Annotated in this window: 48 protein-coding genes and 1 CRISPR repeat array (2 of these 49 cut by a window edge); of the genes, 20 read left to right on the top strand and 28 right to left on the bottom strand. The window is 43.4% G+C overall.

Annotation, left to right across the window (positions count from 1 at the left end; all coding sequences use genetic code 11):
- From cas1e to L1070_RS03155, 10 genes are all read right to left on the bottom strand, one after another.
- On the bottom strand, window positions 1–882 hold the 5' portion of the coding sequence (gene cas1e / locus L1070_RS03200; RefSeq protein ID WP_237124461.1) for a type I-E CRISPR-associated endonuclease Cas1e. It extends 45 nt beyond the left edge of the window; 882 of the gene's 927 nt are visible here — the first part of the coding sequence; the start codon lies at window positions 880–882; the stop codon falls past the left edge of the window.
- A gap of 60 nt (window positions 883–942) precedes the next feature.
- On the bottom strand, window positions 943–1,620 hold the full coding sequence (gene cas6e, locus L1070_RS03195; protein WP_237124459.1) for a type I-E CRISPR-associated protein Cas6/Cse3/CasE: 678 nt from the start codon (window positions 1,618–1,620) through the stop codon (window positions 943–945).
- The gene (cas5e, locus tag L1070_RS03190) at window positions 1,613–2,284 is read right to left on the bottom strand and encodes a type I-E CRISPR-associated protein Cas5/CasD (RefSeq protein ID WP_237124457.1); all 672 of its coding nucleotides are present in this window, start codon (window positions 2,282–2,284) and stop codon (window positions 1,613–1,615) included. Before cas5e ends, cas6e begins: the two co-directional genes overlap by 8 nt.
- Window positions 2,281–3,438, bottom strand: a complete 1,158-nt coding sequence (cas7e, locus tag L1070_RS03185) for a type I-E CRISPR-associated protein Cas7/Cse4/CasC (protein WP_237124454.1) — start codon at window positions 3,436–3,438, stop codon at window positions 2,281–2,283. The genes cas5e and cas7e overlap by 4 nt, the downstream gene beginning before the upstream one ends.
- Before the next feature lie 13 nt (window positions 3,439–3,451).
- Window positions 3,452–5,530, bottom strand: a complete 2,079-nt coding sequence (gene casA, locus L1070_RS03180) for a type I-E CRISPR-associated protein Cse1/CasA (RefSeq protein WP_237124453.1) — start codon at window positions 5,528–5,530, stop codon at window positions 3,452–3,454.
- A gap of 572 nt (window positions 5,531–6,102) precedes the next feature.
- Window positions 6,103–8,982, bottom strand: coding sequence for a CRISPR-associated helicase Cas3' (cas3, locus tag L1070_RS03175; protein WP_237124452.1), 2,880 nt, complete (start codon window positions 8,980–8,982; stop codon window positions 6,103–6,105).
- A 110-nt stretch (window positions 8,983–9,092) separates the two neighbouring features.
- A complete protein-coding gene (locus L1070_RS03170) occupies window positions 9,093–9,926 on the bottom strand; it encodes a WYL domain-containing protein (protein WP_237124451.1) in 834 nt (277 codons plus the stop codon).
- Window positions 9,927–10,173: 247 nt separating this feature from the next.
- Window positions 10,174–10,506, bottom strand: a complete 333-nt coding sequence (locus L1070_RS03165; RefSeq protein WP_237124450.1) for a Uma2 family endonuclease — start codon at window positions 10,504–10,506, stop codon at window positions 10,174–10,176.
- 157 nt (window positions 10,507–10,663) lie between these two features.
- Window positions 10,664–13,254: a CRISPR direct-repeat array (repeat unit 29 nt; unit sequence CGGTTTAGCCCCGTGAGCACGGGGAACAC).
- A 299-nt stretch (window positions 13,255–13,553) separates the two neighbouring features.
- A complete protein-coding gene (locus L1070_RS03160) occupies window positions 13,554–14,507 on the bottom strand; it encodes an ABC transporter substrate-binding protein (protein ID WP_237124449.1) in 954 nt (317 codons plus the stop codon).
- Between the two features lie 76 nt (window positions 14,508–14,583).
- Entirely contained in the window at window positions 14,584–15,456 is an 873-nt protein-coding gene (locus tag L1070_RS03155; protein WP_237124448.1) for a GyrI-like domain-containing protein, read from the bottom strand.
- A 213-nt stretch (window positions 15,457–15,669) separates the two neighbouring features.
- Between L1070_RS03155 and L1070_RS03150 the strand changes: the two genes are divergently transcribed.
- A complete protein-coding gene (locus L1070_RS03150; RefSeq protein WP_237124447.1) occupies window positions 15,670–16,110 on the top strand; it encodes a DoxX family protein in 441 nt (146 codons plus the stop codon).
- Window positions 16,111–16,135: 25 nt separating this feature from the next.
- Here the strand turns inward: L1070_RS03150 and L1070_RS03145 are convergent, their stop codons facing one another.
- Window positions 16,136–17,047, bottom strand: coding sequence for a hypothetical protein (locus tag L1070_RS03145; protein WP_083330531.1), 912 nt, complete (start codon window positions 17,045–17,047; stop codon window positions 16,136–16,138).
- A gap of 382 nt (window positions 17,048–17,429) precedes the next feature.
- Between L1070_RS03145 and L1070_RS03140 the strand changes: the two genes are divergently transcribed.
- Both L1070_RS03140 and L1070_RS03135 read left to right on the top strand, forming a co-directional pair.
- Entirely contained in the window at window positions 17,430–19,223 is a 1,794-nt protein-coding gene (locus tag L1070_RS03140; protein ID WP_237124446.1) for a glycoside hydrolase family 3 protein, read from the top strand.
- A gap of 10 nt (window positions 19,224–19,233) precedes the next feature.
- Window positions 19,234–19,965: a 5-oxoprolinase subunit PxpA gene (locus L1070_RS03135; protein ID WP_237124445.1), complete on the top strand. Its 732-nt coding sequence runs from the start codon at window positions 19,234–19,236 to the stop codon at window positions 19,963–19,965.
- Here the strand turns inward: L1070_RS03135 and L1070_RS03130 are convergent, their stop codons facing one another.
- The 3 genes from L1070_RS03130 to L1070_RS03120 all read right to left on the bottom strand — a co-directional run bounded on the left by L1070_RS03130 (window position 19,966) and on the right by L1070_RS03120 (window position 21,802).
- Window positions 19,966–20,313 (bottom strand): cupin domain-containing protein, encoded by a 348-nt coding sequence (locus L1070_RS03130; RefSeq protein WP_237124444.1) that lies wholly within the window; start codon window positions 20,311–20,313, stop codon window positions 19,966–19,968.
- 70 nt (window positions 20,314–20,383) lie between these two features.
- Window positions 20,384–21,109: a YebC/PmpR family DNA-binding transcriptional regulator gene (locus L1070_RS03125; protein ID WP_237124443.1), complete on the bottom strand. Its 726-nt coding sequence runs from the start codon at window positions 21,107–21,109 to the stop codon at window positions 20,384–20,386.
- Between the two features lie 99 nt (window positions 21,110–21,208).
- On the bottom strand, window positions 21,209–21,802 hold the full coding sequence (locus L1070_RS03120) for an HAD family hydrolase (RefSeq protein WP_237124472.1): 594 nt from the start codon (window positions 21,800–21,802) through the stop codon (window positions 21,209–21,211).
- A gap of 510 nt (window positions 21,803–22,312) precedes the next feature.
- On the opposite strand from L1070_RS03120, the gene L1070_RS03115 reads away from it, so the two are divergent.
- The 4 genes from L1070_RS03115 to L1070_RS03100 are packed head-to-tail and all read left to right on the top strand — an operon-like array spanning window position 22,313 to window position 28,148.
- Window positions 22,313–22,552 carry a hypothetical protein gene (locus L1070_RS03115; RefSeq protein WP_070985940.1) on the top strand — a complete coding sequence of 80 codons (240 nt, stop codon included), beginning with the start codon at window positions 22,313–22,315 and terminating at the stop codon, window positions 22,550–22,552.
- Between the two features lie 54 nt (window positions 22,553–22,606).
- Entirely contained in the window at window positions 22,607–23,824 is a 1,218-nt protein-coding gene (locus L1070_RS03110; protein WP_237124442.1) for an exonuclease SbcCD subunit D C-terminal domain-containing protein, read from the top strand.
- Window positions 23,821–27,483: an AAA family ATPase gene (locus L1070_RS03105; RefSeq protein WP_237124441.1), complete on the top strand. Its 3,663-nt coding sequence runs from the start codon at window positions 23,821–23,823 to the stop codon at window positions 27,481–27,483. The genes L1070_RS03110 and L1070_RS03105 overlap by 4 nt, the downstream gene beginning before the upstream one ends.
- Entirely contained in the window at window positions 27,483–28,148 is a 666-nt protein-coding gene (locus L1070_RS03100; RefSeq protein ID WP_237124440.1) for a class I SAM-dependent methyltransferase, read from the top strand. The genes L1070_RS03105 and L1070_RS03100 overlap by 1 nt, the downstream gene beginning before the upstream one ends.
- Here L1070_RS03100 and L1070_RS03095 read toward each other — a convergent pair.
- The 3 genes from L1070_RS03095 to L1070_RS03085 are packed head-to-tail and all read right to left on the bottom strand — an operon-like array spanning window position 28,120 to window position 29,535.
- Window positions 28,120–28,503 carry a response regulator gene (locus tag L1070_RS03095; protein WP_237124439.1) on the bottom strand — a complete coding sequence of 128 codons (384 nt, stop codon included), beginning with the start codon at window positions 28,501–28,503 and terminating at the stop codon, window positions 28,120–28,122. The two genes, L1070_RS03100 and L1070_RS03095, sit on opposite strands and share 29 nt — an antisense overlap.
- A 55-nt stretch (window positions 28,504–28,558) precedes the next feature.
- Window positions 28,559–29,086 carry a hypothetical protein gene (locus L1070_RS03090; protein ID WP_237124438.1) on the bottom strand — a complete coding sequence of 176 codons (528 nt, stop codon included), beginning with the start codon at window positions 29,084–29,086 and terminating at the stop codon, window positions 28,559–28,561.
- Entirely contained in the window at window positions 29,083–29,535 is a 453-nt protein-coding gene (locus L1070_RS03085; protein WP_070985934.1) for a YaiI/YqxD family protein, read from the bottom strand. The genes L1070_RS03090 and L1070_RS03085 overlap by 4 nt, the downstream gene beginning before the upstream one ends.
- Before the next feature lie 99 nt (window positions 29,536–29,634).
- Between L1070_RS03085 and L1070_RS03080 the strand changes: the two genes are divergently transcribed.
- The 4 genes from L1070_RS03080 to L1070_RS03065 all read left to right on the top strand — a co-directional run bounded on the left by L1070_RS03080 (window position 29,635) and on the right by L1070_RS03065 (window position 35,285).
- Window positions 29,635–30,159, top strand: a complete 525-nt coding sequence (locus tag L1070_RS03080; RefSeq protein ID WP_237124437.1) for a lipocalin family protein — start codon at window positions 29,635–29,637, stop codon at window positions 30,157–30,159.
- Window positions 30,160–30,342: 183 nt separating this feature from the next.
- A complete protein-coding gene (locus tag L1070_RS03075; protein ID WP_237124436.1) occupies window positions 30,343–32,229 on the top strand; it encodes an alkaline phosphatase PhoX in 1,887 nt (628 codons plus the stop codon).
- Window positions 32,230–32,301: 72 nt separating this feature from the next.
- Complete coding sequence (locus L1070_RS03070; RefSeq protein ID WP_237124435.1) at window positions 32,302–33,942, top strand: hypothetical protein; 1,641 nt, start codon at window positions 32,302–32,304, stop codon at window positions 33,940–33,942.
- 782 nt (window positions 33,943–34,724) lie between these two features.
- Window positions 34,725–35,285 (top strand): uracil-DNA glycosylase family protein, encoded by a 561-nt coding sequence (locus L1070_RS03065; RefSeq protein ID WP_237124434.1) that lies wholly within the window; start codon window positions 34,725–34,727, stop codon window positions 35,283–35,285.
- Between the two features lie 18 nt (window positions 35,286–35,303).
- Here the strand turns inward: L1070_RS03065 and L1070_RS03060 are convergent, their stop codons facing one another.
- Window positions 35,304–35,789 (bottom strand): GNAT family N-acetyltransferase, encoded by a 486-nt coding sequence (locus L1070_RS03060; RefSeq protein ID WP_237124433.1) that lies wholly within the window; start codon window positions 35,787–35,789, stop codon window positions 35,304–35,306.
- 80 nt (window positions 35,790–35,869) lie between these two features.
- On the opposite strand from L1070_RS03060, the gene L1070_RS03055 reads away from it, so the two are divergent.
- The 4 genes from L1070_RS03055 (at window position 35,870) to L1070_RS03040 (ending at window position 40,231) form a co-directional block, all read left to right on the top strand.
- On the top strand, window positions 35,870–36,790 hold the full coding sequence (locus tag L1070_RS03055; protein ID WP_237124432.1) for a LysR family transcriptional regulator: 921 nt from the start codon (window positions 35,870–35,872) through the stop codon (window positions 36,788–36,790).
- A gap of 97 nt (window positions 36,791–36,887) precedes the next feature.
- Entirely contained in the window at window positions 36,888–37,397 is a 510-nt protein-coding gene (locus L1070_RS03050; RefSeq protein WP_237124431.1) for a chalcone isomerase family protein, read from the top strand.
- Between the two features lie 10 nt (window positions 37,398–37,407).
- Window positions 37,408–37,941, top strand: a complete 534-nt coding sequence (locus tag L1070_RS03045; protein ID WP_237124430.1) for a DUF3833 domain-containing protein — start codon at window positions 37,408–37,410, stop codon at window positions 37,939–37,941.
- 136 nt (window positions 37,942–38,077) lie between these two features.
- Window positions 38,078–40,231, top strand: coding sequence for a prolyl oligopeptidase family serine peptidase (locus L1070_RS03040; protein WP_237124429.1), 2,154 nt, complete (start codon window positions 38,078–38,080; stop codon window positions 40,229–40,231).
- 71 nt (window positions 40,232–40,302) lie between these two features.
- Here the strand turns inward: L1070_RS03040 and L1070_RS03035 are convergent, their stop codons facing one another.
- The 3 genes from L1070_RS03035 to L1070_RS03025 form a co-directional block, all read right to left on the bottom strand.
- Window positions 40,303–40,761 (bottom strand): GNAT family N-acetyltransferase, encoded by a 459-nt coding sequence (locus L1070_RS03035; protein ID WP_070985924.1) that lies wholly within the window; start codon window positions 40,759–40,761, stop codon window positions 40,303–40,305.
- Between the two features lie 198 nt (window positions 40,762–40,959).
- On the bottom strand, window positions 40,960–41,142 hold the full coding sequence (locus L1070_RS03030; protein ID WP_139158580.1) for a hypothetical protein: 183 nt from the start codon (window positions 41,140–41,142) through the stop codon (window positions 40,960–40,962).
- Window positions 41,143–41,618: 476 nt separating this feature from the next.
- On the bottom strand, window positions 41,619–43,787 hold the full coding sequence (locus tag L1070_RS03025) for a M3 family metallopeptidase (RefSeq protein WP_237124428.1): 2,169 nt from the start codon (window positions 43,785–43,787) through the stop codon (window positions 41,619–41,621).
- Window positions 43,788–43,982: 195 nt separating this feature from the next.
- On the opposite strand from L1070_RS03025, the gene L1070_RS03020 reads away from it, so the two are divergent.
- Window positions 43,983–44,564 carry a DJ-1/PfpI family protein gene (locus L1070_RS03020; RefSeq protein ID WP_237124427.1) on the top strand — a complete coding sequence of 194 codons (582 nt, stop codon included), beginning with the start codon at window positions 43,983–43,985 and terminating at the stop codon, window positions 44,562–44,564.
- A gap of 70 nt (window positions 44,565–44,634) precedes the next feature.
- Here the strand turns inward: L1070_RS03020 and L1070_RS20395 are convergent, their stop codons facing one another.
- The 6 genes from L1070_RS20395 to L1070_RS02990 all read right to left on the bottom strand — a co-directional run bounded on the left by L1070_RS20395 (window position 44,635) and on the right by L1070_RS02990 (window position 53,950).
- Window positions 44,635–48,081 (bottom strand): ATP-binding protein, encoded by a 3,447-nt coding sequence (locus tag L1070_RS20395; RefSeq protein WP_237124426.1) that lies wholly within the window; start codon window positions 48,079–48,081, stop codon window positions 44,635–44,637.
- Complete coding sequence (locus L1070_RS03010) at window positions 48,071–48,994, bottom strand: diguanylate cyclase (protein WP_237124425.1); 924 nt, start codon at window positions 48,992–48,994, stop codon at window positions 48,071–48,073. The genes L1070_RS20395 and L1070_RS03010 overlap by 11 nt, the downstream gene beginning before the upstream one ends.
- Window positions 48,995–49,181: 187 nt before the next feature.
- Window positions 49,182–50,159, bottom strand: a complete 978-nt coding sequence (locus L1070_RS03005; protein WP_237124424.1) for a glutathione S-transferase family protein — start codon at window positions 50,157–50,159, stop codon at window positions 49,182–49,184.
- Window positions 50,160–50,176: 17 nt separating this feature from the next.
- Entirely contained in the window at window positions 50,177–51,016 is an 840-nt protein-coding gene (locus tag L1070_RS03000) for a pirin family protein (protein WP_237124423.1), read from the bottom strand.
- Window positions 51,017–51,187: 171 nt separating this feature from the next.
- On the bottom strand, window positions 51,188–52,120 hold the full coding sequence (locus L1070_RS02995) for a class I SAM-dependent methyltransferase (RefSeq protein ID WP_070985916.1): 933 nt from the start codon (window positions 52,118–52,120) through the stop codon (window positions 51,188–51,190).
- Between the two features lie 111 nt (window positions 52,121–52,231).
- Entirely contained in the window at window positions 52,232–53,950 is a 1,719-nt protein-coding gene (locus L1070_RS02990) for an amidohydrolase (protein WP_237124422.1), read from the bottom strand.
- A 72-nt stretch (window positions 53,951–54,022) separates the two neighbouring features.
- Between L1070_RS02990 and L1070_RS02985 the strand changes: the two genes are divergently transcribed.
- Together L1070_RS02985 and L1070_RS02980 are read left to right on the top strand one after the other, a co-directional pair.
- Window positions 54,023–54,694, top strand: coding sequence for a response regulator transcription factor (locus L1070_RS02985; protein ID WP_237124421.1), 672 nt, complete (start codon window positions 54,023–54,025; stop codon window positions 54,692–54,694).
- On the top strand, window positions 54,687–55,877 hold the full coding sequence (locus tag L1070_RS02980; protein WP_237124420.1) for a hypothetical protein: 1,191 nt from the start codon (window positions 54,687–54,689) through the stop codon (window positions 55,875–55,877). The genes L1070_RS02985 and L1070_RS02980 overlap by 8 nt, the downstream gene beginning before the upstream one ends.
- 16 nt (window positions 55,878–55,893) lie before the next feature.
- Here L1070_RS02980 and nhaR read toward each other — a convergent pair whose 3' ends face one another.
- Window positions 55,894–56,787, bottom strand: a complete 894-nt coding sequence (nhaR, locus tag L1070_RS02975) for a transcriptional activator NhaR (RefSeq protein ID WP_070985912.1) — start codon at window positions 56,785–56,787, stop codon at window positions 55,894–55,896.
- 126 nt (window positions 56,788–56,913) lie between these two features.
- On the opposite strand from nhaR, the gene L1070_RS02970 reads away from it, so the two are divergent.
- Window positions 56,914–57,216, top strand: coding sequence for a hypothetical protein (locus tag L1070_RS02970; RefSeq protein ID WP_237124419.1), 303 nt, complete (start codon window positions 56,914–56,916; stop codon window positions 57,214–57,216).
- A 145-nt stretch (window positions 57,217–57,361) separates the two neighbouring features.
- Window positions 57,362–57,671: the 5' portion of a hypothetical protein gene (locus L1070_RS02965; protein WP_237124418.1), read on the top strand. Its footprint extends 116 nt past the window's final position; only the first 310 of its 426 coding nucleotides appear in the window; the start codon lies at window positions 57,362–57,364; its stop codon lies off the right edge, out of view.

The raw sequence follows: 57,671 nt of genomic DNA, 5'->3' as shown, positions 1-57,671 counted from the left end.
CTCTGGAATTGCGGGTGGCTGCGCATCTTCATAAGGTTCTGGCGGTTTGATCTCTCCTGCTGCAAGCACTTCTTCAATAAGTGGAATAAGACGTGGTAATACTTTTTCTTTGCGAAAGGCTTCACGACAGGCAATACGTACCTCGCGATCTGGTGACTGCGGACGACGTTTGGCAATTTTAAATGCCACAGGCACCACGGTATCGAACTTGATAATATCTGCAATATCATAAACAAATGACAGCGGCTTGCCAGTATGCAAGAAACCAATGGCGGGGGCATAACCTGCTGCCAACACTGCCGCTTCAGTGACGCCGTACAAGCATGAAGTTGCAGCGCTAATGCATTGGTTAATCACATCACCTTTGGCCCAGTCTTTGGGATCGTAGCGCCTCCCCTGCCAGCTTACCTGATACTGTTTAGCCAGTAGTTCATAAGTTTTGCGCACGCGCGTACCTTCAATACCGCGCAGCTGATCAACAGATCGTCGTTCGGGTGCTGGCTCACCAAAACGCAGCTCAAACATTTTACGCACCACTTTAAGACGCAAGTTTTCATCTAGTGCTAATTTAGCTTGATACAGTAATTTATCTGAGCGCGCTCCACCGGGCTGGCCTGCAGAATACAAGCGTACACCCGCCTCACCCACCCATATCAGCAAAGTGCCAGTCGTTGCCGCCAACTTTACCGCCGCATGGCTCACCCGAGTGCCCGGTTCCAGCATAATGCACACCACAGAGCCCACAGGAATAAGCATTCGCTCACCGTTTACTTCATCAATTACGACAAACGCGCCGTCGCGCACATCAATACGCCCCATACCAATAAAAATCATCGAGTTACGATCTTTTATCGGGATCGGTTTTAAAGGAAGAAATGCCATTCCTTGCACTCCTGTTTTTTAAGAACAAAAAAGGCGAGTCACCCCGCCTTATTGTTTAATTTACAATGGTTTAATTAGTAATAAGCCACAGCCAAACGCTTTGGAACGACCGATGCCAGTTTGCAAAACTTGCTTCAGTTTTTCCTCATCCGCTACCTTTGCAACACCAAAATAGTCAAGCGTACTCAACTGAATCAACCTTACTCCCTCTTTTTTTTCCACCTTGTGCTGCTTGTAGTTACTGAACTCAATGCATTGCATCAAAGGCTCCAACCCACCTTTTTTCAGCTTTTTGTCCAGCCACGCTTTTGCTGCAACATCAACGGCCTCATTCACATTGCTATTGGCATATTGAGCCTGCTTTTTAGCATGCATTAAAACATCATGACGGCGCGTTTTTTCTCCCTTAGGCGTAATATCCACCGTTGGGTTAGCACGCAGGGAAAACTGCACTAAGCCTTGTGTTTCAAATTGATTTTCTTTTATTTGCGTGGTGACTTTCCAGCTTTGGATCGCTTCTTTTAGTTGGCGTTTAGAACGAATAAAAACGGTCGGAACGGGTAGGGCCATATCCACGCGGAACATAAAATCAGCTTGAGTCAGATCACTTTCTGCAAAGCAACGCCACACCCACTGGTGTTGCTTATACAAATCATCAGGGTGTAAGAACCCCAAATCTTCGCCTTCCTGTTCTGGGTCAAAATACAACCGACTTTCATACCATGTGTTATCAGACATAAACAACTTCCTCTGTATCCACCAGTCCCCAGCTACTTTTTACACTTCTAAAAGTAAAGGCTCGATGATTTAACTCAAAACTGAGCGGGACATCGTGGCGTTGCTCTGTCCCCTCTTTCGCTTCGCTGTCGACAATATACTTAACCGGAATACCCATTAGCTGTTCATGCTCAGCTTGCATTCTCGGCGCTTGCTGCAATGCCTGCTCCAATGGTAATTCCACATAGGCACTGTGTGGATCAACCAAAGGAATACCCGGTAAGTACGATTTGCGCCCCAGAAATTGCGGCCACACGGGGTTCAACAAGGCGTGATAGAGCTTTTCAAGCAAAGTTTTATCACCTTCAAAGCCTACCCAAAAAGCAGCATCGGCCAAATAAGCGCGATGCGACAACTGCGTATCGGGCTTACCACCATCTGCTTTCGCCACATTAAGTGCCGTTTGATAATCAAAGGCTAAATCACCCGGTTTATCGATACGTACGCCCATACGCAACGCAGTTAAATCTTCCAGAGATTCATTTCGTTCACGCCCTAATGAGGCACATAACAAGCCGATAACACCGCTTTTTGTTGGATCAAGCTGCGTGTTACGCAGCTCAAAGGCGCTTTTTAGCCCCCAAGACTGCATAGGCCCGGCTAATCGGATCAATAAGGTGCTCATTGACGCTCCAAAGCACCTTGCAGTGCGTCGAGCATAGCAGCTTCCAACTGAGAAACAGTGCCGCTGTCTTTATCTTGATACTCGTCCAAATTATCAATGTAGGTGCTGCGCCCTTCAAAAATAAAGCCGTTATCACCATACATAGCCGCTAGTTTTTTCGCGAACATTTCCAGCTTGTATGCTGATTGATGCTCTAATTCAGCTTCATCTGGCTTGTCTATCACTACAGCTTGGGTAAAGGCATTGCTCAGTGACCAAGGTGCCCCGTCTTTGCGCACATTAACTTTGACATAACTTGGCGGGTTTTGCGCAGCAAAGCTGTTCTGTTTACCCGAAGGCACAGCTTGAACCAATGCTCGGAAAAACCCTTTTACAGCACCAATTATCTGCGCTTTATCTTGCCCAAGATTAGCTGCCAGTTTATCAATATTGATCTGCGCATAACGGTAATAGCAAGCACTGTTAAAATACACACCGCCCATCATGCCAGAGCCTTGCTCTCCTGCTTGTAATTCATCATCCACCGCAGTAAAAAAGTCCATTGCAGGAGTGACGATATTGGTTGAAATCGCATGGGCAACTTGGCATGCGGCATCAACATTAATGTTGTTGTTATCCGCCACCATACGGCCGAACAGCGCAATATCAGCGGCGAAAGCCTTTTCGTGCTTACCGAATACTTCACCCACTAATTTGGCGAGTTTTTTATCTAGCTTCTTTTTTTCTTCCAGATTCAGCTCATCAAAATTTTCAAGCGCAATAAGCTTAAGCGCTTCAACTTCATTCAACCCTATGTAAAGCAAATACTCGGTTTTAAACTTGTGTTTCTCTTCTTTTTGAACCAACTTCAACTCAGCAAGACCTAGTAAGTTTTCACATACTCTGGTGCTATCATCTTCAGATTTGCCATTTTCGACCAAAAAATCTCTAATCTTAAAAGCCAGCTTACGGGTGCGCACCGCGCTATCTCCTTGATGTTCAAGCACCGCATCATTAAATGCGCCATGTGTGCGGATCGCACGTTTTTGGCATTGGCTTGAGATCCTAGCCCTTTGTGAGCCGCCAAATACACAAGATTTAGGTGTGTTGGTGTCATCACGGTTTAAATTACTAGGTGCAAAATTTTGTAATAAGTGAAATTCGATAAAAGACATAGGTAACTCCTTTTTAATTTGTCGCGGTAGCTGAGTCTGTTGCCTCAGTAGGTTGATTTGGTTTGGCCCAGTAATCTCTGGCCCATTTAAGTTGAATGCGTTTATCGTCGCTGTCCCAGTGGTAGAGATCTTCCATCAGGGTGCGGTAATCAACAGCAATATCTTTACTTTTGAGAATTTGTACCATCTGGCGTAGGGTTTGCTTTAACTGCTCACCTTTGGCTTCTAGCAGGCATTCAAAGCGAAAGCTCATACCAGGGCGTTGGTCCTTATCTGCTTGATACCAAACAGCACCAAAACTAAGATGTTGCGACTGTTGATACACTTTGGGGTGGCTAGCAAACAAAGCGGCAACAAAGGCTTGCACTTCTGAACGTTCATCTTCATTGGCCAACAAAGGTCCCAAATAAGATATTGCGGCAAGTTGTGAGTTTTTTTGTAGGTCTAAAGACTTTCTAAGTGCCGCTAAAATATCTCGCCTTGGATATTCAGGACTGCCCCAATGATATAATTGCTTGATGATTTCTTGCGTATCTTGGCTCCAGTAAACGTGGCGTTGCCATGTTCTGCCGTATAGTGACTCTTCTAACTGTTGCTTTGCGATACTTAGGCCCTTTTGTGCTCTAACTCCACCATAGCACCAGCTTTGTGTTGCGCCTTCAAATGCCGCAAAGGCGATTTCCTGACACACTTTACGCCAATTAGATTTGGCTTCCTCGCTGTTATGGCTTAATGCCCAAATAAATTGCTCAAACGGTTCGTTAAGCTTAGGCCAGTAAAAACGTGCGGGGTTAATCGACTCGACTTTAGTCGTCACATCTTGTGCTCGGGCACCATCAGGCAATAAATGAGATGCAAAAGTTCTTACTGCGCTCATAAGTTGTCTATGAATTACCTCAGACGTTTCTAACCCTTTAAGTAAGTGTGCGCTGAACTTATTCTTTTGCTCTCGGTCTTTTTCGATCAAATTAATAGCCAGTGGCAAGCGTTCTTCAAACCAACATAGTGGGTTCGCTTTATTATTATCTAAACCAATTAACTGACAATTAAGTTTTAGCTTATCAATAAGCTCGTTATCTTCCGCGGCCAACAACTGAATACCAGCGGGTCTTAAATCTTGAGGCTCTATGCCAACTTTGGTTGATCGCGCATATTGCAATAAATTGGCGGTATCTCGCCAGCAAGCCCGTTCAAAACTCAATCTAACCGGTAGTATCTTGTCATCTTTATTCAAACGGTAGGCGAAATAAGGTTCTTGTTCCATTTCCTTTGGATTCGGCAACCCTTGAGCAAAAAACATGCGAGCAACTGTGCCATCTTTTTCTGGGAGCAAGCGAACATGTCGCGCCCGCCAAGTGAGGTAATCAGTCAGCCCTCTCATTTCCCTTGCTTCGGGCTTTTCTGGTTCATTTTGCTCCCAAACAGGTAAGTCAACTTTACGATCAAGCCATTCTTCATCCTTGGGCATATGCAAATTAAGCATCAAGGTTTGGAATAGATTTTCACCTTCAACCATCACCACAGCCCCTCCGACTAAAGGGGAATTTGTTAGGTTCGGATGCTTACCAAACTGAACCGAGCTACCACTCACACCGCCACCCAAGCTAAAGTACTGGCAAACAAGCAAATACAGAGCAGCCTCTTTTGGTAATAGTGAAAACTCATAATGATCAACAAGGTGGCTGAACAAGCTCTTGTTATTGCCACTAGCATAATCTGGAGATAATTTTTTGACTGAGGTTGTCACCCCCTTTTCTTTGGTGAAATTGGCTGTTTGAAAAAAAGGATAGGCTTCTGAGAATAAATCAAAGCGATCGACACATTCGGGTGAATTCAGATAGTTAGACACAGGCTTACCAAACTCTCCCGATTCAAAAACCTCATCCCAGTCATCTTGCCCCAGATAACCGTAGCTGCGATACAATATTGCCAGTAACAAGCGTTGCACCGATGCCACCACAAGCGGCTTTTCGTGTACTATCCGCTGTAGTTTTGGCGCCGCATCTAGCAACGATGTGATCGAATACTCTTTGGTATGTCCCTGTAAATCTAGGGCTGGTATCCAACTTTCTGTTAGTAAATCGTATTTCATATTCCTTCAAATTCCTTTGTCAAAATTGAGGTCAGTTAAACCTCTCATAAAAACTCTACCTATTGTTGGTGTCGACAGCTTCTTACCCTAAGTCTGCATTAAAGAGACAAGATCTACTACTTTCCAAATGAGACACGTGAGAACAATTAAAACCAACAAACTATATGTACGCTTATCTAGCGACTTAAGCGCTTCAATAAAACTCTTCCAATCCATGCTAAAAATACCCATGTTTCAATCGACATGGTAAAAACTAGCACGCTCAATAAATAATCACAATAATTTTTAAGTACTAATATATAGTTTTATAAAATTGCAAATTAAAATACAAATCACTATCAAAATCAAAAGCCATTAAGGCATTCGGTTTTACTTCCTCTGTATTTCAATGTAGTCTCACTTCGTCCTAACTATCACAAGCTGGGATGTACCAAAGATATTAGTGTTCCCCGTTGTGCGGGGCTAAACCGTACTAATAGATTGTTTTTATACGATCCATTTAAATGTTCCCCGTATACACGGGGCTAGCCGGTAGCCATAACGCTACCGGCATCCACTTACCTAAAGCAGTCCTATTCATAAGACTTTCCTTTTCCCACAATAAGCCCTAACTTAGGATTTAGCCGAAGCTCTCCAAGCTTACTATTCGAGTAAGTTAAATCTTGATCTAAAATAACTGGCACGCAATTAAACAATGTGGGGGAGCGTTGCCAAACTTCTTTGGTGACAAAAGCAAACGGCCAGTGTTCTTCTTGTTCTTGAAAATGCGTTACCCACTTGCTATGGCTCATTGATATTTGTGCTTGTTTTAAACGAGCGATATCACCTTTTTTAAGTCGTTGTTCTGCTCCCCAATCAATTTCTGCCAATTCTTTGCATTCATTTTCTAAACGTTTGAGCGTTTGTACTTTTTGTTTGTAAGGCAAAAACTCGGTAACAGGAATAAGCTGTCTTTCACCGCTATCAACTAGAAAAATGAGTTGCACGCTGATACTGGTCAAACGTGTACTTAGTACAACTTCATCGTTTTCAATTTCACTATTGTTGTATTTCAACAGGTCTCTAACGCTTGCTTTGCTCGCATCAAACATCATCCTTTTAGCCAAAACATATTGAGTTCGTTTATCTAAACGAAACTCAAATGCTTTGTCATATTCTTGCTCAAGCCAAGTCACTTGTTGATCTACATCGGCGTAGACTTTATTGATCCAATCATCCATATCTTGATTGATATCAATTTGAAAAGTGCTTTCATCCGTTTCTTCACACGCAGCCCAAAGCAAACGTGTTGTGACAGCCAGCAAATGTGAAGGGTAGATAAAGACTTCGCCGTGACCAAACCATTCACCATAGTCCTGTGGGATTTTGTCCATCGATGGTAAGTAGATATTTAACTTTGGAGCTTTAACAAATTCAGAGCGAACAGAATTATTGATTTGATGGCGCCAAACGCGGCCCACTCTTTGTAACAGTAAGTCGACTGGTGCAATTTGAGTAAACATCTCGCAGGCGTCATAGTCCAAACTTTGTTCCAAAACCTGACTGCCTATTAATATCAAACGCTTATCTTTTACAGGCCGGTTTGGGTTAATACGCTGATGGTCGGTTGGGTGTTTACCTACTTGATGCTCAATTAATTCTTCTATAGATAATCGTGTTGCTAATGGGTATTTTGCATGAAAGGTTAAATGCTCAATGTTGCTCGCTTTATTTTCATCACAATACTTGGTGATTATTTCTGACAATTCTTGAACTTTATTAACCGTATTTAAAATACATACAAACACACCGCAGCCCGCTTTATTTGCGGTTGTTAAAACATCATCAGCCATACGACTAACACAGTGTTTCGGCGTGGTTTCATGCAACTGTACATGATAGCTAGCAGGTGGGCGGCTTAAATCTTCATTTTTCTGCTGCCTTTCAACAATGGTGTAAGAGCGTGCTAACGACCCTGAACTGAAAGTCGTAATGCGTGGATAAGGGCTATTCTCCACTTCAATTGCTTGTTTACAGGCTTTTGCATACGCATGGATTAATTCAACCAACATTGTTCTGGGTAAAGTGGCTGAAAGTATGATCACCCTAACCTGTAACTTCGCCATCCATTGCAAGGTATTTTTGAGTAAATCAAGCTGAAAGCTTTGCAACGAGTGTACTTCGTCTAGAATTAAAACTTTATTTGCCAGCCCAAACAAACGTACAAAGTTATGTTTGTACAACATTGCTGCCATCAATAATTGATCGACTGTTCCAACACAAACACCTGCCAATAAACCATGCTTTTTTGCAGTGAACCATTGATTTGCAACAACCGAGTGAGTTGCGTCATGTTGCTGCTGATAATCAATGCTTTTGAGCCTTAAAGCTTCATATTGTGGCTCAAAATCAGCATTGCTATGTTTTAGATGAGCTTCAATATTCTGATATCCCAGCTCTTTTTTGCTTAAAAAGTGTAAGGTACGTTTGAAAAGCTGATTAGCTGTAGCCTGAGATGGCATAGCCACATACAAACCCGAATGGCCCATATGTCGAATAAAATGATCCGCTAAAACCTGCGCTGCTTCTGTTTTACCGCTGCCCATGCCACTTTCAATAATTGAGATCCAAGGCAACTCTTTCTGCTTGATAAGCTCCAACACTTTTAATTGCAGAGCGTTGGGTTTAAAACCTAATACTTCAGCAAAATCAGCTTTATTTTTTGAAGCCGTTACTTGTTTAATATTTAAAAAGCCGACGAGCGCATGCGCAATATCCATTCTTTGCTCGGCGTTGTACTCATTCACTGTACAATAATTAAATTGGGATGCGTCCGAGCCAATCCAGTCCGCAACTGAACAGAGTCCAGCAATATATGAAAGCCATTCAGGAGTCAAAGCCTTAGCTTGCGACTGATTAAACCAATCGAGATCGACAGAAAAATAATCCGCCAACCATTCAATAGCTTGAGTTTGTATGTCACTCCATTGTTCACCTCCACACAAACCACATTCTTTTTTATTCGCGACAAATACACCATGATGGCTAGCCACTGCACAGAGCATCACCCGTGCTGCATGATTGTTTACGCCATATTGCTCACAGAAGTAGTTATGCAAAATCACAAAGCCTGAGTTGCCGTGCTTTGTCTCTGCATCTTCATCGTGCGTAAATTTGGACGTATCAAACAAGGTCTCTACCCGCTCTTTGAGCTTATACTGAAACCCCGGTGTGAGCTTACCGATATCGTGAAGTGCAATAAGCACCACTACCATTGCAATAGCGGCATCTTCATCAATGCTTTCAAGTGCTAAAAACGGCTGGAGTAAAATATGTTGTTCTTGTTCTGAAAGTTTCTGAATAATCGCTTTAGCGACAAAAGCGACATCTAGCATATGACACACTGCTGGTAATGTGCTGTGCTCGTCTGCTTTACCCCAAAACTGAAAAATTTCGCTATTAAAATCACTCACGCTGTTATTCCCTTGCTTCCAATACACTCAGGTTACGCTTTGCATAAAATACCGACAATCCTGCGGTTACAACCAGTAAAAAATTTAGTAGGTTATGCCCTTCAATTTCATCACTCATTCCACAAAAGTCCTTTTGCACTTAACTCCCTATAGCACTCGGGGCTGATGACGATTTGTTGTGCCTCTGGGTTAGGGTGTTGAAAATCAAGGCGTAATATGGAGATCAGATAGTTGATTAAAGCTGCATTGGTGGTAATGGTTGCTTGTTGGTTCTGCATATTAAAATCGCGAGCAATCACTTGCTGCGCGTACAGTGATAAACGCGGATCGGGCATAATGACCAGCTCAACTGGGGTTTGCCAGAGTGTGTCCTCTTGTATGCCTTTCTGCGCTTTGCATCTGTAGTCTGGCTCTGCGGATAAAATACGCGATAGTGAGAAGTCACGAAAAGAGTTTGAAGCCTCACAGTAGGCCCGTAAATGATAACGCAAACCGGTGTTGACCAAACTATGCGGGCGAATAATACGCTCGGTCTCGCCATTGTGTTTGATTGATTGGTAACGTATATCAAGCGCTGACTGTTTACGGCACGCCGTTAAAATTGGTCTCAATAACTGGGGTTCAAGCTTTCGGTGTGGAACGGGTAAGACGGCAAGAGGGCTTCGTTCAAAACTATGTAGATGAGCGTCAATAACACGTTGCGTGTACTCGGTGAAGCTTTCTGAAATCAATTTAGGTGTAAAGGGGGTTGCCAAACAATGCGTTTTTTCAGATTCATTGTAATAAACATCTAACGCTTGCTCATCAATAAAGCGGTTTAGGTATTTACTTGCACTCGGACGAGAGAGTCCAAATTTGCTCTGAAACACCCCAGTTTGGATCTGCCCTTCCCAAAACAGCAGTGCTTCGAGGTAGCGAAAATAGTCTTCTTCCTTGATTGCCATACTATGCTCCATTGTAAGTTAATTTAATGTAACATAAGTGTATTTTGTTTTCTTGATTTATATCATTTGTGGAGTGATGAAGTTTGAAACGTTCTGGTGAAACCCATTGATTAAGTAGCCGTTGGCTTGAACATTACGCATGTAGTCTATTCTGACCCTGCTTTCTGCTGTTCTAAGAACAATCTAACATCTTCATTGAGAACACGGCGGTATATGTCAGCCACGGATACTGTACAATCAATTGATTTTAACCAAGAAAGTAATGTGTCGAACGCCAATCATCGCTCTTTCGGTAAACTGTCACATCTGCGATATCTTGTTCAATCACAATATATTCTTCTAACGTGGATATATTAATGTACTCAAGCAATTTAACCTTTTCGTCCATTTTTCGGGTTGAACGAGAGATCACTTCAACAATAATCACGGGAGTCGTTGTAACGTAGGGTTCCGATTGGTCAAAATTACAATCTACCAGTACATCTGGGTAATAAAAGTTATCACATACACGCACTTTCATATCTGAACCAAACGGTTCATACGGTGAACCTTCAAGGTGATTGCCAAGCTTTCTCGCCATATTTTGACAAATTCGCTCATGATTAGCACTTGCCCGTCGATCAGCTCATGTTTAACGGTGCTCGTCGATTCTCCAAGTAAGTAGGCTACATTGGGACAAACCATCACCATTTTTAGCAATCGGCATGTGAACTCCCAAGGTAATTTTATGAGTCATTGCAGTTAACACCGTGTGTACGGGGAACACAAACAAAAAAAACCTTTAGGTGAAATGTACGGTTTAGCCCCGTGAGCACGGGGAACACGCGAATGAGACAGGGGCTACACATTATTACGAACGGTTTAGCCCCGTGAGTACGGGGAACACTTCTTGATCATGCAGCGTCATACCCTCGTACACGGTTTAGCCCCGTGAGTACGGGGAACACGGCGAATAACTTTGACTTCTTGGTCTTTTTCTCGGTTTAGCCCCGTGAGTACGGGGAACACGCCCATGTTGATTAAGCCTTTGAAATAGCACGCGGTTTAGCCCCGTGAGCACGGGGAACACTACTGATGGACCTATGTACTATATAGCTAATACGGTTTAGCCCCGTGAGCACGGGGAACACGTTTTTGTGCTGTTGCTGGTATTAATGTTTACCGGTTTAGCCCCGTGAGCACGGGGAACACGATTTTATTAATAGATGGTAAAACAGAGAAAACGGTTTAGCCCCGTGAGCACGGGGAACACGGAAAATCTAATGTCTGGCACCTGCTTTAACGGCGGTTTAGCCCCGTGAGCACGGGGAACACAGTTAAATGGTTCTCGATTTGCATTGCACTTTCGGTTTAGCCCCGTGAGCACGGGGAACACCAAAGAGACCGACCAAGTCATTTTGTGGGACCCGGTTTAGCCCCGTGAGCACGGGGAACACGCCCCTAATTTAATCCCGCATGACAAATATCACGGTTTAGCCCCGTGAGCACGGGGAACACGATCACTGAAGTACACATGTAAAACAAAAACACGGTTTAGCCCCGTGAGCACGGGGAACACACCTTCTGTCTTGACTAGTCTCCAATATTAGACGGTTTAGCCCCGTGAGCACGGGGAACACATGATTGGACAAATGATCCTGATAGTGTTAATCGGTTTAGCCCCGTGAGCACGGGGAACACTCCAGCGTGGTGACCAATTTAGCCACCGCACCCGGTTTAGCCCCGTGAGCACGGGGAACACTGCGTCACGCCAAGCTCACGAGCTACATCGGACGGTTTAGCCCCGTGAGCACGGGGAACACATCAGTAGAGGTTAAATGCCATTTGATAAGACCGGTTTAGCCCCGTGAGCACGGGGAACACTAAGCGTTCTTTGTCCTGCCATTACAACACTCCGGTTTAGCCCCGTGAGCACGGGGAACACACAGGCTGCTAGGCAAGCTCATGCTGCTACCTCGGTTTAGCCCCGTGAGCACGGGGAACACTTGACATAGACAAAAACAGCGCAGAGAAATGGCGGTTTAGCCCCGTGAGCACGGGGAACACTTCTGGGGATGAACCTGTTAGAACAGGACGAGCGGTTTAGCCCCGTGAGCACGGGGAACACATCAGTAGAGGTTAAATGCCATTTGATAAGACCGGTTTAGCCCCGTGAGCACGGGGAACACAACGAGTTTTCAAAGCAGCAAAACACAACCAACGGTTTAGCCCCGTGAGCACGGGGAACACACACAAAATGCAAACACAAGTAGGGTATCAACCGGTTTAGCCCCGTGAGCACGGGGAACACTTGTATTTAACACCATCTATGTTTACATCATACGGTTTAGCCCCGTGAGCACGGGGAACACAAATTCGCAGTCATGGAGAAGTGTATAACGACCGGTTTAGCCCCGTGAGCACGGGGAACACACTGGCGAGCAAAGAAAGAAAGCGCGAGAAAACGGTTTAGCCCCGTGAGCACGGGGAACACTAAGGATTTGTTCAACAGAACTGCTAAGCATGCGGTTTAGCCCCGTGAGCACGGGGAACACATATAACCCCATTTAGCCAAACCCTAGCATACCGGTTTAGCCCCGTGAGCACGGGGAACACACATAAAGGCATGAAACAAGATAGTGAGTGTCCGGTTTAGCCCCGTGAGCACGGGGAACACAGCACACTTAAACACACTACCAAAACGAGGTGCGGTTTAGCCCCGTGAGCACGGGGAACACTGATTAGACTGAAAGAATATAGAGAAAGTGTACGGTTTAGCCCCGTGAGCACGGGGAACACCTTTAGCTAATATTAGTAACACTAAGTTGGTTCGGTTTAGCCCCGTGAGCACGGGGAACACATCACCTTTTATTTTAGCCATCAAACTACCGCCGGTTTAGCCCCGTGAGCACGGGGAACACATACGTATTTATTGCAGCTATCGACGTTGATGCGGTTTAGCCCCGTGAGCACGGGGAACACGCGTTGATCGTCACTTGCGAGTATTTGCGACCACGGTTTAGCCCCGTGAGCACGGGGAACACGACCGCTCACCTGTGCCGGTTGAATCGTATTGCGGTTTAGCCCCGTGAGCACGGGGAACACCATCATAAACTCTGTTAGCGTCATGTCGGCAGCGGTTTAGCCCCGTGAGCACGGGGAACACATAAAGCAGGCTCAATCAGGTCTGGTTTGTTACGGTTTAGCCCCGTGAGCACGGGGAACACTAATTCTCGTCTTGATATTTCCTCGACTATTTCGGTTTAGCCCCGTGAGCACGGGGAACACGGTGCATTGCCAGTTTTCGTCATAACCGTATTCGGTTTAGCCCCGTGAGCACGGGGAACACTCTAAAAGTATATACTTGTTTTTGTTAAATAAAAAATGCCATCTAAAATCCACCGAAAATTTTGGGTACAAAATGGTGCTAATCTTTAGTGCTAAAAATCACGATTTTCAAATTATCAAAGAACAAAGCTATAGTGATAAACATATAATATTGAGTAGATAGCAGCTACCAATAATGGCTATCTATCAAAAAGTTTTTTAGAGACTACCTTAAGTTTGCCACATGTAGTCAATAATAAGTCCTTTTCATAGAGCAATATGTAAAACGTACATGTAGCCGCTCACACATTTAAGTTATGCCTAATCCCGATAGGCATCGCAACTGGAGTGGTTAAGCCAACTTTGCCAGCGTTGTTGATTTTGTGACAGCCACTGTTGGCTGACTTGCTTGCTAGTTTGAGCCTGCACATTTACTTGCAACGCGAACTGGGCCAGTTCGTCTTTGCTAAATGTCATGCTTTTGAGAATATCAAAGGCACAAGGCAGTATCTTAGGGAATTCTTTGGTGGTCACTTTTTTGATCCAGCCTGACTTGGGGTTGCCACAATCATATAAAAACTGTTTGTTTAAACCCCATTCTGGGTCCGTTTCACACTCATGGGTATGGCTTGGGAACTCGACGAACTCGCCTGAGTATTGTGTATCAATCCAGTTGGGTGTCCAGTTAAATATGAGTATGGGTTTCTTTTGCTGATACGCCTTTTTCAACTTTTCTGCCAGTGCCATATCGTCTGAGAGACTAACTACACGATAATTTAAATGCAGTGCTCGGATCCGAGCTAAGTCATGTCGCTCCCACGGACCTGTGTAGTACACACCACGCGGGTCATCCCCCTCACTGAATAATTTTGCGCAACCGTTCAAAGCCTGCCAATCAGGCAATTGGGGACACTGTGCTTGGACATAAGTTGGATACCACCACTCTTCTCGCGCCGTAAATGGATAGGTGCCAGCCTCTTGAAGGCTTTGCGATTCAATAAGTTGGGTGAGCTTGTCTTCCATCGTGCCTTGCCATACTTCAACCTGAACATCCACATAGTTGTATTTTAGATAGTACCATTGGCCATCGCTCGGAAGTGACACAAACTTGCTTTTAAAACCAACGCTCTCCACAAGCTCACCGTATATTTGCGAAATAACGTGTTGGCTGGCCCAATCATTGAGTACAATGCGCACCGTTTTGGCATTTACACTCACAGAGTACATTGACATCAGCGCTAACATCATATGTACCAATCTATGATTGCTTGTCATGAACTAACCCTCTGAAAGTGATTAACATTATCTAAGGTATAGCCGTGATCAATATTTTTCGCTAAGAATCTGTTGATTATTGCAAGGGTAAAAACACATCTGTGCGTAAGTCACATTCATTCACTTCATGAATTAAATTTAAATATTCAAAGAAGCAATTATGTTCACCAAGTTGCTCACCACTTTGCGGCAGCCACTGTTGATAGAGTGCATAAATGGTACTGTCCAATGTGTCATGACTACCAACATGTGTTGTTTTGGCACAGCGCATGGCGGGAATCACCCCAGCCTTCACCCCAAATGCGTTAGGCTCCACGTGATGTGACTGGGTGAGTAAAGACCCGCAGATTTTCAGCTTGAAATCAGCTGTATCCATGGTATTGGGGTCTCCATTGGGCATACCAAACGTACGACAACTTTGCACTGGTGAACTGCGACTTTGCTTACGCCATGCAACAAATTGCCCAGCAGTTGTGTACACTTTTTGTGGATCTCCACAATGAGTTAGGTAAGCAATAGGAGTTTGAGGAAACTCAACAATTTCTACAGCTAGTATATCTTCCTTTGGAATGGGTAAAGTAAAGTCCAACACCTCATACCAGTTGGGCCAATCAGGCGCTTGCCTAAACTGACTTGGCGTTTGTGAAAAAGTACGTTTAAACGCTCTGGAGAACGCCTCAGCACTATCAAACTGTGCAGCTAACGCAACATCAATAATTTTGCTATCGCTTTCAAAAGCCAGCTGAAAAGATGCTCTTTTTAATCTAGCCAATTGCACAAACTTGGTTACACTCACTCCCGTGTAGGCTAAAAATACCCGATGAAAATGAAAACGAGATAACGCCGCCACTTCACTGAGTTCGGTCAAGTCCATCGGTTTATCTAGATTGTGGCTAATGAAGTCGCACACACGTTTAATACGCGCTTCCAGGGTATCTTTTTGTATCATCGAGTTACTTGTCTTATCTGCAAAACACCTAGTATGCGTTTTGTATCCATTATTTTCTTGATTGAAATTGCGAAAATGTCACATGTTTTACGCATTGTAGCGAGCAGCATAGCACCGTAACAGTCCAATAATTCTAATTCATCAAAAAGCACCTACACTGTATTGAGCTATCAGCATGGGCTGAGCTAAACAACAACGAGTAGGGGAATAACCATGAATTTCATTAATCCATTTGCAAACAATAAGCAGCTTAGCGATCTGAGTGCATTGCTCGGTCGCATTGGCTTATCACTCATATTTATTTTAGCGGGAATAAACAAAATCCAACAATATGAAGGAACGGCGCAGTATATGACGTCAATGGGTGTACCTTCTGAGCTCCTGCCATTGGTCATCCTGCTTGAAGCCGTTGGCGGGTTGTTTATTCTTCTGGGCTTTATGAGCAGACTCACCGCGCTGGCATTTGCTGGGTTTTGTATCCTTAGCGCAGTGTTGTTTCACGCCAACTTCGAAGATCAAATGCAAGCAATTATGTTTATGAAAAACATTGCCATTGCGGGGGGATTTTTAATGCTCGCAGTGCATGGCGCAGGAAACTGGAGCGTTGAGCGTATTATTTGTAATAAAGTTGCCGCCAACAAGCAGCCCGAGTAACCCATATTAGATGCTCAAGAGTACGTTACATTTTGGGCATCACACAGTTTTGCAAAGGTGGCCATACGTACTGCTCTACTTTCAACGTGTCTCGCGTGCGTATGCTCATAAAAGGATTTGGGATGCTTAGGACTCTGCGCTGTGCAAAATTGCTGCGTTGTATTGCATCGGCAATAATCGAGTCGCTAAAAAATAGAGCTTCGAAGCTGCCATCCTCAATGGCTTGCTGCAAGCCAAATGTCAGCCGTTTTCTCAAAGTATGATTGTCTGGGTGAACAAAAAAGTACATTGCTGCGGGGTAACATAAGGCTAAAGTGGGCTCTACCATCAAGTTAGAATGTTGGGCTATTTCACCCCACGGCTCATGAAGTGCTCTGGGAAAGAGCTCAAATCGCTTCTGCGCAAGCATTTCATGTAAGTGAGTACTGTCTGCTGTAGCCACGGTAAAACCCGTTTTTTCATAAATTTTTGTATCTGGCCAATCTACCCCACTGCCCACAGAATGATTAAAAAGCCATCGTGGATTGTTTATTTGAGCAAACTTTTCGGCATCATCTTTATGGATTAAGAATAAACGCGCGCCCATCAGGCCTCTGAGTAATGGAATGTACACAACGCCTAATAACTGCTCTCGTGCAATTGAGGTCACACTCCAGTGCACGTCGATGATGTCCTGATTGGCAAGTAAGTCCAATGTTCGTCCCTGCGGTACATCATTGAGTATCAAAGCTTTGAGTTCATACTCACCGTATTCTTTGACGCTCTTTTGCAGCGCAAGGCGCAGCAGTTCAATATAATAGCTTTGTTTTGGATCATTGCTCAGTTCGGCAATATTATATCGCACCACTTGGACGGTAGCGTTGTGCGCTTGCTTGGCGTTGACGATGTGACTTACAAAGTAAAACAGTGCAAAAAACAGTAAAATTGCATAATGCACACACTCTCCTTACCTGGGCGTATATCCTATAGTTCTACAGATAAAATCATATTACTTTTGATTTTATTCCAGTACCTTTATTTTGGTATTGAATACGGTAAAAAGCCAACTCAGAGCGCCTTTTGAGCGGTCTTTTCGAAGTAGCTCCAAGCGCTTCTTTATAAACAAGCTGCTCTCCTTAGGGTTGTTAAACGCCATCAGCATCCTCACAAGTTAAAAAAGTTTGCAACTATGCGCTTGTTTATCGTCTTTAATTATCAATCACCTTGGGTTAATGCTAAATTAGTGACAATTAAAACAATAACTCTGTGATCTCTGTTGAGGTTAACTATTCTTTATGACGCTTTTCAGGCTTTTTAAACCATTAGGTATCTTTTTCGCCATGACAATCAGCAATCCATCGCTCGCCAGTACCACGCCAGATTTACCGCTAGAAGTACAACTTGGCCAAAAGCTTATGCTTGATTTTCGCTATTTTTGCCAACAGGGCCAGAGCGAAACATGCAGAACACCAATGACGACTCTACCGCCAGAACTTGCTGATATATTGAGCAAATATCATATTGGTGGCGTGATTTTATTTTCTGAAAACACTCAAGATATTGCACAAATAGTTAATTTAAACAATCAACTACAAAGCGCCGCACAAAATGCTAAACACCCTCAACCGCTATTTATAGCCATTGACCAAGAAGGTGGCCGCGTAGCACGTATTAACCGAGCGCAAGCGACATCATTTACCGGCAACATGAGCATAGGTGCAACCTACCCGCTGCACAACACACACTACGCAACTAAGGTTGCCAGTGCAATAGGCAAAGAGCTTGCAAGCTTAGGCATAAACGTAAACTTTGCACCCACAGTGGATGTGAATATGAACGCTGACAACCCTGTGATCAACGTTCGTTCATTCTCTGAAAACCCCGATGTTGTGGCTGAGCTTGGCGCGGAACAGGTCAAGGCTTTTGAGCAGCAAAACGTGATCTCAGCCTTAAAACACTTCCCGGGTCATGGCGATACCCATGTGGACAGCCATACTGGTCTGCCGCGTGTTGATCATGATGAACAGACTATTTGGCAAAACGACCTAGCGCCATTTCAAAGTGTCATAAACACTAATTCGCCCGGTATGATCATGACGGCACATATTCAATACCCAGCTTTAGACAGTAGTACGGTGCAAAATAAACATGGTGAGCAAATGCTTAAACCTGCCACTATGTCGCGCAAAATTATGCATAACTTATTACGTGATAAATTGGGCTATCAAGGTGTGATCATCACCGATGCGCTCGATATGGCGGGTATTAGTGATTTTTTTGATGCTGAGGCGGCGGTTATCGAAACTTTCAAAGCAGGCGTTGATATTGCGCTTATGCCGATTGCTATGCGCACACCTAGCGACATCAAAAAATTAGAGCAACTGTTACAAGCACTCACTAATGCCGTCAGCCAAGGGGTGTTAGATGAACAAGAAGTCGCGCGATCAGCCCAGCGTATTCATGCGCTCAAAGATAAGTTTATAAAAAGCAATACCAAGGTTTCAGCTAATATCGCACACTCAACGCTAGGCAACCCAGCGCATAGAAAATTAGAAGCAGAGCTCGCACTGGCGGCAATCACGCAAGTAAAAAATGCCGCGTTGCTACCAATTAATGTTAAGACTCACAGTAAAGTGCACATTATTATGCCTGATCAGCGTAAATGCGAAGCTATGCGCCAAGCACTTGAACTATATAGTAAAGCCCCTTTACAAATTAGCTGTAGTAGTTTGCAAGGCTTTGATCCCAGCATTGCTCACGCAGCCATTGAGCAAGCCGATTGGGTGATAGGGTCACATGCCAGCCCACAGCAAAGTGCCGTTGAAATTGGCGGCATGGAAGATGTTAATAAGCTGGAAGAATTCGCGCTTTCACGTCAAGAACAACCCAGCGCACTCAAAGCACTGTTAAAATACGCCAAAGCACATCACAAACAAACACTCTTTATTAGCTTACGTGCGCCATATGAGATCACACAGTTTGCTCCCTACAGCGATGCCGTGCTAGCAAGCTATGCTTATAATATTGACGTAGATAATAGCAACCGTGTTGCGGGGCCAGCTTTTACTGCTCTGGCAAAAGTGATACTAGGGCAAGCGTCAGCTAGTGGCACACTGCCAGTAACAATTAAATAGGATAAGATAGATGCTTTTAAACTGTGATTTAGGTGAAAGCTTTGGTGCTTGGACTATGGGCCTAGATGAGCAAGCCATGGCCGTGATTGATTGCGCAAATATCGCCTGCGGTTTTCATGGTGGTGATCCCGATGTCATCGCCAAAACACTCGTACTCGCTAAGCAGTATAACGTCACCATTGGCGCCCACCCAAGCTATCCAGATCTACAAGGTTTTGGGCGTCGTTCTATGACGTTGTCACCACAAACGCTCACAAACACGTTGCACTACCAAATCTCGGCGCTGTATGGCATGGCTCTGTGCCAAGGGCTATCAGTCACCTATGTTAAACCACATGGTGCACTTTATAATGACATGATGGCCGATGAATCTATCTTGGAAACCGTCATCCAAGCCGTCGCCAATTACCCTAAACCACTCAAACTGATGATTTTAGCCACTGCAAAACAAGCGCAACATCAAAGACTAGCCGATAAGTATGGGGTAGAACTTATGTTTGAAGCATTTGCTGACAGACTTTATACAGATCAAGGCTTATTGACGCCGCGTAGTCAACCAAATGCAGTGCATGACAAGAGCGCGTTAATGGCACAGGTAAAACAGTTAGTTGAGCAAGGCACTGTAACAACTAACACAGGCAAGCAACTGCCATTAAAGGCCGATACGCTATGTGTACATGGCGACAATGAAGCCAGTATCACGCTAGTCAAAGAGATCAGTATTTTACTAACTGATGAATAGCTATTCTAGTGTTGTACGGTCACCATGGCTCGCAGGGGTGGAAATAACCAGCATACTCAAAACTTCCGAGCTTACATTTTTAAGCTGATGCGGTGTTTTAGCGCTCACCTGTGCTCCCTGCCCCGCATTGAGCTTCAATACTTCTCCATCTATCTCTAGCTGCGCCTGCCCTGCTAAAATATAAAAAAACTGCTCTGCAAAGTGGTGAAAATGCTTGGCTTCTTGAGCTCCAGGAGGTACTCGCTCTTGGATAACACTCAAGTTGGGTGTCGCGGCCAAGTGCCAACCATCACATACTCCACCCCACTGATAATGTTCTGTATTATCAATACTTACAACTTTATTCATTATGTTTGTACCATAATTGGAGCAATAAAAAACCGAGCATGAAGCTCGGCTTTATATTCTTATTGCTGGATTAGCTTTTTACAATGGCATTGTGATAAACGTTTTGTACATCATCACAATCTTCTAACATGCCCATAAACTTTTCAAAATTAGCGATATCGTCGGCGTCTGTAATTTCGATATGAGTTTGTGGTACGAACGTAATCTCGTCTACTTCAAAGTTAATGCCTTCAAACGCTTCTGTCAGTGCCGTTTTGGCCTTGTAGTACTCTGTATGTGGCGCAAATACAGACACCTTGCCGTCTTCTACTTCAACATCTGTCACGTCTACATCAGCCATCATCAGCGCTTCTAACACCGCTTCATCGTCATCGCCGTCAAAGCCTAAAATAGCGAAGTGATCAAACATGTGAGCAACACAGCCCGGGCTACCGATTTTTGAGTCAGTTTTAGTAAACGGTAGGCGTACATCTTTGATAGTACGATTTGGGTTGTCAGTTAAACAGTCAACAATCACCATACAGTTGCCTGGGCCGTAACCTTCGTATCGCGCCGCTGCGTAGTCTTCACCTGCACCACCGGCTGCTTTCTCAACCGCTTTATCAATAACGTGTGCTGGAACCTGATCTTTCTTCGCTTTATCAATCAAACGACGTAAAGACAAGTTTGTTTCAGGGTCAGGGCCGCCATTTTTCGCTACAACGTAAATTTCTTTACCATATTTTGAGTTTACTTTGGTTTTTGCCGCCGCCGTTTTTGCCATGGCGTTTTTGCGGACTTCAAATGCTCTGCCCATCTTAATTCTCGTTTTATAGATTAAATTAATTAAATTGACGAGATTTTAACAAGACTCTCGCCATTGGGCTAGCGTTTGATGGGCTTTGTCTTGGGTTAGTTAACCGAAAGCCTGTATCAGTTGCGGTAAATCATCAAACGAACGCAATATATGGTGCGCCTGACTGGCATAATGAGGAACGTCTTGCGGAGCATAAAGACAAGAGCGCATTTTTGCGTTATGCGCTGCCTGAATATCATAAAGATAATCTCCTACATACATGCAATGGTTAGATGTAAAACGCCATTGCTTTGCAATATGTAGTAAAGCACTTGGGTTAGGTTTAGCGGGTGCATCATCACGAGTTAACATTAGCGATATAGGTACGTTGCACTGACTTAGTTTTAGCTTCGCAGCGCGCTCAAAGTTACGCGTCACTATCGCCATCGGTATTTGCATGTTTGTAAGTTTTTCAAGGCACTCTGACACCCCCGGCATCAACTGTGCGTTTTGTGCATCTAGCATTTCGTGCTGGTGTACAATATTCATTGCTTCTTGGCGCATGTACGGGGAGGGAAGTTGAGAAATGAAATCAAGCAAATCAAGATCACGCGGACACCCTACTTGTGCTTTGATCAGCTGGAAGTCTAATTCAGAGCTAACCAAAGTGCCGTCTAAATCAAATATCACACCTTTAATCTGCTGTTGTATCATTACACGACTTTGTGAGCACGCCTGTGCATTAAGTTGTAACATCATTATCCCTGCCTTTATCGGCGAATGTAATTAAACCATAGGTTACGAATAGCCATCTTGCAAAACACAGCCTTGATAATTCATCAAGTTATTGCTCAGATGACAACTCATCTCAATTGCACCTAACAGAATAAAATAGTTCTCATTTGTTAGCGCTCAAGGAACGCATTATCCTTCAAGTCACGCACAAAATCACTTTTCGCTTTAGAACAATAAAAAATAGCCTATGTGTAAATTCGCATAAGTACGAAATATGACAATAAAATGGCATGCCAACTCGTCATTTTTTCAAATTATTGTCTTTATTTTGTAAATAAATAAAAAAAGCAAAATTAATAGTTGATATTTGATCGAAATTATCTTTAAAATCCCGCACTTTTTTATTTCGTGCAAAAATGCCATAAAAAGTTGGCCTCAGTTTTGCTCGTATAAATGAACCCGTTTAGCAATAGAAATGTGGTGAGCAGTATGGATTTTTACATCCTGAAAAAACAAGAGAAGCTTGTTGCCATTCCTGCGGATGAGCAAAATTGCAAAGAGTATTTAGATGATGGCTACTTTTATGTTGATAAAGTCGCTGCATGTAATGAAAAGTCAGCTTTGAAAGCGCTTCAAGCCAAGCAAGTAAAGGCGTTCAAAACACCTGCTGTATTGTTATTGCTTGTTTTACCTATAATTCTTTTTGCTTGGTTGCAAATAAGCCGCTGACCAAACAGCTCTGGCAATGTTATATTAGCGTTTCTATCGTCAAGGAAACGCTGAATGAAAGTATTGCATACATCTGATTGGCATTTGGGCCAACAGTTTTATGAGCATAGTCGCACGCATGAACAACAAGCCTTTTTGGACTGGCTGGCTGAGACATTGGTATCGCAGAATATCGATCTGCTACTGATAGCGGGGGATATTTATCACACGGCCACACCACCTGCCAGTGCCGAACAACAGCTCTACACTTTTATAAAGCAAGTAAAACTTACATGCCCAGAGTTACATATTGTAATTATTGCCGGCAACCACGACTCAGCAAACCGTATCGAAACAGCAAAACCTTTGTTGCAACTCTTTGATACTCACGTTGTTGGTCGCTTTGACAAACAGGCACCCGAGCAAGTTATCAAATCCATTGGGACCAAAAACGGTACAGCTCACGTTGTTGCGATGCCATTTCTGCGTGTTTCAGATATTTCTATGACCAGCGATATCAGCTATCAACAAGCTGTCGCGCAAGCCTATGACGAAGCGATAGAGTCAGCAAAGGAAAAATTGCGTACAGAGCATGAACCGCTCATCGTAATGGGCCATTTGCATGCCAAAGGGGGAGATATTTCAAGTGACTCCGAACGTAACATTGCCATTGGCGGGTTTGAGTCAATCAATGCCAGTATTTTTACTCAGCATGCCGACTACGTGGCGCTTGGGCACTTACATAAAGCGCAGAGTGTAGCGAAAAGCGAGCATATTCGTTATAGCGGTACCCCACTGCCAATGTCATTTTCCGAACGTAACTATCGACATCAGGTAGTGGTAGCTGAATTTGCGGGTAAGCAACTTACATCTGTAAAGCCCCTTTACGTGCCACGTCATCAACAGCTTTTACTACTTCCAGAACGAGGAAGCGCAGACTTAAATAGCTTGTGTGAAATGATCAATGCACTTGAATTTGATACTGAAGCTCCACCAAGCTATGTTCGCTTAAGATTGAACAGCAGCGAAACAAACAGCCAGTTCCGTGCAATTATCGATGAGGCATTAAAAGATAAACCCATCTTGTTTTGCGGTATCGAACGGGTAAGTGAACAAAGCCAAGAACAACATGAAACGTTTACTGATTTGGGTCAGGTTGAACAGCTGGATCCAATGACTTTGCTTGCCTTGGCTTTTGCCCAGCAGGTAGATGCTAACGCGCCCGTGCCTGATGCCTTAAAAGATTGTCTTGCGCACGTGATCAACGCCATGGATGAAGAACCAATCACATGAAATTACTGAATATCACTCTTAGTAACCTTGCATCTTTGACTCAGGCTGCGGTTGATTTTGAACAAGCCCCATTGAGCCACAGTGGGCTTTTTGCTATCACTGGCGATACTGGAGCTGGAAAAAGTACACTACTGGATGGTATCTGTCTGGCGCTTTATGGAAAAACCGCAAGATTAAGAAACGATCTAAAAAACACTGTTACGTTTAATGGTGACGATATAAAACTCAATGATCCGAGAAACCTGTTGCGCAGAGGGTGTGCGCAAGGGCAGGCTGAGGTACAGTTTATCGGGCAGGATGGCGAGCGCTACTTAGCTCGCTGGAAAATAGAACGTGCCCGCAAAAAGCCAGATGGTAAGCTAAAAAGGCCTGAACATATTTTGTTTAGAGTTGCTGATGAGCAACAACTTACCCAATCTAGCAGTGCTACTGTTACCAAGATAGAGCAATTAATAGGACTCAACTTTGAACAATTTACTCGGGCTGTGCTACTTGCTCAACATGAGTTTGCCGCTTTTTTAAAAGCCAGCGCTGACGAGCGTGCACAGCTGTTAGAGTGCTTGACTGGTACGGATAAATTTAGTCGCCTAGGACAAGCTATTTTTGAACATCATAAAGAGAAAAAAGGCGAACTTGAACAACTACAAAATTCACTGGCCAATTATCATGTTTTATCTGATGAAGAATTAGCCTCGCTGAAACAAACTATCACCACACTAGACGAACAACTTTCTGAACTAAAAGCGAAAAGCACTCAGTATCAGCAAGATATACAGTGGCTTACACAAGGTGAACAACATCAGCTTAAACTACAACAATACCAGCAACAACTCCACAACTTAGAGTCCCAGATACAACAACAGGCACCAGAGGTAGAACAAGCTAAGCTTGCCCAGCTCGTTCAGCAAATCGCCGATAATCGCCAACAAGCAAGTGCACTCACCACGCAACACGAAAAGCTGACACGCCAGCATGACGAACTGGCAAAGCAAGACTACCAACAACAGATAGATCAACAACAAGCATTAGTTGCTGATGCTAATAAAGCACAACAAACAGCACTTGAAGCACTAAAAAACCATGAACCTGACATCAAGTTAGTAAGAACACTCGACAATAAACGATATGCCACCTCACAGCAGCTTGAGGACAATAAAAAGCAATTAGCTAGCACCGAACAACAGTTGCATGGGATAACGGAGCAAATACAGCGAGTAGAGCAGCAATTAAAAGATAATCAAAAAGCACAAAACGAGCAGATGACGCAACTTGAGCAACACACTGCCGTAAAAAGTGCGTTAGAAAACTGGTCTTATCTTGAGAATACTTTCGATACCATTAGTCAAGCAACGCAGCGCATAGAAAGCCTTAAAAGCCAGTATAAGAGCCAATATGATGAGCGTTCGACATTGGAATCTAAGCTTGCTCCTTTGACTGTGCAGATACAAAATCAACAGGCCAGCCACTTAGCGCAACAAGCGCAGCTAGAAACGCTGCAAAAACAGTTGGCCACGCTGGACTATGAAGCACTGCAAAAGCAAAGCTATAACTTAAAATCGGCGTTGCAACTGTCAATAGATGGACAAAAAAATGACCACGAGCAACTGCAATTAACCGCCAATATTGATAAATACCGTCATCAACAGCACACATTGCAGCTACAACTAACAGATACTGAAAAGCAAGTCGATTTACAAAAGCAACGGACGCTTATCACCCAGGAAAATGTTACTCAGGTACAGCTGCGGGCGAGTGAAAAAATCAGTGCGCTACGTGCGCAGCTTAGAGAAGGTCAGGAATGTATGGTCTGCGGTGCAACGGAGCATCCTTATGGCGTTGATCACATAGATAGCCATTGGCAAAACCTCATTGCCGACTTTACTGAGCAACAGCAAAAAGCAGAGCAAGCACTGACACAAGCACAACAACGCTATAACGACCAAGTGGTAGCAACTGAACAGTTAAACACTCAGTTGCAAGTTGCTTTGCAACGTAAATCACAACTTCAAGAACAGCATACTAAGCTCACTAAGACCTTGCAAGAACTGGGCTTTGAGCACTATGTTGACATTGACCTCAGCCAACAGCATTTGCAAGAAATTGAAGAAAAATTGAGTCGTTACAGTGAACTGAGCAAGTCACAACAGCAGCTTTGGCAGCAACTACAAGCCAGTCAGCATCAGCTGAGCCAAAATCAAAGCCAGCAAAGTGATATACAGCAAAAAATACAGGGCCTAAGTGCTGCTCTAGATGCCAATACACAACAGCAAAACGATGCGAGTAATACCGTCGCTCAATTAAAGCAAAAAGCGCATCAAAACTATTGTGATAGCACATGGTGGCAACAGTATGAGCAAGACATGCACAATGCCATTGAGCAACTGACTAGCAAAGTTAAGCAATACGCTACATGGCAAGAAACCTTAGCCCAGTTACAACACGCGCAACAGCAACTCAGCACCCAACAACATAACGATGTACAACAGCAAAGTAAATTACAAGCGATGTTAGTACAACAACAGGGGGCGTTGACAGAGCTGCAAAATACTCTGATTGAACTCGACTCACAACGTAAAGTGCTACTACCACTTACACGTAGCGCCGATGAATGGTTTAATGAACTGCAAACTCGTCATGAACAATGTCGCTCACAATTGACAACATGTCAGAACACGCTGACGCAGCTTGAGCAATCAGCCCATCAGCAACAGCTTGAGCTTCAGCACTTCAAATCGCAGCTTGCAGACAATCAAAGCCAGCAGGCCAATGTTGAGAAGCGTTTTGAGCAATGGTTGGCAACACAACGCCAACAGCATAGTGAGCTCAACGCCACCACCGTTGCCCAATTGCTGGCAGTGCCATTTGCACAATATGAAGATATCCTAAATAAAAACCAGCACCAACAACATCAACTTACACAAGTGCAGGCACGGCTCAATCACCTTCATGAGGAGATTGAGCAACATCAGACTCAGGCCAGAACTACTGCTTCATTAGAGCAACTAAAACACTTACTAAGTGAGCTTAACCTGCAAATCGAGCAGGTACAGGCACATTGGCTTGATCACAATACGCAATTGAAGCAACACGAGCAAAATGTAGCAAACCGACAAGCACAGCAAAACGAACTTTCACGCCTGCAAACACAATATGAACATTGGTACTTGTTAGACAAACTTCTTGGTGACGCAACGGGGAAAAAGCTACGTAACGTGGCACAAACACAGACCCTGAAAATCCTGCTGCAGTATGCCAACCAACACCTAAGTAGCCTCTCTAAGCGATATCGGCTTTCGATTATCGGTCAATCCCTTAATATTGCGATTATTGATAAAGATATGGCTGATGAACAACGCTCGGTAAATACCCTCTCTGGTGGGGAGTCATTTTTAGTATCTTTGGCACTGGCACTAGGGCTTGCGTCACTGTCAGCCAACAAGGTTCAGATCAGTTCACTATTTATCGATGAAGGGTTTGGCACACTAGACCCTGAAACTTTAAGTGTTGCTTTGGATGCGTTAGACTCATTACAAGCTCAGGGGCGAAAAGTGGGAGTGATCTCTCACGTGAGTGAAATGACCGAACGGGTAGCGACGCAAATTCATGTGAAAAAACAACCGGGTGGCTACTCCAGCATTCAAATTAAAGGACAGATCTAATGCCAACTTTTCAAGCTGATGAAGCACAGAGCTACGAGCAACGCATAACGAGGCTTATCCCCGGCTACGATTTACTACACGAACTCACCGCAGCCCAATTGAAAACATTGCTACCCGATGAAGCAACCATACTTGTGATAGGTGCAGGCACAGGCAAAGATATTTTAGCCTTGGCTCAACTTAATCCTCACTGGCGTTTTATTGCACAGGATATCTCTGAGGATATGTTAGCAATCGCAGATCAAAATTTTACTAACTTAGGTCTTAGCTCAAGAGTTACGATTGTGTGTGGTGAACTTGAACCTAACTTGGGCCACATTGATGCGGCACTATGCCTTTTGGTCATGCATTTTTTGCCAGATAACGGTGACAAGCAAGCGCTACTCAAGACTATCCGTGCTCAACTACCCAATCGTGCTCCTTTATTCCTAGCCGACCTTATGGCATCCGAAACCGAGTTTGAGCGAGAGTCACAACTGGTAGCATGCCGAGAGCTTGGCCTAACCGAGGTTGGTGAACAACGTATGCGCCATAACCTCCAGCATGAGTTTTTCGCATTGGATAGAATGCGACTTGCAGAGCTACTCGAACACACAGGTTTTGGTGTCCCGCACTATTACTTTAAGGCATTAGGCTTTACTGGGATTGTTTGTCGTGCCGAATAGCGCTGTAGCGAAGCTGTTTTTTTAATGTTTGTAGATTGAAGGGTTTGACCATCAAACCGTCTATTTTGGCAGAGATCAGATTAAGCACGGTGTCTTTATTATCATCGCAAGTAACCACGAGAATAGCCAGATGAGGCTGATTGAGTTCTTTGCGAATTTTATCGATGAGCGTTTTACCACTCATCTTTGGCATGTTTAAATCGGTGATTAACAAATCGAAGCGACTGGCTTTGAGTAACTTAATGGCCTGTTGACCATCTGTTGCTTCAACGATGTCTTCATACTCCAAACGGCGTAACATGTTTATCATTACATGGCGCATCAATGGCATGTCGTCTACAACAAGAATTCTCATACTAATGCCTCTATATTTGACCCAGTCTATTTGTGCCGCTATTGGTTATTTCAGATTAGCCTAATTCCCGCAAAATATCGCATAGTTTATTGATTTTAATATTGCTTAGCTGTCTGTAATCGAGAAATGGACACACCACCAAGCGGTGAATAGGGTCAACTGCAAACTCTTCATCTAACCATACCAGCGAGTTAGTAAAAATATGATCTCTGAATAGCTTTTTGGCGTACGTTCTTCCTGCAATAACATGATAATGGTACTGCTTCGCAGCCAAATCAGGCACAGAAAACAGCAATGCTTCCTGACTATGGCTTTGCAGTAAACACTCATCTCGATATGTTTGCCAGCTATCATAGTTAGTAAAATTATGATCTGAGTGTTGCAGTTGAGCCAGCACTTTTGCATACACATTAAATATTTTACGCCAGCCGTTACCTGATGCTTGGTTGATCACTGTTATCTCACCTAAGCTAAGCGGTTGAACAGATAACAAGTTTTTATATTCGAGCATAGAAGGGCTGTGCTCAATATAAATTGCTATCAACCCAGAAGTGGCACCAAAGCCTTGAGTTAGTATTTTCATGACCTGGCTTTTGTAAGTATACGGTCTAGCGCATTACCAAATGCTTGTTTGTCAGCACTTGAGAGCTTAGCTGGGCCTCCACTCATTTCAACGCCACTACTACGCATCGTATCCATAAAATCACGCATGTTTAATATCGACTTAATGTTATGTATGGTGTATTCCTCACCACGAGGGTTAATAGCCAATACGCCTTGTTCCACAACTTCAGCAGCAAGCGGAATATCAGCCGTTATAACAACATCACCCTTTTGTACACGCTTAACAATTTCATTGTCTGCTATATCAAACCCTTTGCTCACTTGTAGCAAACTCACATATTGCGTAGCGGGTACGCGCATAGCGTGATTAGCAACCAAGGTTGTTATGGTTTTAGTTCGCTCTGCGGCGCGAAAGATTATTTCTTTTATCACAGCGGGACACGCGTCTGCATCAACCCAAATTTTCATGACACTGGTTACCTAATCTCAAACTTAGTATTTTAATGATCTTAACGGTTCTTCTGCACGTAACCTACTATTATTTGGATAAAATACTTAGGAATATAAATGAGAACGTCAATTTTATGCGCCACGTTACTGTTTTTACTAACTGCATGCACTGGGCTGCCTAAAGGTATTCAACCTGTTACAGGTTTCGAACTACAAAGGTATCAAGGCAAATGGTATGAGATTGCTAGGCTTGACCACAGCTTTGAGCGTGGTTTAAGCAACATCAGTGCAAACTATTCAATAAATGAAGATGGCACGGTGACAGTTATCAATCGAGGGTACAATGATAATAATGAGGCATGGAAGCAAGCTCACGGTGTTGCCAAGTTTGTAGATGATAAAACAATAGGGCATCTTAAGGTGTCATTCTTTGGCCCTTTTTATGGTTCATACGTCATTTTCAAACTCGACAAAGAACAGTACCAATATGCCTATGTTACAAGCTATAACAAGGAATATTTATGGCTGCTCTCACGTACTCCAAAAGTTAACCAAGTAATTGTTGATGACTTTGTTCAAACAGCGCAACAGTATGGTTTCCACGTAGAGCAACTAATCTACGTACAACATAGTGATATATAATGATAATTCACTTTTAGAGTGTAAACCCCCTTTACAGTTATATGACAATGCCCCCATACAAAGTCCTCTTCTCTCATATAACTGTATGAAAAATTTAACATTACTGTCAGGCACCTGTAACACACACATCCCAAGCTATTGCCTCCTTAACAATAATTAGCAAGTGCAAATTGGAGTAACAGTATGAAGCGTTTAGCCTATTCTTTGATCGCAGGAGCCGTCACTCTTGCGCTCACAGCATGCAATGGCGATGATGGAGCACAAGGTCCACAAGGGGTTCAAGGTACAGCTGGTCAAAATGGTGTTGATGGCCAAAACGGTCAAGATGGCGCTAACGGTCAACCTGGAAATGATGGTGTTAATGGCAAAGATGGTGTTAATGGCAAAGATGGTGTCAATGGTGGCAGTGGCCTTATTCGCATCGCTACCGTGCCAAATGGCGCAGAAGTAACGGGGTTGTTCCTAACCGAGCAAGGTGACTTATTTTTCAACGTACAGCACCCGGCTGACAGCAACACTGTGACCGCTGATGGCAAAACGTTTAACAAAGGTACTGTTGGGGTTTTGACTGGTGTTGACTTCAACAATCTACCTCGCAACATTGTAAGCTCGCCAGTACCTGCCTCAGAGCAAGAACAGCAAATTGTGATGTCAGCGATTGGTCAGTACCAAGTGCTAGGTCAAACTGGCGATGTCTTCGCTAACTTAGGTGCAAAAGGCGTCGCAGGCGGTCTTGGTGTTCACTACGGCATTAACTCAAAGCAAGAAATCATCCGTAATGATAACCCTGATTTCAACGGCTTTATCGCCACTTCAAATACAGAAGGTTATTTGTATACCAACTGGGAGTCATACCCAGGCGGCATGAGCCGTTTGAAAATGAGCAAAGACACTAAGGGCAAATGGTCTGTCACTGAAGCCATGATGGTTGACTTTGATTCAGTGCAAGGCACAGCAGCAAATTGCTTTGGTTCAATGTCACCTTGGGGCACACCACTTACTTCTGAAGAATGGATCGTCAATTCAAGTGTAACTAGCACAACGGATGCTAGCTGGAATGACCCTGCCGATACACGGACCGACGGTATCGAAGCGCTCGTCGCACCAGATTTCCCTAACCCGTATCGTTACGGTTACATTGCCGAAGTACAGAACCCAACCAGCGCTTCACCTGATGTGGTGAAACACTTCACTATTGGTCGTTATGAGCATGAAAACTCTGTAGTTATGCCTGATGAGCGAACAGTTTATTCATCACAGGATGACACCGGCGGCGTACTGTTTAAATTTGTTGCCGATCATCCTAAAGACCTAAGCTCAGGTACACTATACGGCGCGAAACTAACTCAGGATGAGGGTCTAAATGACCCAGCCGTGACCGGCTTTGACATTCAATGGGTAGAGCTTGCTAGCGGCAACAATGCTGACATCGCTACATGGATAGCTGAATACGACAACATTAATACAGCAGATTACGTTGACGGTCAGTCAAGTTATATCACGATGGCCGATGTGCAAGCTTGGGCGGATGGCGCTCAAACTTACCCAACCGTTGAGCAAGGCGGTGGCCCAGTCACTGCAGGGAAGCCTATGGACAATCGCGTAGCCTTCTTAGAGTCTAGACAAGCTGCCCGCTTAAAAGGTGCGACTGCAGAATGGCGTAAGCTTGAGGGGATCAGTATTAACCTAGACCGCGTTAAAGAAGCGGTAACGGGAGAAGATCTGATCGCCGGAGAGATTGTAGATAAGGCCTACATGTACATTGGTGTGGCCGACATTGACAACACCATGATCGATGATGAAGGTGATATCCAACTTTCTAGCCGCGTAAAAGACTGTGGTGGCGTTTATCGTGCTGCTATCGATAACAACTACAACCTAACCCGCATTGAACCCGTCGTGATGGGTGGTACCTACCGCTCAAGCCTGACCGGCGCAGAGCGTTGTGATGTAAACCAACTATCGCAACCTGACAACGTCATCGTAATGCGCGATGGACGTATCATCATAGGTGAGGACGGCTTCCAGGATAACAACACCCTGTGGCTATACGACCCTAAATCAAAATAACTGTCACTTTAGAAAAACGGCGCTCTACAAAGGGCTGCCGTTTTTTTTGTCTAGCCGATGGAAGTCATAAAAATGAAATACCTAACCTCTGCCACCCTGATGATACTGGGGTTACTCAGTGGCTGCGAAAAACCACCCCAGCAGAGTGCGCAAACAAATACGCCAAATGCAGCAACACCTTTCAAACAAGGCGATGATATCCCCGCGATAGCCTATCTAAATCACAATGAAATATACAACGCTGAGTCCGTTATTCCGCCGCAGTGCTACACCAAAACAGATGGTATTAATAACCCGTGTTATGCCTGCCACCAAAGTGATAAAAGTGATAAAAACCAGCCAAACCAAATGTTTGACGGACATTTGCAAGGAAGTTACGAGTTCTCAGATTTAGGCACTAAGAATCATTGGAAGAACCTTTTCATTGACCGTACCGAGCTGGTTAAAGATATTTCCAACGAACAGATTCTAGCGTGGATCAATCAAGACAACTACAGCCCATTTATTGAAAAGCTCAAACAAAATAGTGACTGGCAAGGCGAAATCACCCCGATTGAAAATCTGGCTTACCCTGAACAAGCATTTGATGAGCTTGGTTTTGCTAAAGATGGTAGTGGCTGGGTTGCATTTAACTACAAACCCTTTCCCAGTACTTTCTGGCCAACAAATGGTTCCACTGGGGATGTGATGATCCGCCTTCCTAAGCAATTCAGGGAGCATCAAGGAACGTACAGCCAAGACGTGTATTTGGCAAACCTAAGCCTAGTAGAAATCGCACTAAAAGGTCTTGATGGTGTAACTGTACCAAATATTGATGAACAGCTTATTGGAGTTGATCTGAATAAGGATGGCCAACTTAGTCACATTTCATATTTACCAAAGCAAAGCCACTATCTGGGCGATGCTAACGATACGCTCGAATATCAGCTCTACCCGCAAGGTACCGAGTTCTTGCACACAGTGCGCTATATAGGCGTTGATCCAAACGGCAATATCTACAATGCCCCGCGTATGAAAGAAGTTCGCTATATGAAGAAGCACAAATTTAAGTCTAAAGCTGCACTGGCATCTTCTTACTACCGAGAAGCAAAGGAGAAAGCTTTTGAAAACTTACCACAGACCCTTTATTTGGGCGACAAAGGCGTAAACAATACTTTTGGCTGGCTCATTAATGGTTATATTGAAGATGCACAAGGTCAACTTAGACCACAACATGAGCAGGAGCTAGCATTTTGTAATGGCTGCCATAAAACCGTTGGCTCAACATATGATCAAACGTTTTCGTTTGCTCGCAAAGTCACGGGTAGAAAAGGCTGGGGTTATATTGATCTAAAATCAATGCAAGATGTGCCTAACGTGGGTGAGGAGCAGGGCGAGTTTCTCACCTATATGGGTCGTGTTGGCGGCGGTGACGAGTTTAGGCAGAACCAAGAAATGCTTTCTCGCTGGTTCAAATCAGATGGCAGTGTTGACAAAAACAAGGTTTCAAAAGCTAAAAACCTGTATGAGCTTATTACACCGTCTGTCGAACGGGCTCTGGTATTGAATAAGGCCTATCTCACGATTGTTCGAGAGCAAAGTTATATTTTCGGCCGTGACGCAACACTGGTTGAAGCAAGCAATGTATTACAACAAATAGACGAATCACAGTCGCCTCTTGAAGACACACACCAGTACGTATGGGATATGCAACTGGATTGGTCCAAGCTATAACTTAATAAAATGCTGATCCAGGCATGGATCAGCATTTTACTCACTTTTAATCATCACCACACAACAGATGAAATTTAAATTTACTTTTATATCAAGTTGATACGTAACAGATCTGATTTTTACTAACTTGAAACACAAAGCCTTCCGAGTACATCATCTGGATCATATTTTTACTAAGTTAAATGTCGCTCTAAGCACCCGAACCTAAACATCACTTTCGTTATGGGTAGCTTGAACAGATCAATATTTTACTAACATTGGATAGACGAAAATAGCGTAATTAATCAACAACCCTAGGACACTCTAACCTTTTACGGGGCCAAAAAGTGGCATTAACCCCCTATAAAATAAACGCAAGCATGTTCGGTAGAACATTCTAGATCAGACTTTTACTAACTTATCTTCTTGTTTTTGCTTTAGATCATATTTTTACTAACTAGTAGAGAAAGTGCTCCATAATAGATCAGGGTTTTACTAACACAAGTCATGCTAGATCAGAATTTTACCAACAGGGTTGCTAGCAACAGGCTATAGATCAGATTTTTATCAACTAATACTTAGTAAAATTTTGATCTCTGATAGATAGGCAGCTAAATATTGCCAGCTTAGAGGTGATTATCGGTAATATAGACGCCTCAGTGGGTAAAATTCTGATCCAACTTTTTCAATAGTTAACCATCAGCGCAGTGAGTTAGTAATTTTCTGGTTTCCCGTGTTTCACTCTGACACCTCGAAAAATATGCTACATTGGCGATTTAGAATTCTCTTCAAAGTACATCAAAATGCAGATAGTTGAACAAATTCGCTCATGTACCCTATGTGCCAAGACACTGCCTCAAGGTGCTAATCCCGTGGTACAGGCAAGCAGCAAAGCAAAAGTGTTGATAGCGGGACAAGCACCTAGTTTAACGGTGCATAAAACGGGCAAGCTGTTTAACGATGCGAGTGGCAAAAGGCTCAGAAGCTGGTTAAATGTGACTGAGGAGCAATTTTACGACCCAGAGCTTTTCGCGATAGTTCCAATGGCTTTTTGTTACCCAGGGCGCGGTAACTCTGGCGATTTACCGCCTCCTGCAATTTGCGCTAAAACTTGGCATCATGCATTACTAGCAAAATTAACCAATGTTAACTTAACCATTATCATCGGTCAGTATGCTCAGCGATATCACTTAGATGCCAGTTCAGGGCTCACAGAGCAAGTCCAAAACTGGCAAGCACTGTTACCCAAACGCATTGTATTGCCTCATCCAAGTCCAAGGAATCAAGCCTGGCTCAAACGACATGACTGGTTTGAGCAACAAGTGATACCCGCTTTGCAAGCCCGCGTAAAAATACTGCTTTAACGCATCATACGGCTATATTTATGAACCATTCTCTGCAAAAGATTTAAGTTCGTCACCAGTTAAGCGATAGATGATCCACTCGTCTTGTGGCTTGGCTCCGATACTGTTGTAAAAGTCAATCGCGGGTTTATTCCAATCAAGCACAACCCATTCAAAGCGCCCACAGTCATTTGCTAGTGCTAACTGAGCTAAATACTGCATAATAGCTTTGCCTGCGCCATTACCACGTTTGTCTTGAGCAACATAAAGATCCTCAAGATACAGCCCATGTTTGCCCAACCACGTTGAATAGTTGTAGAAATACACAGCGAAACCTATCGCTTTTCCATCTTGTTCACAGATCAAAGCATGCGCTTTAGCATGTTCACAAAACAACTTTTCCTCAATCTCTGACACTGTATTTAACACCGCATCAGGCTCTTTTTCATATACGGCTAGATCATTGATAAAATTCAAAATGGTTGCTGCATCTTGTTTTACTGCTGTACGGATTTGCATACTCATTAAAAAGACCTATTTGATTTCAAAACCCTAGTGTATGCTAAAATCAGTCATGAATTAAATGCATAGTTTGCACGAGCTAAATGCATGGAGAACATAGCTTGCTTCCTAACATCGACTTGAATCTGCTTAAATTATTTGCATCGCTATATCAAAGTGGCTCGGTAAGCAAAACCGCGCAAGAGTTAAACCTAAGCCAATCAGCATGTAGTCACGCCCTCACCAGACTAAGACAGCGACTTGATGACGATCTCTTTATTCGTATTGAGAATGAAATGGTGCCCACCGTGTTTGCACAGCAAATCGCACAAAGCGTGTTGCCCGCACTACAATTACTATCTAATGGTCTCACCTCCTGTGAGCCTTTTAATGCCAATCACAGCACCACATTTACCATCGCAACCACAGACTATACGGCTTGGTGCCTTAAGCCTTTAGTGAACCATTTTAGCGCCCAATATCCGCAAATAAATCTGCGTTTTGTATCATTAGAGCAACGTATTCCACAAGAAGCATTGAAAAATGGCACACTTGACTTTGCATGTGGCTTTTCACATCAGCAAGAACGTAGTGAGAGTGTTGTTGATCATTTATGGTTTGCAGACCAATATGTAACAGCTGTCTCAAAACAACATCCAATTGCCCAATGCCAACAGCTTACCCTAGAGCACTTTCTACTGTATCAACATATTCTCATTGCGCCATGGAACGAAACAAAAGGCATAGTAGATATCATGCTGGCCAAGATGAAAAAGACCAGAACAATAGCAGTTACGGTTCCTCATGTGCTGATTGCACCATATTACCTAACCCAGTCACCCTATCTACTTACTTTGCCAAAAACCTACGCACAACAAATTGCTCAGCCTTTAGAACTAACTTTACTCGCTCCACCACTTAATATTCCAAGTTATAAGATTAAGTTGTACTTACATAAAACCCGACAAAATGACCCTAGATTGACTTGGTTTATCGATCAATTCAAACGCTTTTTCGCGCTGTAATGCCCCTTGACATATTTGCCTCGTAACAACCCATAGCGATCGGGTGAGACTGTCGCATCGTACTACTAATATCTATGTCAAATTTCGGATTCAAAAGATGCTTCGTCGATTACTTTTATGCTTATCTTTGGCGACAAACATAGCTTATGCCTCTGTGGCGCAAAAACTTATTCCCAGCGCAAAGCCAGTCGGAGACTCACCCACACTCACCTATTTGTTTTGGGACATCTATCAAGCCACTTTGTATGCGCCTGATGGCGAATTTGATACCGCCAATCCATTCATTCTCAAGCTCCACTATTTACGTGATTTGAATGGCGAAGAAATAGCTAAACGCTCAATTGAGGAAATGAAAAAACAAGGCTTTCAAGATGAGGTGCTAATGTCTGGTTGGTTCACGCAAATGCGTGCCATATTTCCCGACGTTACAAACGGCACCGAGTTATATGGCCTGCGAACAGAGCAGGGCAGCAGTCAGTTCTATCTCGGTGCTACCTTAATTGGAGAAATTGATGACCCACAGTTTACTAAACACTTTTTTGCTATCTGGCTTTCAGAAAACACCTCTGAGCCCGCTATGCGCAGAGCCTTACTCAATGAAAATTAGGAGCCTGACAATGTTTAAAGTACTTGTAGTTTTTCTACTCACAGCCTTAACTACAGGTTGTGGTGTTAATATTGATGCAAACAGATACCAAAATATTACGCCCCAGTTTGACCCTTTCACGTTTTTTGACGGTAAAGTCAAAGCGTGGGGCCTGGTACAAAATCGCTCCGGTGAAATGGTGCAACGTTTTACAGTAAAGATTGATGGCACAGTAAAAGGAGACACACTCACATTAGACGAAGTGTTTCATTACGAAGTGGGGCAGGGAGTCACTCATAGAGTATGGAAAATTTCCGCCAAAGGTAAGTCTCAGTTAAAGGGTAGTGCGCAAGATATCTTGGGTATGGCCACAGGTCAACTTGCTGGCAATGCAATGCGCTGGCAATACGAAATGGACTTACCCATGGATGATACAAGTTACACCGTACAGTTTGATGATTGGATCTGGGCGTTTGAAGACAATACGATAATCAACCGCTCATACATCAAAAAGTTCGGTATTGTGATGGCGGAAGTCACCATTTTTATGCAGAAAGCACCTTAAGGATGTAAACAAATGTAAATAAAAATACAATCTATTGAATTGTATTAATTTTTTTATTTTTTATGATTTCTCTTGGTCATTGCTCGGTGCTAGCATACATGGGATGACAACTCAGCAAACTATCAAGGAAAAAATCATGCTGAAAAAAACCTTATTGGCCTGCGCGCTTATCTCGCTTTCTGGCTGCCAAAACACCAATGATTTCAAACAAGAAACACAAAATAATATGCAAACGAATACTTCACCGTTAACATATCCAAAAACGAGAAAAGCTGCTCAGGTAGATAACTACTTTGGCCATCAGGTTGCCGATCCTTACCGCTGGTTGGAAGACGATATGAGCGCTGAAACCGCAGCATGGGTAAGCACTCAAAATAAGACGACTGAGGACTACTTATCACAAATTCCTTTTCGTGATCAGATAAAAGAAACATTAACTAAATTAATGGATTATGAAAAAGTAGGCACTCCATTTACCCATGGAGACTACACTTACTATTTCAAAAATGATGGTTTGCAAAACCAACATGTTTTATATCGAAAGCTCGCCGATGGCAGCAGTGAAATCTTTTTGGATCCAAATAGCTTCAGCGAAGATGGTACTACCTCCCTTGCCGGCCTGAGCTTTTCAAAAGATGGCTCTTTAGTTGCCTATCAAATATCTGAAGGCGGAAGTGATTGGCGCAAAGTTATTGTGCTAAATACCAAAACCAAGGAACAGATTGGCGAAACTCTCGTTGATGTAAAATTTAGTGGTATCTCATGGCGCGGCAACACAGGCTTTTATTATGCAAGTTACGACAAACCAACAGGCAGTGAACTATCAGCTAAAACCGACCAACATAAACTTTATTTCCATGACTTAGCCAAACCACAAAGCTCAGACACCCTTGTATTTGGTGGTACAGCGGAGCAAAAGCATCGCTATGTAGGGTCTGATGTTACTGATGACGGTCGCTATTTGTTAGTCAGCGCCGCTATTTCTACTTCAGGAAACAAGCTTTTCATTCAAGACTTGAACAATCCTGACGGGAAACTCCAAGCAATTCTAGCAGAGGATAACTCAGATACTTATCTGCTTGAGAGTGACGGGCAATGGCTATATTTTGTGACCAATTTAGATGCTCCAAATAAGCGAGTCGTTAAAGTTAACCCACAAAAACCAGAGCCTGAGCATTGGCAAGATTTTATTGCACAAACAGATCATGTACTCACAGCCTCAAGCGCAGGCGGGTATATCTTTGCACATTACATGGTTGATGCTATTTCTGCTGTGAAACAGTACGATATGCAAGGTAAGTTGGTAAGAGATATTGCGCTACCAGGTGCAGGCTCAGCAAATGGCTTCACAGGCAACAAAGAAGACAAAACGATTTACTACGCCTTCAGTAACTACAATACGCCATCTACCTCCTTTAGTTTTGATGTTGAATCAGGTAAAAGCACTGTTTATCAAAAACCTAAAATTAACTTTAACTCAGACGACTATGTCTCTGAGCAGGTTTTTTACACGTCAAAAGACGGAACAAAAGTGCCTATGTTGATCACCCATAAAAAGGGTTTAAAACGTGATGGTAATAACCCCACTATCTTATATGGTTACGGTGGTTTCAACGTCAGCTTAACACCATATTTCAGCTCAACTACGGCGGCCTGGCTTGAAATGGGTGGTGTCTATGCGGTTGCAAACATCCGTGGTGGTGGTGAGTACGGTAAAAACTGGCACAAAGCGGGAACTCAGCTACAAAAACAAAATGTGTTTGATGACTTTATCAGCGCAGCAGAATACTTGATTGATGAAAACTATGCGTCAAAACGTAAGCTAGGGGTTTTTGGAGGCTCAAATGGCGGCCTATTAGTCGGTGCAGTCATGACTCAACGCCCAGACTTGTTTCAAGTCGCGCTACCCGCCGTTGGCGTGTTGGATATGCTTAGATACCATACTTTTACCTCAGGTGCAGGTTGGGCGTATGACTATGGCACAGCGGAACAAAGTGAGCAAATGTTTAAATACCTCAAAGGCTACTCACCAGTTCATAACGTAAAAGCTGGCGTACAATACCCAGCAACCTTAGTTACCACAGGTGATCATGATGACCGTGTAGTGCCTGCGCACTCGTACAAATTCGCCGCAGAACTACAAGAGAAGCAAGCTGGTAACAACCCAACTTTGATCAGAATAGAGACAAACGCAGGACATGGGGCAGGTACACCTACCAGTAAGATAATAGACAAATATACAGACATTTTTGGCTTTGCATTACACAACATGGGTGTCACAAAGCTCTAAAGCGGTATTAAAAAAGCTGTTATACCTACACAACAAACATCGCATTCAAGAGGGTGTTTGTTGTGCTTAACCTAACTTAAAGAGAGCTCCATAAACACACTCAGAGGGTTGTCGCGATAAAAACCAAACCGCTCACAACGCTTAAACCCTAGGTTTTCGTATAAACTAATGGCTTCTGTTTGTTTACTACCCGTTTCCAAACGGATCAGTGGTATCTGAGCTTCTCCAGCATAGTGTAATAATATTTGCATAATACGTCGTGAAAGACCCTTACCACGGTAATTGGGCCTTACATATAAACGTTTTATTTCCCCATAAAGCGTTTTATTAAACTGCTTAACAATCGCTCCGCACGCGACTATACCGTCTTCATTCTTAAGCCCTATCGCATGAACATTGGGTTGACGCAGTTCTTCTAGTGCCAGTGATTGATCACTTGCTATGGGATATAGGGTGTTCATTAGGCGATCGATTTCAGTGAATACTTCAATGACACTAGGGTCATCCGGGTTTAAATCGACTAATTGCATATACATTTCTCAGTAATTTTGCGTATTTTTTTGCGAATAACAAACTATACCGAGTTGAATAGAATGAACAAGTAAATTTAGCTAATTATCGCCCTATTTTTATCAAACTCAATAGGGGATAAGGTATGACTGCGAGAAGAAACAAGCAATAAGCACGCGCAAAACAAGGCTGTTTGGGTAGCAATATTTAATTGCCGTTTATACTTTTTGCTCTGTACACTGAGTTTCTGTACACTCTTGCTGCGCTGTGGCTGACGTATTTACAGCTTGGCTTGGAAAAGCAAACAAGGTCAACGCAAGTAATACAAGCGTGATTGCAGCGGTAATAGGAAGTGTTAACTGCTGCTCTGAGTCAACATTATAGGTACGAAATAATGCCATGATGCGCTCCAAAAAATAACCAGCTAATAAAAAGCACAACATCCCTGAATGAAACTCTACAAGTATTAGCAACCAAATGAACGTTAACTTAATAAAGTATGAGTATTTATAACAAATGAATGAAGAAAACTCAAACAAAGTGATTAGCACAAAATAGAAAAACCATACAAAGAACCTAAAAAAACGAAAAAAGCTCTTTAAATTCAAAATATTAAAAACTCATCAGACCAGCACAAAAAAAGCTCAAAAAATTTAAGAAAAGCCTCGGAAAGCCTTATTTTTTGAGCAATCAAGTTAATTATTTTCATCAACATCCATACCAAAGTCGTAAACCCCCTTTACAAACAAACCCGATGTTAAGGCTGTAAATCACGACTTTTCATATCCAGAGGCAAGCAAATTTCGCACATAAAATGAATCATAAAAGACAGCCAAAAAAAGAGGGCGAAAAACGCCCTCATCAATATTTTTGTCGATTACAGTTTAACGGGAAACCCGCGATCACGCATTAACGCACTCACGTCAGCATCTCGGCCCCTAAACAAACGATACGCCTTTGCAGGATCCATTGCATTTCTAACTGAGAAAAGATACTTAACCAGTCGTTCAGACACCTCATCATCATAAAATCCACCAGGAGCACTGGCAAAAGCTTCAGCAGCATCAGATGTTAGCACTTCAGCCCACAGATAACCGTAGTAACCTGCTGCATATCCTTCACCCGAGAATACATGTCCGAAATGTGTACTTCTATGACGCATGACAAGCTCTGAGGGCATACCTAGTTTGTCCAACTGTTCTTTTTCAAATTGAGCAGGATCGATCTTTTCAGGATCTGTGCTGTGGTAAAGTAGATCCATCATCGCTGAGGCCAAATATTCTGTCGTTGCAAAGCCTTGATTGAACGTTGCTGACTTTTTAATTTTAGCCACAAGCTCTTTAGGCATCGGCTCTCCAGTTTCCTGATGGACTAAAAACTGACTGATCACTTCGTCAGTTGTTAGCCAACGCTCAAGCAGCTGAGATTGAAACTCAGTGTAGTCTCTCACTCCAATGTGTGAACTTGGATAAACAACATCTGCCGCTAAAAAGTGCAACGCGTGACCAAACTCATGGAAATAAGTTTCAGCATCCGACCAAGAGATCAATGTCGGTTTGCCTTCAGCGCCTTTAACAAAATTTGAGTTGTTCGAGCTTAGTACGTTAGTTTTTCCATCAAATGTTGTGTAACTACGATAGGTTGTAGCCCACGCACCAGAGCGCTTTCCCTTACGAGCAAACGGGTCTAGATACCAAAGACCAACATGCTCGCCCGTTGTTTTGTCTTTGACTTCCCATACACTGACATCAGGATGGAATACGGGTACTTCGCCTGCAGGTACCGCTGTAAACTCAAAGTTGAACAATCGACCTGCAACGTAGAACATTGCTTCACGGAGTTTATCCAGTTGCAGATATTGCTTAACCTCATTTGAGTCTAAATCATATTTGTCCTTACGCACTTTCTCAGCGTAAAAGCGGTAGTCCCAAGGTTCAATTGTTATTTCAGCCCCTTCTTTATCTGCAATAGCTTGCATATCAGCGACTTCTTCTTTTACTCGCGCTGTTGCAGCAGGCCAAACTTTGTTCATCAGAGCCATTGCATTAGTTGGGTTTTTCGCCATACGGTCTTCCAACCGCCATTGTGCATAATTTTCATAACCAAGTAGATTTACTCGCTCATGACGCAATGTCAGAATATCTTTGATGATGGCATTGTTATCGAACTCATCGCCATTGCCACCACGGTTGTAATAATTTTCCCAAACTTGCTCTCTTAAAGCACGTTCAGTTGAGTAGGTTAAAAACGGATCCATTGATGAACGCGAGTTGGTGATAGCATACATACCTTCTTTGCCACGCTCTTTTGCCGCAAGCGCAGCCGCTTCTATGAACGAAGTAGGTAAACCAGACAACTGCTGTTCATTGAGGTATACCACGTAGTTTTCTTCATCCGCCAATACATTTGAAGAAAACTTGGTATACAAAGATGCCAATTGCTCATTAATTTGTGCATAACGGTCTTTGGCTTCACCCTTAAGGGTCGCTCCATTGCGCGCAAAGTTGTTGTAGGTCATCCAAGTAATACGCTGCTGTTCAGGTGTCAGTGATTTAAACTCCTGACTCTTATACACCTGCTCGACGCGCTCAAATAACTTGCTATTTTGCGTGATTTTAGAGCGAAATGCAGAGAGCTTTGGTGCCATTTCACTGCGAATAGCACGCAATTCAGGGCTTGATTTATTCGCGCTCCATATTCCGTAATAGGTATAGACACGCGTTAGTGTTTGACCTGCTCGCTCAAGCGCCACGATGGTATTTTCAAAGGTTGGTTGTTCTGGATTGTTTGCAATTAGATCGATTTCCGCCAATTGCTCAGACATGCCAAATTCTAATGCGGGCTTTAAATCCGCGATATTCATTTTGTCGAACTGTGGCACCCCTTGATAGGGTCCCTTAAATTCTTGCAATAATACATTCGCCTGTTCTACTTGTTGTGCCTGGGCAGTGTTTTGCTCGCTAGAGGTTGAATTACAACCTGATAGTGAAAGTGCCAACGCCAAGCTTACTGCTGTGCTGACAGCCGTGATTGTTGTTTTAATCATAATTGTGCTCTTAGTTTTTTTATTCGGTTAAATAAACCAGTCGAGTAAGTCTAAATGGGGAACAAAAAACTGCAACATATTATCGGTAAAAGAACAATAAGTGCGACTAATTTAAAAACAACTATTACTTTGTCACGCAGATAACTACACTGTTAATTGCGTTGGTAACCCACGACTACGAGCAGGTGAAAATTTATGGAAGTTGGTATCTTTATCTATGATGGAGTTGAAGTTCTTGATTTTAGCGGCCCTTACGAGGTTTTTTCAACCGCAAATCGATTTGTTAATGAACATATTGGTGTTAGTCTAGTTGCCCCGACTCAATCACCAGTGAGAACTCGGGGCGGTATGAGTGTAAACCCCCATTACAGTATCTATGCTCACCCGCATTTTGATCTACTCATCGTAGCAGGCGGAAAACATCAAGGTATAGAGAAAAACCCTATTATTCGACATTGGCTAGCAGAGACTGCACAACATACTCGCTCTTGCGCCTCAGTGTGCACAGGAGTTTTTCTATTTGCTGCTGCTGGCCTTATTGATGGGATGAAAGTGACTACTCACAGGGAAGACCTTGAAAGCCTAAAGAAAAACTACCCACATCTATGTGTGATTGAGGACTGTCGCTATATTATGGATCAGAATTTTACTAGTTCTGCGGGAATATCGGCAGGCATAGACATGAGTCTTGCGTTAGTCAGAAAACACTTTGGCACGAACATCGCTAAAATAACGGCAAAGCAGATGGAATATGATTGGTCTGAAATGAATAAGTAACTCATCAGCGAACCAATAACATCATTTATTGCGAACATTCAAAGAACAAAAGCCTGATTTTCAGGCTTGTTCAACTTGCGGCATTAAGAACTTGGCTTTCAATTTGAATACATACTTGCTCCAGCTCAGCCTGTACTTTTAGATACAACTCTCTACAGTTTTCACTTTGTTCTTCATCATTCGCGGCACACTCTAATGAATTTGCCCAGTGGTGAAGGCGCTTCGCTCCCACATCTCCAGCTTGCCCCTTAATTGCATGAGCAGCTTGCTTAATACGCTCATGATTGACCGCTTCCACCGCCTCGGTCAACTCACTAAAGCGCGCATTCGCGCTTTCTTTAAAGAGTTCACAAATTTTGACGTATAGGCTTTCATCATTCATCAACCGCCCTAGTGCTGATTCACGGTCTAACACCTTCATATCATCTTTATCTGAGGGTACAGTCTCTTCTGAATTTTTGCTGTCAGGCAGTTTACTCTTTTTCGCCTCAGAGCTTCCTTTTGGACTTTGGTATTTAAGCAAAGTCTTGAATAGAGTAAGGGAGTCAATCGGCTTAGAAATATACTCATTCATTCCTGCCGCTTTACATCGCTGCGCTTCACCTTGCATAGTACTTGCGGTCAATGCGATGATAGGCACCGTTTGATACAACTGGCCCCCTAAGCCTGCACGTATCGCCGCGGTCGTTTCATAACCGTCCATTAGAGGCATATTGCAATCCATTAGAATCGCCAATATTTCAACTTCCTGTGCCGCGAGCGAGTTAAGCTTTTCAAGTAACTCTTGCCCTGAGTGAACCAACACAGACACCACGTTGTGGGCATTAAGGATCCCTCTCGCTACCTCTAAGTTTATTTGGTTGTCATCAACAACCACAACTGTCTGACCATCTAACGAGTCAAACTCAATACCATACGTTTTTCTATCAAGAAGTGACATGCCCGTATGACCGAAAACCCTTAAGGTGTCTTCACGGTTTATAGCAGCCAGTACATCGACATAACGCACAGGCTTGGCCAATACCGCCAAAGCCTTATTCGTAGGAAAGGGATCGTTGACAGGATCATAAACAAAGCATGCTTTTTTATTTGCACCTGAAGCATTTGCTAAATTCTGTCCAAGCTCTATACCCACATCAACCAGCCATAAGTCAGCTTGATTTAGATCGCACATGCGAGCACCATAAAGATTCAAAAACTTTTTGAAGTACGCCTCTTCTTCATTTGATTTTGCAGCTATGTAGACTTTCTTATCAGCTAATATCGGCTCAATTTCTAGCTTTTTAGCATCACTTAATGGATATGGAATAGAAAAATAGAAGTTGCTTCCTTGGCCTTTTTCCGATGTGAAGTTGATGCTGCCTCCCATCAGTTCGCATAATTGCTTACAGATAGACAATCCCAGCCCACTACCACCATATTCAGAGGAGGTTTCTATTGATTCTTGACTGAACGCTTGGAACAACTGGCTTTGGCCCTGCTTTGAAATACCTATTCCTGTATCTCTAACTTCAACCTCCAGCCAAACTTGCTCTTTGTACTCTTTGGTTTTGGCATAAATATAAACCCCACCTGATTGTGTGAACTTAATGGCATTACTGATTAAGTTATACAATATTTGTTTAAGACGCCCGCCATCACCTACAACACGAAGGTGCATTACATCAACGGCATCTAACATGTAATCAATGCTCTTTTGTTGGGCTCTCACACTCACTGAACTGGTTACATGCTCTAATATCTCCAATGGGTTGAACGGGCGAGCATTCATCTCAAGTTTACCAGCTTCAATTTTAGACAGATCCAGTACGTCGTTGATCAATCGCATTAAGGTTTTAGCACTGGTACTCATCATATCTAAATAGCTACCTTGCTGCTGACTTAGCGGCTCACGGCGAACCAACTCCAGCGTGCCCAAAATGCCATTTAAAGGAGTTCTCATTTCATGACTTATGTTTGAAATAAAAGCACTTTTTACTTTTGATAGTTCTTCAGCTTTACGCTTTGCGACGCCTAACTCTAATGTTCTCTGCTCAACTTGCAGCTCCAAAGAGGCATTCATCTTTACAATTTCGGCTTTGGCTTTGTTTTGATCTGTCACGTCGGTTATAAACAGCGCAAACCCCAACAACTTACCGTCTGAGGAGCGAATCGGAGATGCTGATAGCTCTAAGTCCCGTGACTCCCCCAACAACTCAGCCTTTATCTCAAGTGTTTCTAGCCCTCTTTGGTGTGTCACATTGTATAAAGTAGAGTGAATATACTCTTCTGGAATATAGCGTTTTAGTACACTGTAAGACCGACTTCTGGTACTTTTGAGCTCTGGAAAAAACCACTCAGCTGCGGCGTTATGGCTGACAATACCCAGTTGTTCATTGAAGCCGATGATGCCATCAGAGGCACCGTTGATGATATCTGCTAACTGCGACCGAGCTTCGAGTAATTGCTGATTATTTCTAAAATAAACCCACAGTAACAGCAGACCCAGCGTAAAAATAATACCGATGATTAATATCAGTGAGTAAACGTTTAGCCTGTTTTGTAGTAAATATTCTTCATACTGCCCCATAGGGAGCATCGTAACTCCCTGTATATGCCCACTTTGTGAGTTGGATGCAACAAATAACTCTGTATGTTTAGCTAAAAACTTTTGCTTTGATTGTTTATGTGTGAGCGCCAGCAAAGAAGTATCAAACCAAGGTGAAACGTCATAGTTTGATTGCCAAGTTTCATGATTGGCGAGGTCTTTACTAAAACGCAGCATTTCATCTGGATGGTAGACGAAATGACCATCGCTGCTAAGTAACATAAATTGTGCCGTTGCCAACGATGCTTTTTTTATTTTCTCAAGCAGTAGTTGGGCATCTATGTTGACCACCAATACTGTAAAAAGCTCGTTTTGTTCATTGTAAACAGGGGCTGCGAGGCGTAGCGTAGGTTCCAAGGGATACACTATTTCTCCATGCTCTCGATTCAAATCGATTTGCGATACATAGATGCGCCGCTCTTTAAGCTTTATCGTTTCGGTAAAATACTCTCGATGTGCTTTATTTTGCAATTTAGACTGTGGCTGTGCACTCACCAAGCCACCGTAGCGGTCAGTTCTCACCAATTCGTCTCCAGTTTGGCTATCAATCAAACGTAACTGATCAATTTCTGGGTAGGTATACATCATAGAGCTAAAGATTTTTGCTAGACGCATCTTCCACTGCTCTGTGGTCGTACTGTCTTTTGGATCGATACCTTGATTGCTTCTGGCCCGTGAAATTCCCTGAATGGGTGGAGTACCAACTAAAAAGTTAATGTAGTTTCGATACTTCTGCACTTCGCCGTTTAAAAGCTGCTTCTTGTGCACCAATCGCTGCGTCAGCTCTTGCTCTGCATTGTGCTGCGTCTCTCTTTCTATCTTTCCATCGAAATACCACATTACTGAGAGCATAATAAGAAACAACACAAGAAGGCTTGCCCACAGTGAGATACCTTTTTTAAACAAACCTGACATAAGTTTACTCGTCACAGGGCAGTTCCTTTATTGAAATTTCGTTTCGACCGTTATTCTTTGACAAATACAGTTGTTCATCAGCGGCTTCTAACCACTTTTGGCCAGAAGCTTGGCGTACACAATTACTATAGATTCCACCAATACTAAGTGTCACAAAACCAAACTTGGATCCCTCGTGGGGCAATATAGCGTCTTGTAAGCTTTGCTTTAAACCACGGGCAAGCGTTGTCAGGCCATTGATGTCCACTTGAGGCATGATGCAAACAAACTCCTCTCCACCGTAACGCACGACCGCATCCGCACCACGATGATGATTACTCTTAATCAACTGAGCTACGCGCTTCAAACATTCATCACCTTTAACATGGCCATAAAAGTCGTTGTATTTTTTAAACCAATCTATGTCAGCCATAATTAAAGAAAATGCCGTACCGTTGCGCTTAGCGTAAGATAGACATTTGTCCAGCTCAGACGTGAGGTAGTGTCGGTTGTATATTTGGGTCAAGCCATCTATAAACGCCATCTTCTTCAACTGTCTATGCTGATGTAATAGCTGCACTTGTGCTTTAACACGATGCATTAAAGTCAGAGCGTTTACAGGCTTGACCACAAAGTCACAGCCACCAGCTTGCCAACAAAGTGTCTGCTCTTCATCCCGATGATGAGAGGTTACAAAGATAATCGGTATGTCTTTGGTAAGGTCACTGTGCTTGAGTAATTTACACGTATCTAACCCGTCCATTTCTGGCATTTCTACATCCATAAGAATGATGTCTGGCTGTTTTGATTGACAGTACTGCATACACTGTAGGCCGCTTGTACAACGCGTAATACGGTAACTCTGTGATAAAATTTTTTCGAGGACGAGGTAATTAATATCATCATCTTCAACGATCAATATTTCAGCGCACGAATTAGCCTGTTCCATAGTTTATTGTAATTGAGGAGGATAGCTTTAAATGTAGTTCAGCCCCGAGTAAATGCAATGGTCATGTACTTGAGCAAATGATTTTCAGATTTTGCAATAAGCCCCTTAGTATCAATAAAGTACATATCAATTGCTATATTTTGACAAACTGCATCGCGTGTGTGACGCAGTTTGCCTGCCAAAAAACTTACTTAGTTTTTGCCCTATTGTGCGGCGTCGTATAATCAATATCAGGACCTTTCGGCACGACTTGATTTGGATTAATCATAATGTGGCTATAGTAATAATGCCTTTTTATATGGTTGAAATTCACTGTCTGGGCAATACTCGGCCACTGGTATAGAGCACGAATATAGTTTGCCAGATTGGGGTAGTCTTCTATACGCTGCCTATTGCATTTAAAGTGACCATGATAAACCGAGTCAAAACGGATCAATGTAGTAAATAGCCGCCAATCGGCTTCTGTAATGCGCGTTCCAACAAGGTAAGGTGAATTACTAAGAATCTCCTCAACTTTATCTAGCGCCGCGAATAACTCATCAAAAGCCTGTTCGTAAGCCTCCTGAGTTGTCGCAAAGCCGCAACGATAAACCCCGTTATTGATATTGTTGTAAACATATTCATTTATTTCATCTATTTGCAGCCTTGTATCTTCTGGATAGTAATCGTCGGTATTGTGAGTAATGTGGTTGAATGCGCTGTTGAACATGCGAATAATTTCACTGGATTCATTGCTGACAATTTTTTGCTGCTGTTTGTCCCAAAGTACAGGTACGGTCACACGTCCGCTATAAGTGTCATTGTTCAAGGTATAAAGTTGATGCATGTGATCAAAGCCATATAACGGATCACCGCTGCTACCGCTTGCTTTATCAAAAGTCCAGCCTTGATCCAGCATATCAGGGCTTACCACTGACACGTCAATGTGCTGCTCTAAGCCTTTCAAAGTCCTGAAAATTAAGGTGCGATGTGCCCATGGACATGCCAGCGATACAAATAAATGATAGCGGCCTGATTGCGCTTTGAATCCGCCGACGCCTGAAGGCCCTGCAGTACCATCCGCCGTAATCCAATTCCTCAACTGCGCCGCTTCTCGTTCGAATTTGCCCTTGTTACTGGTGTCGTACCATTCGTCTTGCCATTTACCATCTACAAGTAGTCCCATGTTGTTCTCCCAATAAGTTACACAATGTCGCCAAAGCGACCCAGCTGATAATCTCTCACAGCTTCTCGTAGCTGCTGTTGAGTATTCATTACAAATGGTCCCATGTGTGCTATCTGCTCGCCGATAGGCTGACCTGCCAACACTAGCGCCCCCAACCCTTGAGTTCCCGCGCGAAGCGTTAGTGCCTCGCTCGGTGCGACTTCCAATAAACTACCAGCGCCAAACTCAGTCTCGTACAAGCTGCCGCTATGAATATAGATAAGTACTTTCTCGTGTGTGGATACATCCAGCAGCATAGCGCTATTGGGTGGCAATATCACATCAGCAATTGCGCCTTCTCCGGCAAGCCCCATAATTGCGCCATCAACATGTTGCCCATTCATTCGCCAACTACCAGCAAGTGCTAACAACGTTGCTTGCTGATCGTTTGCGAGGGTTGGCACACCTGACTCGGTTGAGTCTTGATACCTTGGCGGCCGCATTTTCTCTTTTGCAGGCATATTCAGCCAAATCTGAAAACCATGCATGCCATTGCTGTCATCGGCCAGTGGCATCTCACTGTGTACAACACCGCGTCCCGTGCTCATCCACTGTACATCACCACTACGGATGGCTTTTTTATTGCCCATTTGGTCTTGATGTTCAAAGCCTCCTTTGCGAATGTAGGTGAAAGTCTCAATACCGCGGTGAGGGTGGGGAGGGAAACCTGCCATATAATCACTTTCGTCATCGGATTTTAATTCATCAATCATCAAGTACGGATCGAGACTTTTCCCATCAAACCCTGCGATACGCTTAATGTTGACACCGGCGCCATCACTGGTGGCGTAAGATTTTTGGGTGCGAATGATTTTCATGTTTTGCTCCAACAGCCCATTGCTTGTTCAATATCGATACATTAGCAAGAAGCAAAACGATTAAAAATTAGTAAAATTAGGGGGATTCATTCTCAAAAATAGAATGATTGGAAGCACACAAACGCTAAGTGTTAGACACCACACTTAGCGATAGAGCGAAAGAAAGCAATGTTAAGCGCGTTTGAATAATAAACTTTTTAGACTTGCTTGTGGATTAATATCTTGAAATTCAGGAGGGTTCTCAAGACGCTCCATAAACACCATATCGGGTGCCTGTTCTGCCATTTCCTGAATTAAAAACTGTGCATCTAAACTTGGGTCGTTGACGCAGGCCAGCACTTGTCCTTGCTCTGTCAGTAGTTCAGGTAAGCGACGCAGTATTTTTTTATAGTCTTTGGTGAGCGCAAAGCTTCCTTTTTGAAATGAAGGAGGGTCGATAATCACCAAATCATATGGCCCAAACTTGCGCACCTTTCCCCAAGACTTAAATAACTCGTGCCCCAAAAACTTTACTTTGCTGAGATCGTGACCATTAGCTCTGTGATTATCACGCCCTTTTCCAAGTGCAGCTTTAGCCATATCAAGATTCACCACTTGCTGTGCACCACCTGCAATCGCAGCGACCGAAAAGCCACAAGTATAAGCAAACAAATTTAATACCTTTTTATCCTGTGCGTTTGACTTAACCCAGTCACGACCAAAACGCATGTCTAAAAACAGGCCATTATTTTGTTTATTGCCCAAATCCAGCAAAAATACTAATTCATTTTCAATAACCTGCTGTTCTTGCGACAGCTCCCCCCACAGCACTTCAAGTGCACAGTCTGGTCGGCTGCGGTGGTGCAACAAAATGCTTTTTACGTTAGTTTGCCAAAGTGGTAATTGCGCCCACTTTTCGCTAAGCCCCCTTAATGTGTCGATAAACTCAGGCTCTGGTTCTTTAAACAATGAAATCAACAGCTGTCCTGCTAACCAATCGACGGTAATATGTTCAAGACCTGGCCAACATTGGCCTCGACCATGAAATAGTCGTCTGACTTCATCAGGAAAACGTTCTAGCTCACATAGTTGTTGATCAAGTAAGGGCAGGGCAGTTGGCGTCATAATATTTAAAGCGTATTTGGCAAAGGGTGTATTCTACGCATTTTCTTTGACTGGCACCATACGGGAGTGCCCTCAATCGGGCGCAACTCCACATTTGATGCCAAAAACTTATCAGTAAGCCTGATACACCACTTCACCGTCAAGCAAGGTAAGTTCAGCTGTAACTTGCTTGATTTGTTCAGCCGTTAAGTCAAACAGATTGCTCTCCAGCACCACAAGATCAGCACGTTTACCTACTTCAATACTACCAACCAAGTGCTCTTGTCGCATCGCGTAGGCCCCATTGATGGTGTAAGCTGCAATCGCTTGCGCCAGCGTAATATTTTGTGGGGCTCTCGATATTGCATGGCTGATCCCTACAAACGGGTTAAACGTACTGACATTCCAGTCACTGCTTAGTGTGAGCGTGGCATTCGCGCGTTGCAGGCTTTTAATTGGTACCAAGTTCTGTGAACGTTGTGCGCCGATAAGTGGAATATTTTCAGACCAATGTTCTGGCTGACTAAACTCTCCTGCAACTTGTGCATCGGCAATGACATTAAGCTTGGCAAAACGCGGCATATCTGCAGGGGCCACTACTTCTAAATGGGTAATTCTGTGCCTTGCATGACCATTAGAGGCATTTTCAATGGCATTTAATGCCTCATGAATACCTCTGTCACCAATACCGTGGATGTTAAAGTCAAAACCTGTGGGTTCCAAAGCCTGAATGTACTTTTCCAAACGCGCTTGGGTGAAGTAGTTTAATCCCTTGTTTTGGTAAAGGTTAAGCCAGTTGACTTCATAAGGTTCGTGCATCGCAGCCGTACTGTTAACTAAAATACCATCCATGTAAAACTTGACCTGATCCACCTTTAGCAGGCTATCCGATGGACGACTAAACATAGACTTCAGTGAAACGATTTGTTTCTCATCGCTCATTTGTGGGTATGCCCAAAGACCGAGACTAACACGCAGCGTTAACTTATCTTCATCAGCCACACGCTGCCAAGTTTGTAGGTGCTCACGTTGCCAATACGTACGTGCGTCACTGATGGATGTGATACCAACTTTATTGAGCTCAGGCATCGTGTATTCAATTAAGCCAAAGTAATCTTGCGTCTGAGCGTCTGGTCGCGAGTTCATGGCCAATTCCATGAGTTGATTGCCCGCGTTATCGTATAAGATACCATTCAAATTACCCTGCTCATCTCTACCTATCACGCCGCCAACGGGGTCTTTACTATTGGCTGTGATCCCTGCCAATGCGAGGGCTTTGCTATTTACCCACATTGAATGAGATGTTTGTTCCATGATAATAACAGGGCGCTCTGGGATTGCTTCATCCAATACAGCAAGCGGTGAAGTTTGCATGTCCAATAGTGTTGCTATCTCATGGCCATAACCGATTAACCAATCAGTATTGGGATTGCTCAGTGATGCCTCATACAACCTGTCGATATATTCGTCTTCGGATGCATATCCTGGGAGGGTGAATTGTGTCACCTCAGAGGCTGACTCTAACGGGTGAATATGCACATCGTGAAACCCAGGCATCAGCATTTTTCCCTTGAGGTCGATTACCTCGGTGCGCTCGGTAATGTAGCTTTGGGCCTGTGTATCACTGCCAACATAAACAATTTTGTTGCCCTGTATTGCCACCGCTTCAGCCCAAGGCTGCTTGGTGTTGACGGTATATACCTGAGCATTGACAAATACCATACTTGCCTCAGTGGAAGTTACCACCTCACTGGTTGACGGTTTTGAGGTACTGCCGCCTTCAGAGCAGCCAGACAAAGTACAGCTAAGTGCAAGAAGTGTGGTACAAATTAACATAGTTGATTGACTCATTAGTTGACTCCTTAGATATAGCAATACACGATCAAGGCATAGGTAACCGTAAGGTAACAGTATAGGCGAGTCATGATCATATTATTGGTAGAGGACGATACGGTGCTGGCAACACACAGTATCGACTTTCTTGCACAAGAGGGGATAGAAGTAGACTACGCCAGCACGGTGAGACAAGCAAAAGCCATCAGTGAGCAACAGACTTATGACGCAATCGTTTTAGACATCAACTTGCCCGATGGGGATGGACTATCGCTTGCGAAACTTTGGCAAAATCAGCGCCAAGAGCCCATTTTATTTCTCAGTGCTCGTGATGCTTTAGACGATAAGCTAAAAGCGTTTTCATTAGGAGCATTGGACTATTTAACCAAACCATTCGCGCTGCCAGAATTAGCCGTTCGCATTAAACTGCTGGCGAATAAAAACAACCCTCAACCGACTAAACAATTCAATCTCGATTCTCTGCAAGTTGATTTAGATGCGCGGATCATTACACGAGGAGAGCGGGTTATCGTGTTATCTCCTCAGCAATGGCAATTGCTGGCGATGCTCATAAAGCACTATCCAAATCCTGTGAGCAAAGACACCATCATTAATGAGATTTGGCCGCAACAAGATAGCAATAACAACATGTACAAATCACTCATTACGAGACTTCGAAGCAATTTAACTCAAGCGGATGAACCGCCTTTGTTACATACTTTAAAAAAACAGGGCGTAGCATTGAGAAAGCAACATGATTAAAGCGCAAACTTCTATGATAGTTTATCTGAGTTCACGTATTACCTTGCTGATGCTGGTAATGATGCTCTGCTGGCTCTGTGTATCTAAATACGGCTATGAGTTTGCCCTTGATGATAGTGCGGCTCACTACCTCTATTACGATGCCCAGCAAGTACAAACACAACAGCCTGATCTGCCTATTCGCGATGAATTTAAGCTCATTACTCGCTCACACGCACAGCTACCTGATGAAGTGGTACAGGCATGGCGCGCAGGTCACCTTCCTATCAATGAGGTCTCATTATTACAGCACTCAGGTTTAGATACCTACGTTCTACCATGGCAACAACCCAATAGTAATGCTTCACCTTTATTCGTGTTGCACTTTTTCAACCAACAAGACACCTTGCCAATCACGCCATGGCTTGTGCTTCTGTTGGCGACATTTAGCTTGTTCGCTCTGTACATTGTTATCCGTAGTACATTTAAAATAAATAAACAAATCAACTCACTAACTGAGTTTGTGAACACTAACAAACAACCAGGTGACATATCAAAATTCAAAGAGTTTAGCGCCTTTTACGAGGCCCTCAAACTGTCGAGGCAGGCCGAGCACCTTGCTCAGCAAAGAGAGCGATTACTGAGCACCTTTCTAAGCCATGAGGTGCGCACACCACTGACACAGATCCAACACGGAATAGCCCGACTACAGCAGCTGGATGATCTCCCCCTTGAAGCAGTGGAGGTACTAGTGACCTTAGAGCAGGCGCAGTATCGACTTCGCGACACCAGCAGCGCTGTGCTGGCATTGTGGCAACAGGCCGCCATTGAGAAACAACAAATTGATATCAAAACGGTTATCAAACGCGTCGCCGTGAGATTTGACTGTGAGCATTTTCAGATAGCCCTTAAGCTTTGCCCACATGAGGTGATCTTGGCGCTACATATACCGTTATGTGAGTTATTACTTACTCAGGCGATAGAAAACTCACAACAGCATGGCCAATCGCCATTAACGATAGAATTAACAGCTGATGCACTTACATTGCATAATACCAAAACAACCCAAGCACACAGCACCTCTGGTACAGGTTTAGGCACCGTGTTAATCCAGCAAATATGCACACGATTAGATTGGCATCATAAAATTATCTCTACAGAGCAAGACTATACGCTCACCATCAAGTTTAAAGCGCTTTTTTAGCCATTACCACTGGCCATTATGCATTCTGCGCATAACGGACAAACTCAGAATAGATGGAGTCTTTAATCAACCTGTCAGGCGTAAACGCATAATAGTGCTGATAAACATTATCAATAGGACCAATAAAACGTATATCTCGATTGCGCTCAATCTCTTCTTTAACAGACAGTGGTGCTGGAAACAAACCAAACCCTTGCTGGCCCAATGCAACCATTAGCGCACTGTCATCCACGTGGCCAGCTACACTAATCTCAATCCCTAGCTCATCTAACCAGTAATGAATCGCATTGGTCACAGGGCTGGATTTAGCGGGCAATACCACAGGCACGTCTGCCAAAGTACTTGGATAACTACTTTGCAAATTTTGTTGCCAGCTACTGGCACCAAAAAACCCCAACTGGCTTTTACCTATCTCATGACAAAACACCTTAAACGGCAAGCTGTTATCCAAGGGTTTATCCGCCAATACCAGGTCCAACTTATGAATCGCCATTTGTGCTAGCAGCTCTGCTTGCTGCCCGTCAATGCAATGCAGATTCGCGATGCGTTCGTTCTTAATCAGTGGCGCAAGCCATTTTGATACCAGTGACTTGGGAAGCGCATCCGATATGCCAACTTTCAAGGTGCGTGATAGAGTGCCAATATCGCCAGAGGTCGTTTCTAGCCACTCATGGGCAATTGCAAACATATCATCTGCATATTGCTGCGCGATTTGCCCAAACTCCGTTAAACGCAGTCCTCGTCCCTCACGCAAAAACAACGCTTTGCCTAAACGCTGCTCTAAACTCGTTATTTGCGCACTCACCGTCTGAGGAGTTAGATGTAATACTTTACTCGCCGCTGCAATGCTGCCATGGCGGCTTACCTGCCAGAAGTAATATAAATGGTTGTAATTGATGTTGGTAATCATTCGTTAATACCTGTCACCCAATAAGAAATAATCAGCTTTTTTCTTTTTATCTACCTTAGTAGATTTAGGCTGTGCCTGCAATTGAGGTGCGACAAGTTCAATCAATTAACGGATAAGAATCCAACAATGAAACTGAAGTTATCAATAAAAGACAAAACGGTTACCGCTGCGATGAAAGTAAAACTATCAAAATTGGTAACAATGCAGCTGCAAAAGTATGTTTTAAATATTCGTACCGTGGAACTGCAGATTGATGATATGACTTCTCGTCAACATGGTTTGATTAAACAGTGTCGTCTTAAGCTTCAATTACCAGGGTTACCGAGCATTATGCTTAAGGCCAAAGGCAATAATACGCTACAGGCAATTAAGCGTGCATTAGAAAACGGCCAAAAGATACTGGCTCAAAAGTATGCTATTGCTCACTAACTTATACTTTTGCAGGTACATTGCAATCATATGTGTTCCATAAAATCCCAAGCACTTGCAGCGGAAAGGATGCCGCTCTATTTCTCAAGTTATCCGTATACTCGCCGATAAAATATTATGTTTATAACTATAGATGGGGAGTTTTATGAAGCTCCATGCCACACCTCAATACATGCTTATCAGCTCGACTTCACAGCCCAATGGTGAGAGTGCCTTCGCATCTAAACGCACTCGCCAACAGACGTCACTACACGCCAGTATCCATACCGTCTTTGCAACACAAAAAGACAATGACACCACAGTAAAACAAACCATCCCTTCACATATTGAAGCACTCTTAACACGACAAGAACAAATCAAAAAGCAGATATCAGAGTACAAAGAGCAACTCACACATGTAAAAAGCAGATTGGATATGGATGAAAAGATCAAAACAACCTTAGTCAAACACCTTA

The organism is Pseudoalteromonas sp. MMG022 (assembly GCF_021654245.1).
In the GTDB taxonomy this organism is placed as follows: Bacteria; Pseudomonadota; Gammaproteobacteria; order Enterobacterales; family Alteromonadaceae; genus Pseudoalteromonas; species Pseudoalteromonas amylolytica.
This window is presented reverse-complemented; position numbering and strand designations above follow the sequence as displayed.

What these genes read in the sequence shown, in the direction of transcription:
- cas5e (WP_237124457.1), bottom strand. Translation starts at nt 2,284, where the DNA reads ATGAGCACCTTATTGATCCGATTAGCCGGGCCTATGCAGTCTTGGGGG.
- L1070_RS03120 (WP_237124472.1), bottom strand. Translation starts at nt 21,802, where the DNA reads ATGATACAACAGCAGATTAAAGGTGTGATATTTGATTTAGACGGCACT.
- L1070_RS02990 (WP_237124422.1), bottom strand. Translation starts at nt 53,950, where the DNA reads ATGAGTCAATCAACTATGTTAATTTGTACCACACTTCTTGCACTTAGC.
- L1070_RS03070 (WP_237124435.1), top strand. Translation starts at nt 32,302, where the DNA reads ATGAAATACCTAACCTCTGCCACCCTGATGATACTGGGGTTACTCAGT.
- L1070_RS03005 (WP_237124424.1), bottom strand. Translation starts at nt 50,159, where the DNA reads ATGGGACTACTTGTAGATGGTAAATGGCAAGACGAATGGTACGACACC.
- L1070_RS03000 (WP_237124423.1), bottom strand. Translation starts at nt 51,016, where the DNA reads ATGAAAATCATTCGCACCCAAAAATCTTACGCCACCAGTGATGGCGCC.
- nhaR (WP_070985912.1), bottom strand. Translation starts at nt 56,787, where the DNA reads ATGATTACCAACATCAATTACAACCATTTATATTACTTCTGGCAGGTA.
- L1070_RS03030 (WP_139158580.1), bottom strand. Translation starts at nt 41,142, where the DNA reads ATGGCATTATTTCGTACCTATAATGTTGACTCAGAGCAGCAGTTAACA.
- L1070_RS03050 (WP_237124431.1), top strand. Translation starts at nt 36,888, where the DNA reads ATGCTTCGTCGATTACTTTTATGCTTATCTTTGGCGACAAACATAGCT.
- L1070_RS03075 (WP_237124436.1), top strand. Translation starts at nt 30,343, where the DNA reads ATGAAGCGTTTAGCCTATTCTTTGATCGCAGGAGCCGTCACTCTTGCG.
- L1070_RS02970 (WP_237124419.1), top strand. Translation starts at nt 56,914, where the DNA reads ATGAAACTGAAGTTATCAATAAAAGACAAAACGGTTACCGCTGCGATG.
- L1070_RS03170 (WP_237124451.1), bottom strand. Translation starts at nt 9,926, where the DNA reads ATGGCAATCAAGGAAGAAGACTATTTTCGCTACCTCGAAGCACTGCTG.
- L1070_RS03155 (WP_237124448.1), bottom strand. Translation starts at nt 15,456, where the DNA reads ATGATACAAAAAGATACCCTGGAAGCGCGTATTAAACGTGTGTGCGAC.
- L1070_RS03010 (WP_237124425.1), bottom strand. Translation starts at nt 48,994, where the DNA reads ATGGAACAGGCTAATTCGTGCGCTGAAATATTGATCGTTGAAGATGAT.
- L1070_RS03045 (WP_237124430.1), top strand. Translation starts at nt 37,408, where the DNA reads ATGTTTAAAGTACTTGTAGTTTTTCTACTCACAGCCTTAACTACAGGT.
- L1070_RS03060 (WP_237124433.1), bottom strand. Translation starts at nt 35,789, where the DNA reads ATGAGTATGCAAATCCGTACAGCAGTAAAACAAGATGCAGCAACCATT.
- L1070_RS03090 (WP_237124438.1), bottom strand. Translation starts at nt 29,086, where the DNA reads ATGAAAATACTAACTCAAGGCTTTGGTGCCACTTCTGGGTTGATAGCA.
- L1070_RS03125 (WP_237124443.1), bottom strand. Translation starts at nt 21,109, where the DNA reads ATGGGCAGAGCATTTGAAGTCCGCAAAAACGCCATGGCAAAAACGGCG.
- L1070_RS03035 (WP_070985924.1), bottom strand. Translation starts at nt 40,761, where the DNA reads ATGCAATTAGTCGATTTAAACCCGGATGACCCTAGTGTCATTGAAGTA.
- L1070_RS03140 (WP_237124446.1), top strand. Translation starts at nt 17,430, where the DNA reads ATGACAATCAGCAATCCATCGCTCGCCAGTACCACGCCAGATTTACCG.
- L1070_RS03065 (WP_237124434.1), top strand. Translation starts at nt 34,725, where the DNA reads ATGCAGATAGTTGAACAAATTCGCTCATGTACCCTATGTGCCAAGACA.
- L1070_RS03020 (WP_237124427.1), top strand. Translation starts at nt 43,983, where the DNA reads ATGGAAGTTGGTATCTTTATCTATGATGGAGTTGAAGTTCTTGATTTT.
- L1070_RS03135 (WP_237124445.1), top strand. Translation starts at nt 19,234, where the DNA reads ATGCTTTTAAACTGTGATTTAGGTGAAAGCTTTGGTGCTTGGACTATG.
- L1070_RS03085 (WP_070985934.1), bottom strand. Translation starts at nt 29,535, where the DNA reads ATGAAAATTTGGGTTGATGCAGACGCGTGTCCCGCTGTGATAAAAGAA.
- L1070_RS03150 (WP_237124447.1), top strand. Translation starts at nt 15,670, where the DNA reads ATGAATTTCATTAATCCATTTGCAAACAATAAGCAGCTTAGCGATCTG.
- L1070_RS03080 (WP_237124437.1), top strand. Translation starts at nt 29,635, where the DNA reads ATGAGAACGTCAATTTTATGCGCCACGTTACTGTTTTTACTAACTGCA.
- cas6e (WP_237124459.1), bottom strand. Translation starts at nt 1,620, where the DNA reads ATGTCTGATAACACATGGTATGAAAGTCGGTTGTATTTTGACCCAGAA.
- L1070_RS03095 (WP_237124439.1), bottom strand. Translation starts at nt 28,503, where the DNA reads ATGAGAATTCTTGTTGTAGACGACATGCCATTGATGCGCCATGTAATG.
- L1070_RS03115 (WP_070985940.1), top strand. Translation starts at nt 22,313, where the DNA reads ATGGATTTTTACATCCTGAAAAAACAAGAGAAGCTTGTTGCCATTCCT.
- L1070_RS02985 (WP_237124421.1), top strand. Translation starts at nt 54,023, where the DNA reads ATGATCATATTATTGGTAGAGGACGATACGGTGCTGGCAACACACAGT.
- cas7e (WP_237124454.1), bottom strand. Translation starts at nt 3,438, where the DNA reads ATGTCTTTTATCGAATTTCACTTATTACAAAATTTTGCACCTAGTAAT.
- L1070_RS02980 (WP_237124420.1), top strand. Translation starts at nt 54,687, where the DNA reads ATGATTAAAGCGCAAACTTCTATGATAGTTTATCTGAGTTCACGTATT.
- L1070_RS03160 (WP_237124449.1), bottom strand. Translation starts at nt 14,507, where the DNA reads ATGACAAGCAATCATAGATTGGTACATATGATGTTAGCGCTGATGTCA.
- L1070_RS03130 (WP_237124444.1), bottom strand. Translation starts at nt 20,313, where the DNA reads ATGAATAAAGTTGTAAGTATTGATAATACAGAACATTATCAGTGGGGT.
- L1070_RS03105 (WP_237124441.1), top strand. Translation starts at nt 23,821, where the DNA reads ATGAAATTACTGAATATCACTCTTAGTAACCTTGCATCTTTGACTCAG.
- L1070_RS03110 (WP_237124442.1), top strand. Translation starts at nt 22,607, where the DNA reads ATGAAAGTATTGCATACATCTGATTGGCATTTGGGCCAACAGTTTTAT.
- L1070_RS02995 (WP_070985916.1), bottom strand. Translation starts at nt 52,120, where the DNA reads ATGACGCCAACTGCCCTGCCCTTACTTGATCAACAACTATGTGAGCTA.
- L1070_RS03025 (WP_237124428.1), bottom strand. Translation starts at nt 43,787, where the DNA reads ATGATTAAAACAACAATCACGGCTGTCAGCACAGCAGTAAGCTTGGCG.
- L1070_RS03100 (WP_237124440.1), top strand. Translation starts at nt 27,483, where the DNA reads ATGCCAACTTTTCAAGCTGATGAAGCACAGAGCTACGAGCAACGCATA.
- L1070_RS03165 (WP_237124450.1), bottom strand. Translation starts at nt 10,506, where the DNA reads ATGGCGAGAAAGCTTGGCAATCACCTTGAAGGTTCACCGTATGAACCG.
- L1070_RS03040 (WP_237124429.1), top strand. Translation starts at nt 38,078, where the DNA reads ATGCTGAAAAAAACCTTATTGGCCTGCGCGCTTATCTCGCTTTCTGGC.
- casA (WP_237124453.1), bottom strand. Translation starts at nt 5,530, where the DNA reads ATGAAATACGATTTACTAACAGAAAGTTGGATACCAGCCCTAGATTTA.
- L1070_RS03055 (WP_237124432.1), top strand. Translation starts at nt 35,870, where the DNA reads ATGCATGGAGAACATAGCTTGCTTCCTAACATCGACTTGAATCTGCTT.